The organism is Rossellomorea oryzaecorticis (assembly GCF_038405515.1).
Classification (GTDB): domain Bacteria; phylum Bacillota; class Bacilli; order Bacillales; family Bacillaceae_B; genus Rossellomorea; species Rossellomorea oryzaecorticis_A.
The window spans coordinates 1-42,786 of the sequence record NZ_JBBYAF010000038.1 but is presented as its reverse complement, the minus strand read 5'-3'; the positions used below and the strand labels follow the sequence as shown (position 1 = coordinate 42,786).

The following is a 42,786-nucleotide window of genomic DNA, read 5'->3' as shown; positions in this document are numbered from 1 at the left end:
GCCAGCAAGCGAAAGCGCGGTAGAAAATATGAAAAACTAAGTAACCCTAAGAATAGTGAAGTATGTGTCCAAACTTAGGGGGTTAAACCGTTATCGTCCAAAAAATTTTTTTATCGTCCATTTTTTCATTATATCTGCCAAAATTCCAATATATCTGTCATTCTTCATATTTCGACAATTTCCGCATGCTTCACTTTCCTGCTTTGACACTCTTCCAAACCTGCTCGCAGCCAACCACGCCTTGCCCGCTCCATCAAAAAAACCAACACCCCTAAAAAGTGTTGGTTTTCTCATACCTGTATTACTTAAGAGCCTCAGCCTTCAATACTTCAGCTTTGTTCGTACGCTCCCACGGAAGATCCAGGTCGTTACGGCCGAAGTGTCCATAAGCAGCAGTCTGCTTGTAGATCGGACGGCGAAGATCAAGCATTTTGATGATCCCTGCAGGGCGCAGGTCAAAGTTGCTGCTTACAACGTCAACCAATGCATCCTCAGAAACTTTGCCAGTTCCGAATGTATCGATTGAGATGGATACAGGCTGTGCTACTCCAATCGCATATGCCAATTGAACTTCACATTTTTCAGCCAAGCCGGCAGCAACGATGTTTTTCGCTACATAACGAGCGGCATAAGCTGCTGAACGGTCGACTTTCGTTGCATCCTTACCAGAGAACGCACCGCCGCCGTGACGCGCATATCCACCATATGTGTCAACGATGATCTTACGGCCTGTCAGACCTGCATCACCTTGAGGACCGCCTATAACAAAACGGCCGGTAGGGTTAATGAAGTATTTTGTTTTTTCGTCGATCAGTTCTTTTGGAACAACCGGATCGATGACATATTCTTTCAGGTTACGCTGGATTTGCTCAAGCGAAACTTCCGGGTGGTGCTGAGTTGAAATAACGATTGTGTCGATGCGAACAGGCCTATCGTTCTCATCATATTCAACCGTTACCTGCGTTTTACCGTCAGGACGAAGGTAAGGAAGAACTTCTTCTTTACGTACTTCAGTCAGTTGACGGGATAATTTGTGAGCAAGAGAAATCGGAAGAGGCATAAGCTCCTTCGTCTCGTTGCAGGCAAATCCGAACATAAGACCCTGATCCCCTGCCCCGATTGCATCGATTTCCTCATCGGACATTTGTCCTTCACGTGCTTCAAGTGCTTGGTCAACACCTTGGGCTATATCAGCTGACTGTTCATCGATTGATGTAAGTACCGCACAAGTTTCAGCATCGAAACCATATTTCGCACGAGTGTATCCGATTCCGCGAATCGTTTCACGGACGATTTTCGGGATATCGACATACGTATTTGTAGTGATTTCACCTGCAACAAGGACAAGACCTGTTGTAACAGATGTTTCACATGCTACACGTGCATTCGGATCATTCGTTAGAATGGCATCAAGAATTGAATCAGAGATTTGGTCACAAATTTTATCTGGATGTCCTTCCGTTACGGACTCAGATGTAAACAGACGACGTTTTGTTGACATTAAGGTTCCTCCTTAAGCATAATTGCCGATTTTCACCGGCAAAACATTTAAACAGATACGGTACTCATTTCCCTAAGTAGTATGAAGTAAACATGGTTTTTTTATAAGGAAGAGAAAAACGACCTTATATAAAAACATGAGGTTTAATCACTAATGCTCCACTACTAGAAAAGCGCAAGCGCCTTGTTCAGCCCCGAAAAGCGTTGGAGGGCCGACCGGTGAAGTCGCCTTTTGACTTCACTGGGCGGACCGAAACGTCTCGAGGGGCTGGGCGCTGGAGCTGGACAATTCTCAAATTAGAGTTATATAATCTTACATCTAAACAGAAAAAACCCTTCCTCGGGAAAAGTATAAAGAGGAAAGGTTTCACATCATAGCCGCGCCTTTTCTCTCTTATCGTTCAAGGTTGTCCACCTTGCCTCAGTTTAGCACCTTCGCTTCATGGGATCCTTCCCTTCACGGAAAAAATCAACTATCTATTTAGCAGGTTGCTGGGTTTCATTGGGTCTGCTCCCTCCACCAGCTCAGGATAAGAGTATCCGTTCAAGGTACAATAATAACGTTAACAATATGGGGTGTCAAATCTTTTTTCGTATGTAAAGATTAACAGCCCGCCTCACTCAACCAGCTTCTATAAAAGCCAGGATTGAACCCGAAAAAAATAGAGGACATTTATATAAGAAGAAACATAGAATCGTAGGTGGATGCATGGGGAATTCCCGTTGGACAAAGCATACACTGATTAGATAGGGAGAAATAAGTTGTGTTATTAAAGGAAAATGTTACAAATTTAAGTCACATTATAAAAAAGCTTTAAATAGTATAGACTAATAAATTAATTGTGTTATACTATTTTTGAAAAGATACAACCAAAGGGATAATTAAATTTATATAAAGGAAGGGTTCTAATGAATTCAGTGAGCATGTCTAATGAGTTAACAGAATTACTTAACGGTCAAAACATCAAAAATCAACTGTCTGTTTCACAACTAGTGGAAAAAGTTCTCCACAGAAATGAAGGCGTTTTAACTTCTTCAGGTGCGGTCAGAGCTGAAACCGGGAAATACACAGGGCGCTCTCCTAAAGATAAATTCACTGTCGAGGAGCCTTCAACGAAAGATAAAATTGATTGGGGAGCTGTTAATCAGCCGATCTCCGCTGAATCATTCGATAAATTATACCATAAAGTTCTTGCATACTTAAAAGAAAAAGAAGAAGTTTTCGTTTTTAACGGATTTGCAGGGGCAGATCCCAAACATAGACTTCCTATCCAGGTAATCAATGAATTTGCGTGGCATAATCTTTTTGCCCACCAGCTGTTCATTCGTCCGAGTGCGGAAGAGTTGATCTCACACAAATCAGAATTCACCATCGTTTCAGCTCCTAACTTCAAAGCAGATCCTGAGGTGGATGGAACAAATTCTGAAACATTCATCATCGTTTCTTTTGAGAAGAGAATCGTCCTGATCGGCGGAACAGAATATGCAGGAGAAATGAAGAAGTCAATCTTCTCTGTCATGAATTACATGCTTCCTGAATCCGATATCCTTTCCATGCACTGTTCAGCGAATGTTGGGCGTGAAGGCGATGTAGCACTATTCTTTGGCCTTTCCGGAACAGGCAAAACGACATTATCAGCAGATCCGAACCGCCGTCTGATCGGGGATGACGAACACGGATGGTCACCAAACGGCGTATTCAACATCGAAGGCGGCTGCTACGCGAAATGCATCGGACTTACTCGTGAAAAGGAGCCTCAAATCTTTGACGCCATCCGTTTCGGTTCCGTGTTGGAAAACGTGGTTCTCGATGAGGATTCACGCATTCCGGATTATGAAGATAACTCATTAACTGAAAATACTCGTGCTGCTTATCCGCTTCAAGCGATGGAAAACATCGTTGAGCCAAGTGTTGCAGGCCATCCTAATACAATCGTATTCCTGACTGCCGATGCATTCGGCGTCCTGCCTCCAATCAGCAAGCTGACGAAAGAGCAGGCAATGTACCATTTCTTAAGTGGGTACACATCTAAATTAGCAGGTACTGAGCGCGGCATCACTTCACCGCAGGCAACATTCTCTACATGCTTCGGTTCTCCATTCCTGCCGCTTGCTGCCACTCGTTACGCAGAAATGCTCGGCAAGAAAATAGATGAGCACAATTCAGAAGTTTACCTTGTAAACACTGGATGGACCGGCGGTGAATATGGTGTGGGTAACCGCATGAAATTGTCTTACACACGTGCAATGGTGCAGGCAGCATTAGAGGGCGAACTAACAAACGTTGAAACTGAAACAGATGAAATCTTTGGATTGAATATTCCGGTACACGTACCAGGGGTACCAGATGAAGTCCTTCAACCAGTAAAAACTTGGTCAGATGAAAAAGCGTATAAAGTAAAAGCAACTCAACTTGCACGCCAATTCAACGACAACTTCAAAAAATTCACAAACGTACCTGGCGAGATCGAAGCAAAAGGCGGTCCGTCTGTAAAATAATCGAATTTAATCATGGACTGATCAGTCGGACACTTTATGGGTGTTTGGCTGGTCGTTTTTTTTTGCTTTGGGTGACTGATTTAGTATTGGATGGGTTTTACCAAAAAAAAAAAGAGGATCCCTCCTCCTTTTTTACAGCTATAAGCCTTTCTTCTTGCCTGTAATCCGATTCCATAAGAACACGACCACGGCTATGATCAATAGTATATGGATGATGGCTCCGCCAATCTTAAAAATCAGACCTAATAACCAAAGGACAACTAGTATTCCAATGATGGTCCACAACATATTTACCGCCTCCTTCATCATGTATTGATGCTAACTTTCCCCAAATCAACTTTTTTAAAACACAAATCACTATTTATCAAAAAACTTCTTTACTAAATATTAGAAATTTTGGTAATATATCAATTAAAACTTATAAAGGGGATAGGGAAATGATTAGAGTACTAACCCAGGCAGATAATGAGCAATGTCAGCAGTTGATCCAAAAGCAGCCTGCCGAGAATTTATTCATCATAGGGGATATTGAGGCATTTGGTTACGAACAGGATTTTCAAACCATTTGGGGTGATTTTGAAGAGAATGGAAGCCTTAGAGGAATCCTTTTAAAATATAGAGAAAACTTCATTCCATACTCTCAAGGAGAGTTTGACGCGGAAGGTTTCGCTGACATCATTAATAACTGCAATGATTTTCAGATCATGTCAGGACTAAAGGATATCACTTCGAAAGTCGAACCTTTTTTGAAAAGAGAATTTCATTCTAAAAGGCAGATGTACTATGCAAAATTGGATAACAGTGACTCTTTATCAAATGAGGAGCTGAATCATGTAGAAAAAGCCTCCATCGAAAACCTGCCCAGGCTAGTTGAGCTTCTCAACAGCATCCTTGAGTTCAGCGGGGGAAATTTCACTGTGGAGAAAAGAAAGCATGGTATGGAAAAAGGGGTAGCACGCAGCTACTACATTGAAAAAGACGGTATTTATGTATCCTCGGCCTCTACAACCGCCGAAAACAGTATGTCAGCGATGATCGTGGCTGTCTGCACTCATTCTGATCACAAGAAAAAAGGCTATGCAACCCAGTGCATGACCAAACTTTGCCGGGATGTACTGCAGGAGGGCAAGGAGCTTTGCCTCTTTTATGATAATCCTGAAGCAGGCAAGATTTATAAGAACATCGGCTTTGAGGATATCGGTTATTGGATGATGTATAAATTTTAAATGTTCAGGACCTAAAAAACAGCCGGATCTTCTCCCAATGAGATCCGGCTGTTACTCATGCTGCAGCTTTAGGGCTACGGTCAATTAATTTTGCCTGCACAAGGCGATTTCGAACCGTGATTCCGATCCAGCTTGCCAGAAATGCTTTGATGAGACCCACAACGATAAATGGATACACTCCGGCTGCCATTGCCTGTGCCCAGCTTAGTTCAGCTACGTATTTCAATTGAATTGTACCTAGGATGAGGATGACAATCATTCCGACTGTGTTCGCAATCATCGCCATTGTCAGATTGAATTTCGTTTTCTCAAGAATCCAGCCTGTAAGGAAAGCGGCAGCAATGAACCCGAATATGTAGCCGCCTGTCGGACCGACAAGGACCTGTGCGCCTCCGCTGAACCCGGCAAACACAGGAACCCCGACCGCTCCAAGTGCGGCATATCCTACCATGGCAAACGCTCCGTATCTGCTGCCGAGTATCGTGGCTGTCAGTCCTACCGCCAAGGTCTGACCACTGATTGGAACAAGCGGAAGCGGAATTTCAATTTGCGCAAAAATTCCTGTAATCGCAGCAAAAATACTGCATTGGATGATCATTCTCAATTTTTCCCCATTCATGCATCGTTCTCCCCTTTGTTGTGTAAACTTTCAATAAGTTAAAGTTAACACAAATTTCATTTTTCGGAAAGAGCATTTTGTTTGCTGAAAACTATTTCCACGAACCAGCGGACCAAATAGGAAACAGTCATATATATAAGGAATGACCACCAGGGATTCCAATGATAAGCTTTGTAGTAATCCAGCCACCTGAAAAATGGCTCACTAACAAATGATGCCCCGCCCGCCAACACGAGATTGGCTAGAAAGAAAGCCTTCCCCCTTGGAAAATAATAATAGAGGAGCATATAGGTGACCGGAATGAATGCATAATCAAATAAATAGGCTTTTGGGTAAATCGGAAAAAGTTCCGTCGGGTATCCCCAAAATCCCCATTCAAATCCCAATCCATCCAGGTTGCTTGCAGCGATGATCCATACAAGGCCGAGAAATAAAACTCTTGGGTGCTGCTCACGATTCACCAATTTTAAAAAAATCAGCCACAGTAAGATCATTACAACAATAATGATCCACCACTTCAACGTGAGAAAATTGTATTCCAGCCAATAATCAATATTTAATTTAGCCGCCTTCATCAATTCATTGTGCACGCTGTCATATTGTTCAATCATCCGTCTACCTCTGCTTTTTTTAGTAGTATGAGGTATAATCCGTTCAATTATAATTCAAATAAAAAAGAACCTGAAATCAGGCTCCTAATTAGTGGTATTCAGCGAAATCAGCTTATAGAAAATCGTTGTCTTCTCTTCATGCCACTGGATTTTTTCTATACGCGCATACCCTCTTGAATGGCTTCGTTTAGTTGTTCGTATTTCGATAGGAGTTTGCATCGGATATAATCGGTAGCCGTCTTTTTGCAATAGAAACAGGTTGTCTTCCGTTCTGACTTCTTTTCCTTTCGTGACAAGCATGGTATTAAGCTCGAGCCCCATTCCCATGGTCATTCCCCTTTACTCCTGTTTTTTCATCCAATCACAGAGCATAGTGACAATTTCACGGTTTTTCAGAGGGGGAAAATAATGCGTGAACTCTGAAAAATAATACGATTGAACTGATTTCCCAGCCTCTTTCAGCCGTTTTTCTAATCTATATGCATGATCGATTGAAACGTTGTGGTCTTTTTTTCCGTGAATGATCAGGACAGGAGCTGAAATCTCTTCGACCTCATACAGCGGAGTGCGCCACTTATAGCGTTCGGGATATTTATTGGGGGTGCCGCCGATCACCCTTTTCATCATCCTGCGAAGATCATTTCGTTCTTCATAGGTCAGGAACATATCCGACACACCACCCCAAGTGACGATCGAGGTGACATCCTTCTCTTCGATTCCGGTGATCAAAGCCATGACTCCGCCCCTTGAAAACCCGAATACATGGATCCGCTCTTTATGTACTCGTTTATACTCTTTCAACAACCGATAAGCAGACAAGGCATCTTCCCGGTCGTCCCCTCCAAAGTCTTCATTTCCTTCCCCACCCCGATTACCACGGTAGTATGGGGCAAACACGATAAATCCTTCCTGTGCAAATTGAGCGATACGGGCAGGTCTTACCATTCCTACTCCTTTAATCCCTCCCCTTAAATACAGAAAGCCATCATACTCCCCTGCTTGTACCGGCTGTGCAAGCAGACCCTTCACCCGAAGCCCCCCCGAGAAATAGATGATTTCATATAGCTCAACATCCGGATTGGGAGAAGGAAATAATGTCTTTTTCAAAATGGTTCCGTTTTTCATACTCTCTTCCTTTCAGAAATGGGCACTGGGTATTCACACATTTTTCGCCCTCTACATAAACTATTTTATCAAATCTCACATTCAACTTGTCATGATTCCCTATAGGAGCATCCTACCCCTCAAGTAATGTAAAAAAACGTTGGGAGGGTTGTAGCATGCGCCCATGTTTCATTCAAAGGAGGATAACATCTATGAAAAAATGGACTCGAATTGTCTTCACCCTTCTCTTGACGGCAATGCTGACGACAGGCTTGACCGCATGCGGAAGCGGCGAGGATGAAGCCCAAAAAGTGCGAGTCGCAGAAGTGACCCGCTCCATCTTCTATGCTCCCCAATATGTAGCGATAGAAAAAGGCTTTTTTAAAGAAGAAGGGCTCGATATTGAGTTAACCACTACATGGGGCGGCGATAAAACGATGACCACTTTACTTTCTGAAGGTGCAGATGTCGCTCTGGTCGGTTCAGAAACATCCATCTACGTACACGCGCAAGGATCAGATGATCCCGTCATCAACTTTGCACAGCTCACACAGACAGACGGCACCTTCCTCGTATCACGTGAAAAAGTGGAAAACTTCGATTGGGATCAACTGAAAGATTCCACCTTCCTAGGCCAGCGTAAAGGCGGCATGCCGCAGATGGTTGGAGAGTTTGTGCTTAAACAAAATGGAATCGATCCGCATAATGATCTGAATCTGATCCAGAATATCGACTTCGCCAATATTGCCAACGCCTTTGCTTCCGGTACAGGTGATTACGTGCAGCTGTTCGAACCTACCGCTTCCATCTTTGAAAAAGAAGGGAAAGGTCATATTGTCGCTTCCTTTGGTACAGAATCCGGCCATGTCCCTTACACCACCTTTATGGCGAAGGATAGTTATATGAACGATAACAAAGAAACTATCGAAAAGTTTACAAATGCCCTCTACAAAGCACAGAAGTGGGTAGAGGAAAGCTCCCCGAAAGAAATAGCCGAAGTGATCGAACCTTACTTTGAAGACACAGAATTTGATATCATCGAAACCGTCGTGGACCGTTATAAGTCACAAGGCTCATTTGCAACCGATCCGATTCTGGATGTGGAAGAATGGAATAACCTGCAGAACATCATGGAGGAAGCAGGAGAACTTCCTGAGCAAGTAGACCATGAGACGCTCGTTAACACTTCGGTTGCTGAGAAAGTGAGTAAATAGGGGTAACCGGTGAACCGGTTGATGAGATTGTGCCTGGAACAATTCACTGGTTTTGTGCCAGGCACAAATCCCTCAATCTGTGCCTGGCCCAAAAACACCACCTTGTTTCCAGCCACCCAAACCGTACCATCACCAAATAGGGTTGACGCAGCGTCAGCCCTTCATTAATACAAAACTGGAGGCGCGTTACCGTGAATTTTTTATCCCTGGATACGATTCATCACACTTATTTTTCCCCTAAAACGGCAACCAATGCCCTTTCTAATATTTCATTCGATGTGAATGAAGGAGAATTCATCTCCTTTATCGGACCTAGCGGATGTGGAAAAACTACACTTCTTTCGATTATCGCAGGACTCATTAAGCCGACAGAAGGCAAGGTTCTTCTGCACGGCAAACCGGTCAATTCTGAAAAAAATCAAATGGGGTATATGCTTCAGCAGGATTATCTGTTTCCATGGAAAACGATCGAGGAGAATATTTTCTTGGGATTGAAGATAATGGAGAACTTAACAGAAGAGAAGAAACGTGAAGCATCTAATTTACTTGAAGAATTGGGTCTATCAGGCGTAGCATCTTCGTATCCGAGAGAACTTTCAGGCGGAATGCGGCAGCGGGTCGCACTGATCCGGACGCTGATTACGGAACCGAAAATCCTCCTTTTGGATGAACCATTTTCGGCACTCGATTATCAAACGAAATTGAAGCTTGAGGATCTCATCTTTACAACTTTGAAATCATTGAATAAAACCGCCGTCCTCGTTACGCATGATATCGGGGAAGCCATTGCGATGAGTGACCGGATCATTTTGTTTGCCTCAAAGCCCGGGAGGATACACAGGGTGTTTGATGTGCCTCAGGTGTTAAAGGAACTAAAACCGTTTACCGTAAGAAATCATGCAGCGTACCCTCCGTTTTTTCAAACGATATGGAAGGAGCTTGAGAACCTTGAACCAGGAAACGCTTAAACAGAAGCATGCCGAATACATTCAATCACTAAAAAAAGAACAGCGGTGGGTCTGGTTCTATCAGGCTCTTATTTTCCTTGTGTTCTTTACCCTGTGGGAAATATCGAGCCGGAACAGCTGGATCGACCCATTAATCTTCAGCTCCCCTTCAAAGATTTGGGTGCTTTTTTTGGATAAAGCAGCAGATGGGAGCCTCCTTGCCAATTTATCAGTGACACTGGGAGAGACAATTCTGGGTTTTATCCTTGGTACACTGCTTGGAACACTGTTAGCTGCACTCCTTTGGTGGTCTTCTTTCCTATCAAGAGTACTGGACCCTTATCTTGTCATCATGAATGCCATGCCGAAAGTAGCTCTTGGCCCGATTCTCATCGTCGGGCTTGGTCCGGGCTTCACTTCGATTATCGCCATGGGCACTGTCATATCCGTCATCATCACCACGATCGTCGTGTATACCTCTTTTAAAGAGGTGGACCCAAACTACTTGAAAGTCATGAAGACATTCGGTGCAAAAAGAGGCCAGATGTTTAAAGAAGTCATCCTGCCAGCTTCCTTTCCGACAATCATCTCCACGTTAAAGGTAAACGTGGGCTTATCCTGGGTCGGAGTCATTGTAGGAGAATTCCTCGTGTCGGCAAAGGGTCTGGGTTATATGATCATCTATGGTTTCCAGGTGTTCAATTTCACCCTCGTCCTTCTATCCCTGCTTGTGATTGCCGTATTTGCCACGATTATGTATAAGGTCGTTGAACAGCTCGAAAAGAAGTGGATCAAGTCGTAAGGTTTAAATATTTAAGAGCCGATTCCACCACTTTGTCTTTCATGATAAAACTGAATTCAGGGTGTGTCTGCATATCGGCCAGCTCACCCTCCCATAACTTACATCCGTAAGTTTCCAGGTAATCCTCTTTCCTTACCAATTCGTCAGCTACCGCAAAGAAAATAGTCTTCACAAATGGTGTTTGATCAAAGACCTTATATTCCCCTACAAAAACGGGGTCTTTGATCACTCCCCCAGTTTCTTCAAAGGTCTCGCGAATGGCCGCTTCCTCTAGTGATTCTCCTTTTTCCCGCTTGCCCCCGGGAAATTCAATCCCCCGTTTTTTATGCTGCGTTAACAGCCATTTATCGTGGTAACGGCAGATGACCAAGACATGATGTGATTCCTGACCAAAGAAATGCTTTTGAAATGCAAGTTCTACTTTTAATCCATTGGCGTCGATAAACTGTTCCATTTGTAATCACCCCTCTCTAATCTAATCACAAATAAAAAGCATTGGTCCACAAGTTTAACTTGGGATCCAACACTTTATTTGCCATTATGGAGCTGGATGATCGAGGATCCCCATACTCTCGATATGCTTTCTTGCACCCTCATCACCGAGTTCATGGATCATGGCATATACCCTATGAAGATTTTCATCGTAAGCGTCATTTTCACGGTCAAAGTGATACTGTATATATGGGACATGTGAACGATAGAAATTTTGCCAGTCAATTGAGTGACTGGAATCAAAGATTTCGCGCAGCCTCGTTATTTCTTCATCCGTTGCCGAGATTTTAAAGTTCCATGGTGAATCCGTCGAGCTTCTTGAAATTTCACCCGTGGCTATTTCAATATAATAATCATGACGTTCGTCCAAGCTTTCCAACCCCTTCGATTTTCTTACCTTTCTTTTTCCTCAATTCATCTTTTTCTATTCACTTCATCACACTCCAACCATAATCAGATTTTTCAAAAAATTTAATAGCTATTATGAATAATGTCAGCTTTTTTTAGTATAGTATCAATAAGAAAAACAATTGATATTTTCCGAGAGATGCTTATGATCGGGAATTTTCGGGTAAATACAAAATAAATTGTAGAGTATTCAATCCTACTTCTGTTAAAATTAATGAAAGGGAGGTGAAGTGCATGAAGTTGATTGAAGAAATTTATGAAATGTACCGCGGCAGAATCAAAGGTACAGATGAAGACTTAGACCTCATTGCCCTTACGATTTTAGAAGATACATCCAGGAATGAAATCATCGAACTGATTCAGGAAATGGAAACAGAAGAACTGGAATATTTCCTTCGACTATACATATTTGAGACGTTAAAAGAAAAATGGTCCAAAAGTGAAGAACGAGTAAGATTGGAACGTAAAAGCCTTCACTGATCCGGTAAGAAACATAGAACAAGAAAAGCGCAAGCGCCTTGTCCAGCCCCGAAAAGACTCGAGGGGCTGGGCGTTGGAGCTGGCCCATTCTCCAGGTAGAATTTATACTTTCTGATCATAAAAAAAGCCTTAAACAGCAGTTGTTTAAGGCTTTTCCCTTACCCTTTTACATCAATATTCAGTCCCTTGGCCGGATGCGGGACAGCATTTGCTTCCTGCATATCCTTAAGCATAACCGTCACGTGAGCAGCCTGGGTAGACATCTGACTCTTCAGCAGATTCATACTCAGCGTCCGCTGAAGCTCTGCAACCTGCTTCCCCATCATGGAGGATACATTCATGTGAATTACTCCTCTCCCCTATTTTATTCATCATACCAAAATTCACCAGCTGGAAACAGAGTATTTCCGGAAACAATAAGAGGACATTTGTACCATACTCTTTATTCAACAAATTGTACGATTTAGTGCAAGGCATTTATTTCATGTGTATGATAAAATAAGGAAAAAAGGGGGTTGAGCTGTGTCATTAACTCTTTTAATGATCATTGCTGTCTCCGTATGCATATTAGTGATATTTGTTAGTGCCCTGACGACATCCAAAGCATATACGACAGTCAAACATACCGTCGATCCGATTGAAAATAATCCTCACCTAAAGCATATGGAAGAAAAGAAAGCCGACTCTGAATTGAAACCAAAGGAATAACAAACATAAAAATCCACCAGCCACAAATAGGCTGGTGGATTTTCTTATTGTTAAGCAAAAACCTGCTTCAAGTCTTCTTTACTCTGACTCAGCCAGTATCTCATCAATTTTTTTGCTCCCTCTAGATCATGAAGCTTTGCCTGGCCGCATTGCTTCTCGTTTGCTGCAGGAATTTCCTCGATTTCTACTGCTTCTTTCATCGTCGCTTCCAGGAGGTCGATGATTTCCTCAACTTCCGGTTCTCCGCTGACAACAAGATAATAGCCGGTCTGGCAGCCCATTGGAGAAATATCAATGATATCAAAGTGAGAATAAGGCTCAGCATATTTACGGATCGTAAATGCTAGTAAGTGTTCGAGTGTGTGAATGGAGTCAGGCTTCATCGCCTGTTTGTTAGGCTGGCTAAAACGGATATCGAATTTATTGACTAGACCGTCGCTTCCTACCTTATGAACTCCACAATGTCTGACATACGGTGCCTTTACCGCATTATGATCTAATTCAAAGCTTTCTACTGATGGCATTCTAATCACTCCCATTCGATTTCTAAATACTAGTATAACGTAAATTCATAGTAATTTCATCAACTTAATATACTTTATCCTTTTTATGGAGTCACACTTCCTAAAACATTTCTCCATTCCTGCCTTTTCCCCCTCTTTACAGTTTTATTTCATTTCAAAATCGGCCAACCTTCAGAAGGTGCCCAATCTTTGATATAGTAGAAGAAAATACGCTAGGAGATTACCCAATGAAACGCATATTACTTTTACTGTTCCGATTTTATCAAGTCGTGATTTCACCAATAAAACCTCCGACCTGCCGCTTCTACCCCACCTGTTCACATTACGGCATGCAGGCAGTTGGCAAGTTCGGCGCTATCCGCGGAGGCTATCTAACGATTAAACGGATCCTGAAATGCCATCCCTTCCACCCAGGCGGAATTGACCATGTTCCTGAGGAATGGCCATCCAGGAATAAGCAGAACAAAGACTAGCCCATCCTGGGAACTAGTCTTTGTTTATTTGTTTTGTTTTTCTTGGGGAGAACAGGTAAAGATAAAAATACATTTAAAACTTTTGTCTTGCCAATTGCGCCAGAGGGTAGTAAAATAACTTTTGTGCTAAATCGTAATCATTACAGTTTATAATTAATCATACAAGGGAGGATTCTTCTTGAACTATATTCGTAAAAGCTGGTTTTTATTAATTGTTTTATTTCTTTCAGCATGCGGAGCTTCTTCCGATGATAAGGAAGCAAAGGATGGCAAGCTCGATGTCTACACAACGGTTTATCCATTGGAGGATTTCACAAAGAAAATCGGCGGAGATCATGTCGATGTCCGCAGTGTATATCCGCCAGGAGCAGATGAGCATACGTTTGAGCCTTCTCAAAAAGACATGATCAAAATGGCCGAAGGAGATGTCTTTCTTTATGTAGGCATGGGGCTCGAAGGATTTGTTGAAAAGTCAAAAACCATTCTAGAAAATGAAGATGTCACAGTTGTGCCTGCTAGTAAAGGTGTGGATATTGAACATGCTGAGGAAGAAGGGCATTCAGAAGATGAACACGGCCACGAGGAAGAAGGGCATTCAGAAGATGAACACGGCCACGAGGAAGAAGCGAAATCTGACGAACGTGGCCATCAACATGACGGAGATCCACATATCTGGCTGAATCCGGAATACTCCAAGCAAATGGCCGAAGTGATTGCTGATACATTATCCAAAGAAATGCCCGAGCATAAGGAAGATTTTCAAGCGAACCTGAAAGAATTGAACGGTGAACTGGATGCATTGGATGCCGAATTCAAACAGATGGCGGAAGCTGCACCGCATAAAACGTTCTATGTTTCTCACGCTGCATACAGCTACTGGGAAGACCGATACGGCTTACACCAGGAAGCCATCGCCGGACTGAACACATCTGATGAACCTTCACAGCAGGAATTGAAGAAAATCATCGAAAAAGGGAAAGAAGACAATGTGCAATATATATTATTCGAACAAAACGTCTCCTCCCGTTTAACGGAAGTCGTTCAAAAAGAACTAGGTGCGGAATCTCTTAAGCTTCATAACCTTTCCGTATTGACAGAAGAAGACCGTGCTGAGAAAGAGGATTATTTTTCACTGATGAGAAAGAATATCGACACATTGAAAAAAGCGCTGCAGTAGCATGCAGGAAACACCACTCTCTTGGGAGTGGTGTTTTTTATTTAATTGACGCAGAGATCCTTGAGAAAGACGTGTACCGAAAGACGTGTACCTGGTACAAATACGGTCGATTGTACCAGCTACAACTCCGAACTCCGAACTCCGACTTCAACTTCAAAGAGTTCATTCCTCTAATACACATAGGATTCGTTCCTCGCACCAAACTTTTGCAACACCTTCACCCTTTTGACTACCAACACCATCCAACCAAAAACTAAAGTCTTCAGCATGCATATTATTTTCCATTAAGTGGACAATAAGGAAAGCTAATGACATGGTAAGGGAGAATTGGAAATGGATGAATTAGTACTTGCGAGATCTTTATTCGGCACGACAATGGCTTTTCACATTATTTTTGCAACGCTTGGAGTCGGCATCCCGCTGATGATTCTTGTAGCGGAAATTATGTATCAACGTACAAACGATCTGGATTATTCAGTCATGGCGAAGCGCTGGACGAAGGCATTCGCCGTGCTACTTGGAGTAGGCATTCCGACAGGGACGATTGCAGGCGTGCAGTTATCGCTGCTGTGGCCCGGTTTTATGGAGGTCATTGGACGAGTGATGGCCCTGCCTTTTCAAATTGAAATTTATGCCTTCTTCATAGAAGCACTTTTTATGTCCATTTATGTGTACGCGGCAAATCGGATTGCCCCTTGGATGCGGATCATCAGTTTGATCCTTGTGGCAATCGGCGGACTGGCTTCTGCTGTATTGATTACCAATGTCCATGCATTTGAAGGGACTCCGGCAGGCTTCAATATCGTCGACGGTGAAATCACGAATGTCGATCCTTGGAAAGCTTTTTTCAATCCAAGCTTTTTTGTGACAGCCGGACATGTCGCTCTTTCTGCTTACGTCGTCGGATCATTCACGATTGCTTCAGTCGCTGCATTCAAAATGCTCCGCACACCATTCGGCTCGAGAGTTTATAAGTTTCACGGTAAAGCTCTGATGATTTGTTTATTCGTTGGAGGGGTCTTCGCGTTCTTCACCGCGATCAATGGACATGAATCAGCTCAGATGCTTCACGAATATCAGCCTGAAAAGCTTGCAGCAGCAGAAGGGCTGTTTGAGACCCAGACGCATGCCCCGCTTGCCATCGGAGGGTTTACGGACCGGGAAGAACAGGAAGTCAAATGGGGAATCGAGATTCCTTGGGCACTGAGCTTCCTTGCGGGGAACAGCTTTGATACCGAAGTCATCGGCTTGAATGATTTTCCTGAGGAATACTGGCCGCCGCTTTTCGTTCATACCCTGTTTAACGCAATGGTCGCCATCGGTTCATTGTTGATTCTTCTTGCTCTGGTGGCCTATGTATGGAAGAAGCTCTTGAAGAAGGATCGTTATCCGAAGTGGATGATGTGGCTCTTTGTGGCTGGAGGTCCTCTTTCCATCCTGGCCATTGAGTTCGGCTGGATTTTTGCCTGTACCGGCAGACAGCCCTGGACCATTTACCGGATTTTAAGTACAGAGGATTCGGTCACGACCACAGGGAACATTGCCGTTCTGTTTATACTATTTGTCACTGTGTATGCCATTTTAGCAGTGGCTGTAGTGCTTGTATTACTTTATTACTTCAAACGCAATCCACCGCAAAAAGACCTTGATAAAACTGAAAGCAAGGAAATTCCGCTGTCCACTTAAATGAGAAGGAGGGATGATTCATGACTCAGGTATTAATCGCAATTACGATCCTTTGGGGCTTCGTATTTATTTATGCCGTAATGGCTACGATGGATTTCGGGGCGGGCTTCTGGTCGATGCTTTACATCAACCACGACAAAACAAAAGCAACCAATATCGCAAATCGCTATCTCTCCCCGACATGGGAAGTGACGAATACGTTCATCGTCGCCCTTGTCGTGGCGGTATACAGCTTATTTCCCGGTGCGGCCTATTCTCTCGGTACCGTCCTTTTGGTGCCGGGGAGTATGATCCTCCTACTGCTCGCGATCCGGAGCGCCTTTCTTGTCTTTTCACATGTGGCGGATGATTACCGAAAACCGCTGACCTATATTACAGGCATAACGGGGCTATTGATACCTGGCCTTCTAATCAGCGTTCTTCCGATTTCCCATGGTCCTTATATTGATTTTGAAGACGGCCAGACGCTGCTATTGGGCAAGCTTTTTACCAGTCCGCATGAATATGCGTTCTTTGGGTTTGCCGTAGCGAGTACATTGTTTCTTTCATCGCTTTTATTAGCGGACTACTCAAAAGCCTCGAGGGAATTTGAAGCATATAAGGTGTACAGAAGGGATGCGATGATCATCGGTCCCATATCCGTTTTGATGGCCTTTCTCATCATGGTCACTATGAAAAATGAAGCCAACTGGATTTACGAACGTATGATGGAGGACGTGACGATCCTGCTGATTTCCCTGTTCGGCTTTTTAGTGGCAGGTGCAGCACTGTTCCTTCCCACCAATAAGGAGGGGATGAAGGGAATGCCGCGAGTAGCGGTGGTGGCCGTTACGTTTCAATATGTACTGGCAAGCTATGTCTACGGCAATGCTCATCTTCCTTATATCATTTATCCGGAAGTGACGATTCAGTCCGGTTTTACAGATCCGAATTCATTCCGGGCCGTCTTCATCACTTATATTGTCGGGTTCATCATTCTTTTCCCGGGATTCGTATATTTCTGGAGCCTGTTCATGAAAGACAAACGGTATTTGCAGCAAAAAAATTAACAATTTTCCCATTGAAAGCTATACAAGACAAAAGGACATGAATTTCTCTTGAATTCATGTCCTTCCCTGTTTACAACAAAAACTCTTCCCTACACTCACAAACTTCCTTCAGACGCTTCTCATTCAGCCCTATTCCAATGCCAGGCTTATTAAACCTCTTCACAAATCCGTTCTCCACCGTGATCGGAGCATCTATGATGTCCTCCTCCCAATACTTTGATGAGGAAGAAATGTCACCTGGGATCGAGAATCCCTCAAGGGTTGCAAGGCAGATATTATGAGCTCGGGAGACACCGAATTCAATCATGCCGCCGCACCATGCCCTGATCCCGTTCTCTTGGCAAAGACGATAGATTTCAAGGGCAGGGTTGTATCCTCCGACCCTGCCAAGCTTGATGTTGACGACACCGCAGCTCTTCAAATGGATGGCACTCTTCATATCGTGTGACGATACGATACTTTCATCAAGGCAGATTGGGGTCCTGATCTTACTTTGCAAAATGGAGTGGTCAACCAGATCGTCAATCCCGAGAGGCTGTTCGATCATTTCCAAGTTGAATTCATCAAGGGATTTCAAGTGCTCGGCATCATCCAGCTCATACGCAGAATTCGCATCTGCCAGTAGGGACAGATGAGGAAATTCTTCTCTTAATGCACCGACAATTTCAATATCCGCACCCTTCGAAATCTTGATTTTTATCCGTTCATACCCTTCATCGACCAGCTCATGAGTCTGCTCGATCATCACCTCTATCGAATCTCCTCCAACAACTGCACCTGCCAGTACTTTCTCGCGGGCTCCTCCAAGCACATCCCAAAGGGGCTTATCCTGCTGTCGCGAATATAAATCCCAGATCGCCATTTCAAGGGAAGCTTTTGCCATTGCATTCCCTCTTACAGTATCAAACAGGTTCCCCAGTTCTTTCGGGTGGGTAATCGGGTGACGTTCAAGCATGGGAATCAATACATCTTTCAACATGTGATGGCACGTCTTCACCGTCTCTTCCGTATACCATGGTGTTGTAAACGCCACTGCTTCACCTAAGCCGATCACACCGTTTTGATCCTCGGCCTCAATGATGATTCCTTCCCGTGATTCAACCCTTTGCAAGTGAGTGACAAATGGTTTCTTCAAAGGCATCGATATAATGTGCAGTCTGATTTTTTTAATGTTCATCGCGGTACACCCCCTGCTCCCATCGCTCTCTCAGTACTCGCCTGAGAATTTTATTGGATGCATTCCGGGGAATTTCATCCACAAAGACGATTTTTTTCGGCTGTTTATAGGAAGCGAGGTTTTTTTTACAGAAAGAAAGGACATCTTTCCCGTTAAGGAGGCTCATGGTGCCTTTTACAATGAAAGCACAAGGAACCTGCCCCCACTCATCACTTGAAATCCCTGCTACACCCACATCTTCGATCTCTTTGTGGGAAGCGAGCATACTTTCAATCTCAGCCGGGTACACATTTTCCCCACCGGAAATGATTAAATCGGAACGGCGGTCCAACACGAATAAAAAGCCTTCGTCATCGACGTAGCCGATATCACCAGTGGATAGCCATCCATCTTCAAAACTTTTCTGGTTCGCTCCTTCACGTTTGTAATACCCTATTGTCACATTGGGACCCTTCACTAAAATCTCACCCTCTTCATACGCTGCCGCTGGTCTTGTTTCTTTCTTTATCTTCAGTTCTGAAGGAAACAGCGGTTTACCAGCCGAACCAAGCTTTGACAAGCTGTATTCTGGGGAAAGTGTGACAATCTGGGAGGACGTTTCCGTCATCCCATACGTTTGAAAAACAGGAATTTCCTTATCCCTGCAGATTTCGAGTAAAGGAAGCGGCGCCGGACCTCCTCCAAGCAGCATACATCGAAAATTCCCATGGTACGATTCATCGCCCAGGTCCTTCAGCATTCGCTGCAGCATATTGCTCACTGCCGACATAATGGTGATGGAACCGCTCTTCAACTCTCTATTGATCCGCTCAACATCGAAATGTTCAAACAGCCGGACGCTCATCCCATAAATAACACTTCTCATCAAAATCGAATAGCCGCTTATATGAAAGAGCGGTACCGAACACAGCCAGGTATCATTTTCACTTGTACCGAGATTCAAGGACGAGCCAATCGCACTCCACCAGTGATTTCCGTATGTCTGAAGCACCCCTTTTGGTGCCCCTGTCGTACCAGAGGTATACATGACTGAACAGACTTGGTCTAACTGAAAATGACCCTTTATTTCAAAGGTTGACGGAGTGGCCTTATGTAAACCTGAAAGCGTCACTTTTTGTATAGGCTGATTTTGAAGTTTTTCATAAAACTCATCATCCAAAATGACTGCTGACAGATTCATATCTTCAATCTGAAATGCCAGTTCAGACGGACTTAATCGATGGTTTAGAAGTACAGCTGTCAGACCAAGCTGTTGAACAGCATGAATGACAGTGACCGATTCAACTGTGTTTTTTATCATCAATCCGATGAATTCAGATTGAGATTCCTTCACATGACTATGTATCTTGGATGCCATTTCAATCGTCATGGTCCACAATTCCTTAAACGTATACTCACGTTTATCGCTTATTAAGGCGATCCGGTCGGGGGTCAAGTATGTTCTTTGTTTGAGCCAATTCGTCAGCTGTTGGGATGTCATAACTTTTCTTCTCCAATTCATAAATGGTTTGCGCTAAATATAAAAAACCTGATGAATCTGTCGAGATCCATCAGGCTGCCCTCTATTAAGGGAAACGAGGGAATTGTCCGAAGTCAGGTTTGCGCTTTTCTTTAAACGCGTCTCGACCCTCTTTTGCTTCTTCAGTTGTGTAATAAAGAAGTGTAGCATCTCCTGCAAGCTGCTGCAGTCCGGCTAAACCGTCTGTATCCGCATTGAATGCAGCTTTCAGGAAACGAAGTGCAGTCGGGCTCTTCTCAAGCATTTCAGAAGCCCATTGTACTGTTTCCTCTTCAAGTTTCTCGTAAGGTACGACCGTATTTACAAGACCCATTTCAAGAGCTTCCTCGGCATTGTATTGACGGCACAGGTACCAGATTTCTTTCGCTTTCTTATGTCCGATGATGCGTGCAAGATAGCCTGCTCCGTAACCGGCGTCAAAGCTTCCCACTTTAGGCCCCGTTTGGCCGAAGACAGCATTGTCTGCCGCGATCGTGATATCACATACGACATGAAGCACGTGGCCTCCTCCGATTGCATAACCGGCAACCATCGCGATGACCGGTTTGGGGATGACACGGATCAAACGCTGTAAGTCCAATACATTCAAGCGTGGAATTTCATCTTCTCCTACGTAACCTCCATGTCCGCGAACACTTTGGTCTCCTCCGGAACAAAATGCTTTTTCACCAGCACCAGTCAAGACGATAACCCCTACCTTAGAATCGTCACGAGCATAAGCAAATGCATCGATTAACTCCATTACGGTTTTAGGACGAAATGCATTGCGCACTTCAGGACGGTTAATGGTGATTTTGGCAATACCATTATATGTTTCATATAAAATATCTTCGTAGTTTCTTTCTGAAACCCATTCAAAAGCCATGTTAGACATCCTCCTTTATGTACTTGAATAAAACATCCTCTATTATTGTAACAAACTTTCGAGGTTCTTCCACATGAATTGCATGCCCGGTGTCGAAAAAAGTAAAAATTTCAACTATGGGAAGAAGTTTCTCCATTTCTTCAGCAATTGCAGCAAACTTATGATCGAGTTCCCCGATCAGCAAAATCACTGGAAAGGAGAGGTCATGTAACGCTCCCCACCAGGAAGGCTGAGCCCCCGTCCCCATTCCCTTCAGGCTGTTCGAAAGTCCGACAGGAGATTGCTGAAGGCGCTGCCTCCGGATTGACTCTTGAACCTCTTTCGGCATTTTTTTCTGAGTGGAAAACAAGGGGATCTCCTCCCATAAATTCACGAAAGACTCCATTCCTTCTTCCATGATCCAATCAGCTAGAGAATGATCTCTCTCCCGTCTCTCTTTCTGTTCCTCTTCCGTTTTCAATCCGGGAGAAGCACTCTCCAGTATAAGAGTACTGACATATTCAGGGTAGAGATTAGAAAAGTGAAGAGCCAGCCTCCCTCCCATTGAATAACCGATAATAGCAGCTTTTCTAACGTTCAGCTGACTCAAAAGGCTCCGGATATCGCAGCAAACTGAGTCCATAGAATAACGGGAAGCATCGGAGGGGGAATCACTTCTCCCATGGCCAATGATATCAATTGAAATGCATCGAAACCTATCCTTGAGATGTTCTGTGATATCCTCCCATGTACGGTTATCTCCCGTAAACCCATGAAGAAATACCAGCGGGAATCCTTCTCCCTTAACATCTACAAAATAATCGATCTCATTCACCCGGAGAATCATAAAGCATTCCCCTTCAACTTCCCGGCTATTTCCTGGGAAACAAAATTCCACAATTTACGATGATTTGCTACATTTTCTTCACGGTTTGTCAGAACTTCAATAATCTTGATACCTTCATGCTGCTCAGCATTTTTAAGAGCGTCACTAAACTCGCTCTCTTCTCTCACCAGCGAGTAATGTGCACCGTAAAAGGCTGCAGCTGAAGAAAAGTCAAGATCCATCGGCGTCCCGAATAATTCCTCGAAGTAGGTCCCGTCACTTGCCTGTGGAAGGAATGAGAAAATCCCTCCCCCGTTGTTATTCATCACAACAATATTTATATCCAGCCCATATTTCTTTGCGACAAGAAGACCGTTCAGATCATGGAAAAATGCAAGATCACCGATTAACAGATACATCGGAGTATTTCCAGTGCTCATGCCGAGTGCCGTCGAAACGACTCCATCTATACCATTGGCTCCACGATTGGCATGCACAGAAACGCCGCCCTCTCTATTGAAGAAAAATGTATCGATATCTCGTATCGGCATTGAATTGCTTGCAAAAATCGAAGCTCCGTCCGGCAGCTGTTCGATCAGCTGTTTGACAGCTTTCCCTTCATTCCATGGCTGGTCGCCTGTCTGAAGGATGTTTCTCGCGATATCATTTATTGATTTCCACTGCTGCAGCCATCCGGATTCCTTATTTGCAGAACCTGTCTTCAGGTCCATACAGAACAATTTTTCATCGCAATAAATAAAGTCGGTTGCTTTCGCGATCGGATCCTGCCATTCCTCGCCGCCGCTGACAACCCAATACGGAACATCAGACAGCCCTTTAAGGAAAAGGGTCAGAGGTTTAGATACAGGCATAGCTCCAAAGCGAATGATCAACTCCGGCCGGAAGACTTTCTTGACTTCTTCGATTTTCAAGAACGCATCATAGGCTTCGATAACATTCACTTTAGAGTGGTCTCCGCTCCTTAGCTGGGAGAGAGGATCTGCGAAGATCGGGAGTCCATGATGTTCGGCAAAATCCATAATCGAATTGATTGCTGCTGGATCCAGTCCCGGACCGCAAATGATCAGCCCTTTTTGTTTTTCCCTTAATACACTGATCAGATTATCCCGCATTTCTGAAGATAGGCCGCGCACTCCCCCGACTACTCTTTTCTCACTGCGGGTGTTAGAAAAAAGTTCTTCATCTAAAGAAGGAATTAACGGTTCCCTTATTGGAAAATTAAAATGAACCGGTCCGGCTGGAGCTGAAAGTGACAGGCCAGCCCCCCTTGCGGCAGAGGCTTTTGCATACTGTAAAATACCAGGAGAAGATTCAGGCAGTGCCATATCGACACTCCACTTTACGTGCCTGCCGTATAGATCGAGCTGATTGATTGCCTGCGGAGCACCGACTTCCCTCAGCTCATGGGGCCGGTCTGCTGTCAGCACAATAAGCGGAACCTTTGCGTAACGAGCTTCGATGACAGCCGGGTAATAATTGGCCGCTGCCGTTCCAGACGTACAAAGAATCGCAACAGGCTTCTTCTTAGCCTTTGCGATTCCAAGTCCGAAGAATGCAGCTGAACGTTCATCGACGTTGATATAGGTTTTCACACCCGGGTGATGTGTAAACAATAACGCCAAAGGAGTAGAACGAGATCCAGGGCTGATGACGACCTCGTCTACTCCATTTCCTACTAATTCATCGATAAATGCAGCTAAATAACTTGTTAATCTTTGTTGATGTTCATCCATGGATGTTTCCCCCTAATGCTCTCAACATTGATCGAAATTTCATTTGGGTTTCTAAGAATTCACTTTCGGGATCCGAGTCTGCTACAATTCCGCACCCGGCATAAAGATACGATTCATCTTCATGAAGAAGGCCTGAACGTATGGCTACTGCAAATTCCCCATTCCCGTAAGCATCCATCCAACCCACTGGGCCCGCATATAACCCTCTGTCCATTTTTTCTTCCTGGCGGATGACATGAAGTGCCCTATCCCTCGGTACGCCTCCCAAAGCAGGTGTAGGATGCAGTTTCTCAATCATATTGAGGAGAGAAGTCTGCGCAGCAGCCCGGCCCACCACAGGCGTATATAAATGCTGAATATCTTTCATTTTCATTAATCCCGGCTTTGCCGGCATTGAAAGTTCATTGCAGAATGGTTCAAGAGCCTGGTGAATGTTCTCGACAACCAAATGATGCTCATATCGATTCTTCTCATCGTTCAGAAGCTCTTCTCCAAACTTCTCATCCTCATCGAGCGAGCTCCCCCTCGCAATCGAACCGGCTAAGCAAGTAGACAGCACTTCTTCGCCGGTCTTTTTGACAAGACGTTCCGGGGTAGCGCCGATAAAGCAGCTCTTATTCTGTTCAAAGCTGAATATAAAGCTGTCAGGCTGCTGCTTCCAAAGGTTGTCCAGTACAAAGTCAGAAGTGATGGGAGCCTCAAAGGATACCTTGCATTTACGCGCAAGGACAACTTTCTCCATTTCACCATCCTTCAGTTCATCGACGACATTCTGGACGGAATTTTTCCACTCTTGCGGTTTGTAATCCTCTATATTGATCACAGAAGCTTCTTCAGGAACGGAAGGGAATTTTGCCTTCCTAATGATTTCATCTTTTAAGAAAATCATCTCATTTAAAGATTCTTCGTCATGTTCCGGCCCGCATAGCATGTTCAAAGTCAGATAATCCGCTTCCTTGGATTTGGTCAGCATGAAGGATGGAACCTGAAGAGTACCATTCTCGAAGTCATTCCACTCCAGGCTTCTTTTATTAAGCGGATCAAATCGGAAGCCTCCAAATAATAGCGGTCCCGTACCAATCCAGTTCTCAGGAGAAAGAATGACCCCTTCGTTGATAAAGCGCTTCCACTCTTTTTCAACTGCAAAGAACTGATCCCTGTCATCTTCCGTAGAAATCGTCTTTGTGGATCCCAGTCCTGCAATTGTAATCGTATGATCCCGGTCCTTCCATAAAAAACGAGTTCCTTTAAATAAAGAAATTCCTTCATTATAAAAAGATAGCGGATCGACAGAATCTATTTTCTCAACGATGCTGAAAAGGACGGGGTGTTGATATTTTTTAGCCTTTTCCATGGCTGTATCATATGCTTTTTCAATATTGGTTTTATGGATGGTAACCAACCCGAATTCCCCCAAACAATCACGTACATGATTCAAAACTTATTATAAGATACACCTCAGTATAAGTTGTGTCAACGTGGTGAATGACAATAAAACAATTTTATCCTTATTATATATAATAAACCCTTTTTACGTATTTGAGAAACCTAAAGGGTTGTAAAAGTGATCAAATAATGGAAAACCCCAACTTTTTTGCAGGATAGAAGTTCATTTTGTTAAGGTTATAGCTATATTAAAGTTTGCGGTAGTTCCAGCTGTTGATTGGAGTGCAAGACGAAGACTCCTGCGGGAGAAGTGGCCAATGTGAGACATGTCCAGCTCCGGCGGCTAGCCCCTCGAGGTCATAAGCTAAATGGACCAAGAAGGCAAAGCACGCCTTCCCGGCCCATTCAACTTATGCTTGTCGGGGCTGAGCGAGCCGCCTCCGCTTTTCTTCCCACAGGAGCACAGCGACGAGGAGGCTCACAGGTCACCCGCGGAAAGCGAAGTCTTGCACGGAAATCAACAGCGGCGTTTACAGAGCCAAAGGTATATATAGGAAAGCCCTGTCCAGAAAAAAAGATTGACACTCCTCCCTCCATTACCTACACTTTAATCTGTAAAGGAATTGTAATGTTTTCAGAAAAATTCCTTGAAGGTAAGGGAGAGAGATGAATGGCACATCAAATGACAAATCCAATAGAAGCAGATAAAGGGTGGAAGATCTGGTGGCAGCTCACAAGACCGCATACCCTGACAGCTGCATTCGTTCCGGTACTGCTTGGGACGGTACTTGCTCTTCAATATACAGACATTCAATTTCCGCTATTTTTAGCGATGCTTGCGGCCTCTTTGTTTATCCAGGCCGCAACGAATATGTTTAATGAATACTACGACTATAAACGCGGTCTCGATACGGAACACTCAGTAGGTATCGGCGGCGCCATTGTCCGGAATGGTGTGAAGCCTTCAACGGTCATGAACATCGCTTTTTCTTTTTATGGAATCGCCCTGGTATTAGGTTTCTATATCGTCGCAAACAGCACATGGTGGCTTGCGGTGATAGGCATACTCTGCATGGCAGCCGGATACTTTTATACCGGGGGACCGATGCCGATTGCCTACACTCCGTTAGGTGAAATCGTCGCTGGATTGTTTATGGGATTGATCATCATCCTGATCTCTTTCTATATCCAAACGGAGACAATCACTGCTGAGAGCATTCTGGTTTCCGTTCCGGTCTCGATATTGGTAGGGCTGATATTACTGGCTAACAATATCCGCGACCTGGATGGAGACAAAGAAAATGGTCGCAAAACCGTCGCCATTTTACTTGGTAAAAAAGGAGCCATCGTACTTCTCGGCAGTATGTTCTTCGTAACGTACGCATGGGTCGCTGGATTAGTATTGTTTGGAGACGTGTCTCCTTGGATTTTCGTTTCTTATCTTAGTATTCCAAAAGCAGTAAAAGCTACAAAAGGCTTTATTGGAAAATCACAGCCGATTGAAATGATGCCGGCGATGAAAGCAACTGCTCAGACCAACACAATTTTTGGGTTTTTGCTGTCGATCGGATTGTTGCTTGCGTATTTCATTTAATCAAGGTAGTTGTCAGATTGAAAACCGGACCGTTGATGTCCGGTTTTTTTATTTGATGTTATGAAATGGAGGGTAGATTACGAGATGCTGTTTAAAAATGAAAATCGGGGACTAAAGACGGCAATAGCAGAGATGATAGAAAGCTTGTATAATTTAGTTTAGAATCATTATCATAAGATCATAAAATTGGAAATAAGATCATATATTTCTGAAACGGATCATAAATCTCCATACAGGATCATATTTTTGAAAAAAAGATCCTAAATCTCCATACAGGATCATAACTTTTCATTTACCTATAATGAAAGCATACACACCTTCTTTATTCAGCTAAATCTTATGAAAAATATCATCATTCCCCTCATTTTTACTTGTCCCCGCATAAAAACTCCAAAAGAAATGCGCATCTCCTATCATTCACTGCTACCCTCCCCTAAAAACCACTGCCATTCTCAGAACGCTTTTTACATAGCGGGATATATCCTGTAAAATCTTATAAATCCTTCTACAATTGTTAAAAGCCATCCTTCACAAAAAGGACGCTCTTCCTCCAAGTATGCTCTTTTTTATGTTTTAATCAGACGACTTTCGGATAAAGTATGATTAGACCATAAAAAAAGTGGTTCGGTTTTCGAAACCGGACGTCAAAATGAAGGATGTGAGAAGATTGCTTACAAATAGTCAGCAAGAGACACTGAAGAAAGAACTGCTGCAACAACAAGCACAATTAAACGAGCATTTGAAACGAGATCTTGACAGTCTTCATCATACAAACGAACGAGATAATTCAGGAGAGCTGTCTCTTTATGACAACCATCCTGCGGACATGGGTACAGAGCTATATGAACGCGAAAAAGATTTCGCAATTGATGATCATTCAAAAATCGAGTTAAACAAGATCAATCAGGCATTAAAAGCGATGGAAGAAGGCACTTACGGCAAGTGTAAAGAGTGCGGATCAGAAATTCCTTATGAGCGTCTTGAAGTGATTCCGACAACACTTTATTGTAAAGATCATTCTCCGGAGCAGTCCAAAGCAGGAGACCGCCCGGTAGAAGAAGACGTACTGCAGCCGCCGATCGATAATGAATTCAAGCATCGTACAGACGGGAACGTCCAGGATGACCAAGACAGCTTCCAGGAGGTGGCCCGCTACGGAACGTCTGAAACACCATCCGATTTTGAAGGCGAGTACGAAGATTATTCCGAACTGTATCAAGGAGAAGATTCCTCTGAAGGATTCGCAGAGGATTACGAAAGCTTCGTTGGAACGGATATCGACGGCTCTAACCGTAAAACGTATCCGTCGAAGAAACACGAAGACTACGAAGAAATGTTAGATGATAATGACCTGGAGTCCCCTATTGGCGATATTCCGTATAAAGATGGGGACGGTTATGTTTCTAAAAAGAAAAATGACTAAATGAAATAAAATCCCAAGGCTAAGTCAAATTAGCCTTGGGATTTTATTGTAAGGAACTGGCCAGCGCCGCTACTTGTCCAAATCCTTTTACCCTTATTCTTTATCGTATTTAAGATTATTATCAACCTGGCTCAGGCTCAGTACAGCTTCTCTTTCAATCTCTGCTATTCGTTTTTCATACTTTTTCGTTCTTTTCCTTAATAGTATCAATAATCCTAGGCTCATTATCATTAACACAACGATAATCACTACAAGCCAATCCATGTTATTCATTAGTAACTTCTCCTATTTATTTGTTCTTGTGAAAAGTAATTTTTTTTATTCACAGAGCAAGCAAAGTTAACTTTTATATCATTGATGCTTTTGATCGTTTTCATACAGTTCCTCCACCTTAAAGGGTGCGTATCCTCTGCCTTCAATCCATTCGACATGAACCCTGAAATTATCTGTCTGAGCTTTATTCGTTACAGTAGCTATAACAGAATTCATTCCTTGTCCTTCCACCCACCAAAGAATCATATCGTTGGGCGATAAGTCAGCGCCCTTCGCTATTGCTGCGGTCATTTCTTCCCAATCCAGGGAACCTTCATCGAACGTCACCTTGGTATGATTTGTTTGATTGGTAGGGACAGGCGTCCAGTCTTTATTGATGACTCTTTTTACATTGGGCTGATCGCCGGTTTCGTTGGAATTTTTATCTGTCTCTTCTTCATCAGGACCATTATTAGTTGCTTCAGAAGAGCTTTCCTTCCCGGAATCTTTTTTGACAGACCCTTGCTCGTCTTTTGACTGGCTGGTTTCATTTTGAGGTAACTTATCCGCATTCTGTTTCTCAACATTTTCTTTATTGCTTGAACGATTTTGTTCGGCATCTGGCCCATTTGGCACCAGCTCTAAATGTTTTTTCAGAGTGAGTGAGATATTGTCGAGATTCTTTTTATCAGGCATGTAATAATAAGTACCTTTAAATGTTTTATCTTTACCTTCTATCTTGTGTGCCTCAATGGTTTCGCGTGCACTCTTATAATTGGCTTGAATATTCCACATTTCGATTGGGTTCATATTCGTTTTAACGTTATGCTGAAGAACATTGATAATATCTCGGAACTTCGTGACCGAAGCAATGCTCTCCCCCTTCTGCATCAAGGCTTCAATAACTTGACGCTGACGTTTCTGACGCCCAAAGTCACCCCTTGGATCCTTCTTTCTCATGCGGGCATAAATCAATGCTTCTTTGCCATCCAGTTTAATCTCGCCTTTCGGAAAGTGTACATGTTTATCCGTGAACTCCAAGTCATTGTTCACTTCCACTCCCCCATATGCATTGACAATCCCTTCAAATCCTTTCATATTTACCTCTATGAAATAATCAACAGGTACATCCAGGAGGGTTTCGACAGAATTAATGGTCATCCCGGGTCCGCCGACTTGATAGGAACTGTTTATTTTGTCTAATCCTCCATTAATCCTTATGTGCGTATCCCTGGGTATGCTGACCATATGGATCGATTCGGATTGAGGATTGATTGTCATCAGTACCATCGTATCGGCTCTCCCGCTCTCTTCACCCGGACGGGAGTCCACCCCCATCAAAAGGATGGAAATGGGATCACCATCGGTCAAACTGATATCGTCCTTGCGCTCTTCGTATTTTCCGTTTTGTTCAAAATCCTCGTTCATGCTTGCTCCTGTTGAAGTCACAAACTGGAAAGTAAGACTTATTAACCCCAGAATGAAAACCGTTAAAGAGGTCAACGTGATCAGCAGAAATTTTTTACCCATTCTCTTCCCTCCTCCATACTTTTTTCACTGTGGGTTCCAGCCTATGCTGCAGGTTTCGTTCCTTCTTGGTTATACTTTCTGCCTGTCCTTGAAACTTTGTTCCACTTTTTATTGAAGAAAAACGAAATACTTCCATACATGACAAAATACATCGTGACAAATCGATAGATGAATATATCAAAAAGAATGGCTCCAACCAATCGAAAACCATCTTTTAGCGAGAATGTAAACCCATAACGCTTTGCTTGACGGATCGCTACCAGATCGTAAACCACACCGAAAACGAAAATCCAAAACATATAAAAGAACAGGTAGTTCAAATACGTATTCTGCGGGTCGTGAATCATATTGAAGATAACTATCCCTGTCATGATGTAAGAAGCAACCGTCCCCACGAGAAACGCTTCAAAGATGTAAAAAAAGGATACGGTCTTGGAAAATAAGGTTTTTCCGAAGAAGGAACTGAAATGAATGACACAGTCTATGTACGCCTTCTGCCAGCGCAAACGCTGCTTAGTCAGATCTCTCCATGTCTCAGGCAATTCGGTATAACCAACTGCCTCTGAAATAAAGCGAATCCGTGAATTTTTGTTATTTGCGATCAATCTATGGATGCGCAAGGTGATATCTATGTCTTCACCGATCGTGTTCCGGTAACCTCCCACATCGAGAAGGGCCTGCTTTCTAAAAATGCCAAAAGCTCCGGAAATGACCGCCAATGCTTTAAATCGAACCAGGGATAACTTTGAAATATAGAATGCTTTCAAAAAGTCTAAAACCTGTACCCGCAACAACATATTTGCATATTTAAGCGACAAGCGTTTGGAAGAATCATTCAACTTTGTTTGAAGTACATGAACCATTCCGCCCGCAGCAATAACTTGTTCGTCTTTAAATGTGTCATTAACTGCGTTTAATGCGCTATTCTCCAAAATCGTATCCGCATCCAATGTGATCGTGATATCACGTTGCGAGTACTCGATACCAGCATTTAAAGCGTCTGCTTTTCCTCCGTTCACCTTATCGACGACATAGAAGCGGGGGTAGAGTCGAGACCTGTATGTCCCTTTCACTTCTTCGTGTGTCAGATTGCCGTCTGGAGTCATTGAGCAAGGTTCCAACTCCAGCAATCTGCCCAGATAGCCCATTGTCCCATCTGTTGAACCGTCATTGATATAGATGACCTCCAGTTCAGAATAAGGTAAGGACGTCATGCTCTGAACCGATGTTTCAATAATCCCTGTCTCGTTATAACACGGTATTAATATACTCAATCCTTGTTCATCTTCATGGCCATGCTCGATCATCCATTTTTTTATTGCAGGATTCCGTTTAGACCTTTCGTCTGCCTCCCTGAAGATCGGCAGGCAATGATATAAATGAAGCACTGGAAACGTAACACTTAGAATGAAAAACACGGTAATTAATATATCCAAAACGTACACTCCTTTTTAAAAAGAAAAAAGTCCTCCATAAAAGGAGGACGCGCTACTATTCATTATTAAAATCATACCATATGAAATTCATGGACCAACACAGTCTATCTATTCAAAACTCACACTGCCCGGAATAGTATAAACTATTTATCTGACAGAATAGTTTTCCTGATTGCGTTTTCAAAACGGGACCATTACATCGTTAGAATAAACCTACAAGTTTATTGCCTGTAAAATACATTGTCCTTAAAATTCCTTTCTTTACCTCATCAAACTCCCTTGCCCGATCTTCCATATCTCCCTCGAATACTCCTCTATCGTCCGGTCACTCGAAAAATAGCCGGAATTTGCGATATTGTACAGGCACTTTCTCGACCAATCTTCCCTCTTCCCGTAAGCTTTTCCTGCTTCTTCCTGAATCCGTAAATAGGAATCAAAATCCCGCAAGACAAAGAACTGGTCGTTCTCACCCAAAAGCGAATCATTAATCGTCTCAAAGTGATCATCCGCACCGGGCAGCGTGTCATCTATAAGCTGGTTCAGCACCTTCTTGATACGGGGATCGTGATGGTAATATTCCATCGCGTAATATCCCCCCTGCTGCTGATAGTTCATGACTTCCTCCGCCGTCAATCCGAAGATAAAGATGTTGTCTTCCCCGACCTGCTCAAGGATCTCGATATTTGCACCATCGAGGGTCCCTAATGTAAGTGCACCGTTCATCATGAATTTCATGTTTCCTGTACCGGATGCTTCCTTGCTTGCGGTAGAAATCTGCTGCGACAAATCAGCGGCCGGGATGATTTCTTCAGCCAGAGATACCCGGTAATTTTCCAAAAAGACGACCTTTATCCGATCTTTCACGACAGGGTCATCGTTTACAAGGTCCGCTACCGCATGAATGAGCTTGATGATTTTCTTTGCATAGAAATAACCCGGTGAAGCTTTGGCCCCAAAAATGAATGTCCGGGGATGGAAGTCAAAATGCGGATCCTCGTGACAACGGTTATAAAGATGCAGGATATGAAGCACATTCAGCAGCTGCCGTTTATATGCGTGAAGCCTCTTTACCTGGATATCAAAGATTGATTCCGGATCGACCTTCATCCCGTTACTTTCGAGAATACGGCGGGCCAAGCGCTCTTTATTCTTCTGCTTCACTTTATAAAGATCCTCGATGAAGGAAGTATCACTCTTATACTTCTCGAGGTTCTTAAGCATTTCCGGCTGATGAATCCATTCATTCCCTATCGCCGTGGTGATCAGGTTCGATAAAGAAGGGTTGCTGCCGAGCAGCCACCTTCTGTGCGTGATTCCATTGGTTTTACTGTTGAATTTATCTGGATAATATCGGTAAAATAAGTTCATTTCCCTTTGCTTCAGGATTTCTGTATGAATCTTTGCCACACCGTTGACGCTGAAGCTGCCGACAATGGCCAAATGAGCCATCTTCACCTCTCCATGGGAAATGATTGCCATATCCTCGATCCTTTTCCATTCACCAGGGTATTCCTTCCATAGTTCCCGGCAAAAGCGCTCATTGATCTCGTTGACAATCATAAAGATGCGGGGAAGCAGCGGCTGAAAAATGCGTACCGGCCATTTCTCAAGTGCTTCCGAAAGCGTCGTATGATTGGTATAGGCGAAGGTCTTCGTGGTAATGGTCCAGGCCTCTTCCCAGTCAAACTCGTATTCATCCACGAGCACCCTCATAAGTTCCGGGATGGCGAGCACAGGGTGAGTGTCATTGATGTGGATCGAGACATATTCATGCAGATCCCTCAAGTCTCCGTATCTGTAAATATATGAATCTATTATCGAACGGATACTGGCTGAAACGAGAAAATACTGCTGCTTCAAACGAAGGATCTTCCCTTCATCATGGGTGTCATCCGGGTACAGGAATTCAGTGATTGCTTCTGTTTCCCGCTTGTATTTCATCAGGTCTTTTCCGGCTTTGTATGCTGCGGGCTCTGCGCTCCAAAGACGCAGGGTATTGACCGTCGAGGTTTCGTGTCCGACGACCGGCATATCATAAGGAACCGCAGAAACGAGTTCAGCATCCACGTGGCGAAACTTCAGCACATCATTTTTCGTATATGACTCGACCTTCCCCCAAAAAGGGACCTCAACCGTTAAATCCGACTTTCTGACTTCCCATACGTGACCATGGCGGAGCCACTGTTCAGGAAGCTCCATTTGAAAGCCGTTGACGATTTTTTGTTCAAACAAACCGTGTTTATATCGGATTCCATAACCATGTCCTGGCAAATTAAGAGAGGCTAAAGAATCCAGGAAACAGGCTGCCAGGCGCCCAAGTCCTCCATTCCCTAACCCCGCATCATGCTCAATTTCTTCAATATCTGCAAGATCGATCCCCAGATCCTTCAGACCCTGATCGACCACCTCATATATCCCCAGGTTCATCAGATTCTGCCTCAAGAGCCTTCCCAACAGAAATTCAATCGATAAATAATACACCTGCTTCTTTTTATTAAAACGATACTGCTCATTCGTATGAATCCAATTCATGCTGATGTACTCCCGGATTAAATGGCCCAGGGCGAAAAACTGATCCTGAGAAGTGGACTCAGGAAATGTCTTGCCGTACATCATTTCAAGCTTTTTAAGAAACATCTCTTTAAATTCGTTGTGATCAGAAAACATGGCTTTCACTCCTCGATACAAGGTCAGCATATAATTGGTTGTATTTAAAGGCCGATTGAGCCCAACTATAATCTTTATTCATGGCAGTTTGTACGATATGCTTCCATGTTTCCTTTTCATTGTGGTAAGTACCCAGCGCTCTTCTATACGTATAAAGCATGTCATGCGCATTAAAGTTTTTGAAGGAGAAGCCGTTCCCTGACTTCAGTTCTTCGTTATACGATTGCACGGTATCATTCAGTCCGCCTGTTTCCCTTACAAGCGGCAGCGCACCGTATCGTAAAGCAATCAACTGGCCGAGTCCGCATGGTTCAAATTTCGATGGCATCAGGAAGAGGTCAGAGGCTGTGTAAATTTCTTTCGCCATTTCTTCATTAAACCCGATCGTCACTCTTACCTTGTCAGGATAATGCCCTTCCATTTCGCGGAAAAATTGTTCAAATTCCCAATCCCCCGTCCCGAGTAAAACAAATTGAACGTTCTCCTGGAGCATCTCATGGAACACAGCCTTCACCAATTCGAGCCCCTTTTGAACAGTTAAACGGGATATGATCGATACAACCGGGATATCCTCATTCACCTCAAGGTTCAGCTTCTCCTGAAGCTCAAGCTTCGTTATGACTTTGCCTTCAAGGTTCCCGCTCCTGTAAGGAAAGTGGCCTTCCTCCGGATTGTACACTTCATCATCGATTCCATTCAGAATGCCTTGCAGCTGACCATAGCGCTGCCTTAAAATCCCATGGAGCTTTTCCCCGTAATAAGGAGTCAAGATTTCCTCCTTGTACGTCGGACTGACGGTCGTGATGTAGTCCGATGAAATCAATGCACCCTTCAAGAAATTGATATTATCATAAAACTCAAGATACTCCGGGTGAAAATACCGCTCGGGCACCCCAAGTAAATCCGTCATGACTGACTTTGGGAAAATCCCTTGAAACTGAAGATTATGGATGGTAAAGACACTCCGGATAAACGCATAACCCGGCTTATCCTGATATTCTGTCCTTAATAAGAACGGTACCATTGCGGTGTGCCAATCATGACAATGAATGACATCAGGATAAAAATCAAGTGCCTCGATTGCATCCAATACAGCTCTGGTAAAAAATGAAAAGCGCTCGCCATCATCGAAATAACCGTACATGCGGTCACGATTGAAATAATACTCATTATCAACAAAGTAATATGTAACTCCATCGTATTGGATCTCTTCAATCCCGCAATATTGATTCCTCCATCCGACGGAGACAAAAAACTCTTTCTTCTTTTTCATTCTCCGGCGGTATTCCTGTGGGATCCCCCCATACTTCGGGAGAATAACCCTGATATCCGTCCCCAAGCTTCTCAGCTCTTTCGGGAGGGCTCCGGCAACGTCCGCCAAGCCTCCTGATTTAACAAAAGGCACACATTCAGAAACAGTAAACAAGACTTTCACGAATTCATCAGCGCTCCTTGAATCATCCCTTTACGAATGACAATGGGATTATCGGGATCTCCTATAAGCTTTACTCCGTCCTCGATTCTCACATCTTTATCCAGGATGACATTCTCTAGTACACAGTTATCCCCAATTTGACTCTTTTGCATAATGATACTGTTTGAAATGATTGAATTCTTCCCTACCTTCACCGCCCTGAACATCGTTGAATTGCGTACTTTCCCCTCGATATAGCAGCCATTGGCTATGATGCTGTTTTTGACGCTTGCTCCTGAAGTATAACGCGCAGGCGGCTCATCCTTCACTTTCGTGTAAATCGGCGTCTCTTTCTTGAACAATTCTTTCCAGGAAGAAACATCTAAGAGCTTCATGCTTGTTTCAAAATACTTCTCAATACAATCAACGGTTTCCACAAATCCGATATGCTCATATCCGCATACTTTATAACCGCTGTCCATGTCTTCGACCACGTCCTGCATGCACGTATAACCAGTCTCTTTCCGGCTTTCAATCAGCTCTATTAACAGCGACGTCTTCACAAGATACATTTCGAGTGACTTTCCTTTATGGCGGATCTCCGTGATATCGCACCCGATCGCCGCATGCCTTTCAAGGACGGGACGATAATTGATATTACATACCGTGTAGCAATTGCTGATCAGCGCATATTCCTGACGGCTGCGGTAAAAGTAATCAAGGTGGTGAGCAAAATGATTGAACGACCCAACCCCCTCATCGACCGCATCCAGCCCCGGAGCAGGAAAGAAGAACAACCCGTCTCGTTTGCGGTTCAAATCCCAGTTTTTCCCGGAACCAAGGTGATCCATTAACGAGCGATACTGGAACTTAGGGAAAATCGCAACCGAGCCTATATCAGAATTCACCATATTGGAAAGAACAAAATCAATCAAACGGTATCTTCCACCAATCGGAAGAGCAGCCAAGGATCGATGTAAGAGCAAATCCTCTAAAGATTTATAATAACTAGTGGCATCAATAACTCCAAGCAATGAATTTTTCACTACAATTCCTCCTCTTAAGTTGTACTTTAGAGATTCCTACACTTCTTCTTGCTCTAGCAATGTTTCGATGAATGCTTCCGTTACCAGAATCACTTCCTCAGACCCCTCTTCCGGCATGATGCAAACTCCATTAGGCACTTTGACATTAGACGGTACAATTGCCTGTTCAATATAGGCATTCTCCCCGATCACCGCATCCGGCATGATCACCGATCGAGTAACGTGAGCTCCCTTTTTCACCGTCGTTCCCTGGAATAACACCGACTTACTGATTGTGCCTTCAATCGTACAGCCTTCATTGACAAGTGATCCTTCAACGAATGCATCCGCTGAAATATATTGCGGCGGCTCATTCGGATTGACCGAATATACCCTCCAGTCATGGTCAAACAGATTTAATTCGTTACTCTCATCAATAAGATCCATATTCGCTTCCCATAAGCTTTTAACCGTGCCTACATCCTTCCAGTAGCCCTTGAACGGATACGCCATCAGCTTCTTCTTTTCATCAAGCAGCAGTGGAATGACATCTTTTCCGAAATCATGACTGGAATGAGGATTTCGTTCATCCATCTCCAGAAAATCCTTTAAGACCGACCAATTAAAGATATAGATCCCCATGGAGGCTAGATTGCTCTTCGGATATGCCGGCTTTTCTTCAAATTCAGTAATTCTCATTTCTTCATTTGTATTCATCAAACCGAAACGGCTGGCCTCTGCCCAATCCACTTGAATGACCGAGATGGACACGTCGGCTTTCTTCTCGATATGGTAGTCAAGCATTTTACTATAATCCATCTTGTAGATATGATCGCCTGACAAGATCAAGACGTATTCAGGATCATACTGTTCAAGGTAATTCATATTTTGATAGATGGCACTTGCAGTCCCTGTATACCAGCGCATCTCGGATGATTCTGCATACGGAGGAAGCACCGTCACACCGCCATTCTTGCGGTCCAGGTCCCATGCACTCCCGATCCCGATATAAGAGTTCAGCACCAGCGGCTGGTACTGTGTCAGCACTCCGACCGTGTCAATCCCGGAATTGGTGCAGTTGCTCAACGTAAAATCAATGATCCGGTATTTCCCTCCGAATGGAACTGCAGGCTTCGCTAAGTTTTTCGTGAGTGAGCTTAAACGACTCCCCTTACCGCCTGCTAATAACATGGCCACACATCTTCCCTTTGCCATTCTATTCTCCCCTTCCGTATTCTGGTTTTAAATAAACTGCCGCATATGGAGGTATCGTCATTTCCACAAATCCGTCCTTCCCATGATAGCTTTGATGCTGAACGGGAATCGGAAAAGGGTTAACCTGATGGGAGCCTCCATATTTCTCATCATCACTATTCCATATCTCTCTATAGGAACCGGCAAAAGGTACGCCGACCTTATACCTGTGATAGACAACTGGACTGAAATTGCAGATCACCACAAGATGATCGTTCTTCTTCTTGCCTTTTCTTATAAAAGAAAAAATCTGCTGATCTGAATTATTCACATCGATCCATTCAAAGCCCTGGGATTGGTGATCTAACTCATATAAAGCTTCAGCACTTTTATATAAATGCAGCAAATCCTTGAAATATGAATTGAATTTGTGATGAAAATCGTAACTCGTTAAATGCCAATCCAGCTCCTCAAGATCCTTCCACTCTGAAAACGGAGCCAGTTCGCTTCCCATAAACAGAAGCTTCTTCCCGGGGTGAGCCGCCATAAACCCCAGAAGCAGGCGGTACTGCGCGAATTTCTGCCAGTAATCACCCGGCATTTTATTCAATAACGACTTCTTCCCATGCACAACCTCATCATGTGAGAAAGGGAGAACATAATTCTCTGAAAACGCATAAAGAAGGGAGAACGTCATAAGGGAATGAACATCTTTTCGTTCTGAATGAGGTGTCTCCATATAATCGAGCACATCATTCATCCATCCCATATTCCATTTATAATTAAAGCCAAGCCCCCCATAATGAACCGGAGATGTCACCTGCGGCCAGTCCGTCGAATCCTCTGCAATCATCAGAATGGATGAATCATATTCAAATACAGCTCCATTCAGCTTTTTCAAAAATTCGATTGCTTCCTGGTTCGGTGACTGCTGGCCCTGATTGGCCCAGTAAATGATATTTGCCACCGCATCAATCCGAAAGCCGTCAATATGGTAAACTTCCATCCAGAAACGGGCATTGGAGATCAGAAAACTCCTTACTTCGCCTTTACTCAGATCAAAATTGGCCGTCCCCCACGTATAGTTCTCACGGTCACGTTCCTCCTGGTACTCATAGGCAAAAGAACCATCAAACTGATACAAGCCATGTGCATCTTTACAGAAATGTCCCGGAACCCAGTCCAGAATGACTCCTATATCATTTCTGTGGCATTCATTAACGAAAGACATCAAGTCATGAGGTTCGCCATATCTGCTTGTCGGTGAATAATACCCAGTGCTCTGATAACCCCAGGAACGGTCAAAAGGATGCTCTGTGATCGGCAGCAGCTCAATATGGGTGAAACCATGCTCTTTCACATATGGAATCAAATCCTGAGCAAGCTCCCTATAAGAAAGAAACTTCCCTTTCTCCTTTTTCCACGTCCCTAAGTGAACCTCGTAAATGAACATTGGCTGATCATATACCGTAGAACCGGTTCTCTTCTCCAGCCACTCTTCATCACTCCATGTGAAGCCTTCCAGTTCATATACGATGCTTGCTGTCTGTGGCCGCTTCTCTGAAGCAAATCCATACGGATCCGCTTTAAGCTTCTTCTCTCCGGATAAAGCCGTCATTTCATATTTATACGTTTCACCCGTCAAATCACGTTCAACCCGGATTACCCACAGGCCTTCCCGGTTCCACTTTTCGAGTTCATAACCGTTACCATTCCACTCATTGAATGACCCAACCAGTGACACACTTCTCGCATTCGGTGCCCAAACGCAAAATTCTGTATAGGTCCCAAGGGGATCTTTTCTCACATGAGAACCCATAAACTGATACGCTTGCTGTAAACTTCCCTCATGAAATAAAAAAACATCATAATCAGATAACATCATTGCGTTCATCACTTCACCTACATTTTTCAATCTATTAACTACTTTCTGCCACTTATGAGAAAACCCTTTTTAAAAACATCGCTCTATTACGACATAATCCTACACCGTCAACAAAGAAAACGGTTGCATTGTAATATTAAGGAAAATGATAAGGGTTACATTCGAAGAACCTGCTGAAACGTGTCGAAAGTTTTTTGAGGAAAATAAGAGTGAAAAAATGAAGAAAATAAAGGGATTCCGATATTAAGTAGGGAAATCAGGCGAATAGTACTATCTGTATTTTTATATGCAGCTCCCGGATACACATGTAGAAATTTGGAATGATCACAATCCACTTAAAGGATATATATGGTAAACTAATAAGGCCCGTCCCTCGTTGCTTTACCGCAGTGAGGGACGGGCCTTGAATACATACATGGGGGATGGATGAATGAGTATTTTACAGGATAGATTGATGGAGCATTTGTCGATGCTGTCGCATGAAATCGGGTGCAGGCCGGTGGGTACTGCCGGAAACTCAGCAGCAGCCGATTATATTAAAAAGATTTTAAGCGACATAGGGGCAGAAGTGGAAGACCAGGAATTCGAGGTTCCCGTCTGGGAATTAGCAGAAGCTTTTCTGGAAATAAACAATGAACGGCTGGATGTAACGGCTAACACGTTTTCCATTCCTTGTGAGACAGCTGGCGAACTGGTCTCATTTTGCACGCTGGACGAGCTTGAATCCGCATCCGATTTACAGGGGAAGATTGCTTTATTGTACGGAGAATTATCAAAGGAAAACTATGTTCCAAAAGGATTTACCATCTATAACCCGGAACACCATAAAAAAGCGATCGGATTACTGGAATCAAAGAATCCATCCGCCATCATCACCGTCCAGATGCAAAATGGAAAACGACTCCCGCTTATAAGCGATTGGGACTTTTCCATTCCTTCTGTCACTGTCAGCCCGGAAACAGGACTATTCATTAAAGAGTGTCAGACCGCTAAGCTTGTGATAAAGAGTAAAAAAAGCCCCGGTGCAACAAGGAACATCATCGGTAGAATACCTGGCAAAGTGAAAGAGAAAATCATATTGGCTGCCCACTACGACACCGTTTTCAATACGAATGGTGCCTTTGACAATGCTTCTGGAGTATCCATCATGCTAACGCTCGCAGAAGAGATTGCCAAACGAAAAAACTGGAAAACGGGGTTCGAATTCATTGCATTCAGTTCTGAAGAATACCTCGGAGCTGGTGATGAAATTTACTTAAAGGAGTATAAAGAAGACCTGCATAACGCGCTGGCAGCACTGAATTTTGATGGCATTGGCCAATCACTGGGTACAAATAACATCACCCTTATGTCTGGCTCCGATGAACTCGAGACCCGCGTGAAAACAATAAAAAACGACTTTCCGGCTGTCCACTGGACGAACCCTTGGTATGAAAGCAATCATTATACTTTTTTCTCAAACGGGGTTCCGAGCATCCCATTCAGCTGCAGCGGTGTCTCTGACTTACTGCATACAACAGATGATACCCTCCGGTGGATAAGTCCAGACAAGCTGTCCGAAGTCTTCTCTTTAGCATGGAACGTACTAATTGACCTGCAGGATAAATCGGCGGTGTGGACAAGGGGGTCAAGCAGTTAAGTATTTTGATTAAAAGACGATAAGACCAGCTTACCCATAAAAAACGCTCAGTTTTCTGAGCGTTTCTGACTCTTTAATCATATGCAATTATTCAATTCAACGCCATTTGAACAGCCGCATACCTCTCCCATTCATCCATCGTATGACTGATTAACCTCGTTATATCCTTCACTCTTACTTCCCCGCATTCCTCCTTGTTTAACAAATCCAATAACGCAATCAGGTCCAACAACTTGGCTCTCTGTAGCCATTCATGGAGCAAGACCCCTCCATTCTCTCGATAACTTAATATAAAGGGCTTTAACATTCCTATGGAAGTTACACCCTCATATCGCAGCATGTTCCCAATATCGATTAATGGGGAACCACTAAAAGCGTATTCCCAATCTAAAATGGCAGAAATTCTTATACTGCTGTCTTCTTCTTCAACTAAGATATTCAAAGGATTAAAATCACTATGTACTAAGGAATTTTGCTCTCCCGGATCGTCCAAAAGAAAAGCATGCTCTTTGGAAAAGTTCAAAACGCTGCTGCATAACTTTCCCCCTATATGTTTGATGACATAGCCTTTTTTAAGAATTTCTTCTATAAACGCGATGAAAGTGTTTGCATTGATTTTAACATGCTCTTTTATGTTCAACTGACCATCAAAGAAACCTGAATCGTGAAATTTCATTTTATGAACCTCAGCTAAAGCTGCTCCGGCTGCAGTTGCAGCACGCCATATTATCTTTTCATTCTTCCTATCCATCATTTCAGAAAGCTGCTCTCCACGAACCCAGTTCATTAGTAAGAACGGGTAATTAAAAACAGAGCAGCTAGAATCAGAGTAAAGAACCTTAGGCACTGGCACTCGTCCCTCTAAGAGTTTGGCAATTTCACTTTCAATTTTCATGCTTTTATTTTCCTTGGGATAAATGCGCAAAACAAAAATCTCATTTGTGTTTGTAATAATTTTTATATTGGAATTATTTAATCCACCGCTCAATCGTTGAACCTGATCGATACGCTTCCCTTTTAAAAAAGGGTTCAGCATGTTCTGGATTGTATACATGTCAGGCATAATGTACTCATTTGAACGTTCCCATCCTGCTTTCATCATTTCACCTTCATATCATTTCAACTTAACTATGCCTTGTGCTACTCGTGTAACTTAATTTTACTGCCTTGGTTGCTATAAAACATTTTATATACTTATCCAATGGCTTCTCTGCTTTTCTTCAATATCCTCTTTACTTACCGGCTGAGTATAAACAGCGCCATCATCAACCTTTTTATCCCTTGCACGGCTAGTTAGATTTATAGCATCCATTAATAAAGCTCCCTCACCAGAATATTCAAATATTTATCATTGTAACATTCTTCTTTCATCCAAATATAATGAAAGACCCACCTTTATTATCTCAAAGGCAGGTTTATCATTAAAAGTTTTGTAAGTCTATGGTGACCTGAAGATTTCTTATAAAGTACAAAAGAGGCTGGGACGAAACTAAAAAACCACTATATAAACACGAACAATTTCAGTATAGACTTTTAATGCCGCTAATGATTTCCGTGTAAGACTTCGCTTTCCGCGGGTAGCTCGTGAGCCTCCTCGGCCAGCCTGTGGGAAGAAAAGCGGAAGGGCTTTGCTCAGAGGCGTGTGGCATAAGGCAAATCGACCACGAAGGCGTTCTTTGCCTTCTTGGACGAGTTGACTTAT

Annotated in this window: 41 protein-coding genes and 1 riboswitch; of the genes, 14 read left to right on the top strand and 27 right to left on the bottom strand. The window is 43.5% G+C overall.

Annotated features, from left to right (window positions below; translation table 11 throughout):
- Positions 1–90: 90 nt before the first annotated feature.
- Both AAEO50_RS16775 and metK read right to left on the bottom strand, forming a co-directional pair.
- A complete protein-coding gene (locus AAEO50_RS16775) occupies positions 91–294 on the bottom strand; it encodes a hypothetical protein (RefSeq protein ID WP_341985459.1) in 204 nt (67 codons plus the stop codon).
- A gap of 7 nt (positions 295–301) precedes the next feature.
- The gene (gene metK, locus AAEO50_RS16770) at positions 302–1,501 is read right to left on the bottom strand and encodes a methionine adenosyltransferase (protein ID WP_341985458.1); all 1,200 of its coding nucleotides are present in this window, start codon (positions 1,499–1,501) and stop codon (positions 302–304) included.
- Between the two features lie 390 nt (positions 1,502–1,891).
- Positions 1,892–2,037, bottom strand: a riboswitch (SAM riboswitch).
- A 372-nt stretch (positions 2,038–2,409) separates the two neighbouring features.
- On the opposite strand from metK, the gene pckA reads away from it, so the two are divergent.
- Complete coding sequence (gene pckA / locus AAEO50_RS16765) at positions 2,410–3,999, top strand: phosphoenolpyruvate carboxykinase (ATP) (protein ID WP_341985457.1); 1,590 nt, start codon at positions 2,410–2,412, stop codon at positions 3,997–3,999.
- 138 nt (positions 4,000–4,137) lie between these two features.
- Here the strand turns inward: pckA and AAEO50_RS16760 are convergent, their stop codons facing one another.
- Complete coding sequence (locus tag AAEO50_RS16760; RefSeq protein WP_341985456.1) at positions 4,138–4,287, bottom strand: lmo0937 family membrane protein; 150 nt, start codon at positions 4,285–4,287, stop codon at positions 4,138–4,140.
- Positions 4,288–4,436: 149 nt separating this feature from the next.
- Between AAEO50_RS16760 and AAEO50_RS16755 the strand changes: the two genes are divergently transcribed.
- A complete protein-coding gene (locus tag AAEO50_RS16755) occupies positions 4,437–5,225 on the top strand; it encodes a GNAT family N-acetyltransferase (protein ID WP_341985455.1) in 789 nt (262 codons plus the stop codon).
- Between the two features lie 55 nt (positions 5,226–5,280).
- Here the strand turns inward: AAEO50_RS16755 and AAEO50_RS16750 are convergent, their stop codons facing one another.
- The 4 genes from AAEO50_RS16750 to AAEO50_RS16735 all read right to left on the bottom strand — a co-directional run bounded on the left by AAEO50_RS16750 (position 5,281) and on the right by AAEO50_RS16735 (position 7,580).
- Positions 5,281–5,844, bottom strand: coding sequence for a biotin transporter BioY (locus AAEO50_RS16750; protein ID WP_341985453.1), 564 nt, complete (start codon positions 5,842–5,844; stop codon positions 5,281–5,283).
- 56 nt (positions 5,845–5,900) lie between these two features.
- Entirely contained in the window at positions 5,901–6,455 is a 555-nt protein-coding gene (locus tag AAEO50_RS16745; protein ID WP_341985452.1) for a CBO0543 family protein, read from the bottom strand.
- A gap of 84 nt (positions 6,456–6,539) precedes the next feature.
- Entirely contained in the window at positions 6,540–6,782 is a 243-nt protein-coding gene (locus tag AAEO50_RS16740; RefSeq protein WP_341985461.1) for a DUF2584 family protein, read from the bottom strand.
- Positions 6,783–6,794: 12 nt separating this feature from the next.
- Positions 6,795–7,580 (bottom strand): alpha/beta hydrolase family protein, encoded by a 786-nt coding sequence (locus AAEO50_RS16735; RefSeq protein WP_341985451.1) that lies wholly within the window; start codon positions 7,578–7,580, stop codon positions 6,795–6,797.
- A 191-nt stretch (positions 7,581–7,771) separates the two neighbouring features.
- Here AAEO50_RS16735 and AAEO50_RS16730 point away from each other — a divergent pair, with 191 nt between their 5' ends.
- The 3 genes from AAEO50_RS16730 to AAEO50_RS16720 all read left to right on the top strand — a co-directional run bounded on the left by AAEO50_RS16730 (position 7,772) and on the right by AAEO50_RS16720 (position 10,522).
- A complete protein-coding gene (locus AAEO50_RS16730; protein ID WP_341985450.1) occupies positions 7,772–8,773 on the top strand; it encodes an ABC transporter substrate-binding protein in 1,002 nt (333 codons plus the stop codon).
- A gap of 191 nt (positions 8,774–8,964) precedes the next feature.
- On the top strand, positions 8,965–9,741 hold the full coding sequence (locus tag AAEO50_RS16725) for an ABC transporter ATP-binding protein (protein ID WP_341985449.1): 777 nt from the start codon (positions 8,965–8,967) through the stop codon (positions 9,739–9,741).
- Entirely contained in the window at positions 9,722–10,522 is an 801-nt protein-coding gene (locus tag AAEO50_RS16720; protein WP_341985448.1) for an ABC transporter permease, read from the top strand. The genes AAEO50_RS16725 and AAEO50_RS16720 overlap by 20 nt, the downstream gene beginning before the upstream one ends.
- Here AAEO50_RS16720 and ytkD read toward each other — a convergent pair.
- A complete protein-coding gene (gene ytkD, locus AAEO50_RS16715) occupies positions 10,512–10,976 on the bottom strand; it encodes an RNA deprotection pyrophosphohydrolase (RefSeq protein ID WP_341985447.1) in 465 nt (154 codons plus the stop codon). The two genes, AAEO50_RS16720 and ytkD, sit on opposite strands and share 11 nt — an antisense overlap.
- Before the next feature lie 84 nt (positions 10,977–11,060).
- Positions 11,061–11,384 carry a hydrolase gene (locus AAEO50_RS16710; RefSeq protein ID WP_341985446.1) on the bottom strand — a complete coding sequence of 108 codons (324 nt, stop codon included), beginning with the start codon at positions 11,382–11,384 and terminating at the stop codon, positions 11,061–11,063.
- A gap of 272 nt (positions 11,385–11,656) precedes the next feature.
- Here AAEO50_RS16710 and AAEO50_RS16705 point away from each other — a divergent pair, with 272 nt between their 5' ends.
- On the top strand, positions 11,657–11,902 hold the full coding sequence (locus AAEO50_RS16705; protein WP_032087259.1) for a DUF6154 family protein: 246 nt from the start codon (positions 11,657–11,659) through the stop codon (positions 11,900–11,902).
- Between the two features lie 158 nt (positions 11,903–12,060).
- Here the strand turns inward: AAEO50_RS16705 and AAEO50_RS16700 are convergent, their stop codons facing one another.
- On the bottom strand, positions 12,061–12,243 hold the full coding sequence (locus AAEO50_RS16700; RefSeq protein ID WP_341985445.1) for a hypothetical protein: 183 nt from the start codon (positions 12,241–12,243) through the stop codon (positions 12,061–12,063).
- A 181-nt stretch (positions 12,244–12,424) separates the two neighbouring features.
- Between AAEO50_RS16700 and ytzI the strand changes: the two genes are divergently transcribed.
- The gene (ytzI, locus tag AAEO50_RS16695) at positions 12,425–12,610 is read left to right on the top strand and encodes a YtzI protein (RefSeq protein ID WP_341985444.1); all 186 of its coding nucleotides are present in this window, start codon (positions 12,425–12,427) and stop codon (positions 12,608–12,610) included.
- Positions 12,611–12,660: 50 nt separating this feature from the next.
- Here ytzI and AAEO50_RS16690 read toward each other — a convergent pair whose 3' ends face one another.
- Positions 12,661–13,134 (bottom strand): S-ribosylhomocysteine lyase, encoded by a 474-nt coding sequence (locus tag AAEO50_RS16690; protein ID WP_341985443.1) that lies wholly within the window; start codon positions 13,132–13,134, stop codon positions 12,661–12,663.
- 227 nt (positions 13,135–13,361) lie between these two features.
- Between AAEO50_RS16690 and yidD the strand changes: the two genes are divergently transcribed.
- The 4 genes from yidD (at position 13,362) to AAEO50_RS16670 (ending at position 17,519) form a co-directional block, all read left to right on the top strand.
- A complete protein-coding gene (gene yidD, locus AAEO50_RS16685; RefSeq protein WP_341985442.1) occupies positions 13,362–13,607 on the top strand; it encodes a membrane protein insertion efficiency factor YidD in 246 nt (81 codons plus the stop codon).
- A 178-nt stretch (positions 13,608–13,785) separates the two neighbouring features.
- Positions 13,786–14,784: a metal ABC transporter substrate-binding protein gene (locus AAEO50_RS16680; RefSeq protein ID WP_341985441.1), complete on the top strand. Its 999-nt coding sequence runs from the start codon at positions 13,786–13,788 to the stop codon at positions 14,782–14,784.
- A gap of 333 nt (positions 14,785–15,117) precedes the next feature.
- Positions 15,118–16,470 carry a cytochrome ubiquinol oxidase subunit I gene (locus tag AAEO50_RS16675; RefSeq protein WP_341985440.1) on the top strand — a complete coding sequence of 451 codons (1,353 nt, stop codon included), beginning with the start codon at positions 15,118–15,120 and terminating at the stop codon, positions 16,468–16,470.
- Between the two features lie 20 nt (positions 16,471–16,490).
- Positions 16,491–17,519 (top strand): cytochrome d ubiquinol oxidase subunit II, encoded by a 1,029-nt coding sequence (locus tag AAEO50_RS16670; RefSeq protein ID WP_341985439.1) that lies wholly within the window; start codon positions 16,491–16,493, stop codon positions 17,517–17,519.
- 70 nt (positions 17,520–17,589) lie between these two features.
- On the opposite strand, the gene menC is transcribed toward AAEO50_RS16670, so the two are convergent.
- The 6 genes from menC to AAEO50_RS16640 all read right to left on the bottom strand — a co-directional run bounded on the left by menC (position 17,590) and on the right by AAEO50_RS16640 (position 25,077).
- Positions 17,590–18,696, bottom strand: coding sequence for an o-succinylbenzoate synthase (menC, locus tag AAEO50_RS16665; protein WP_341985438.1), 1,107 nt, complete (start codon positions 18,694–18,696; stop codon positions 17,590–17,592).
- Entirely contained in the window at positions 18,686–20,197 is a 1,512-nt protein-coding gene (locus AAEO50_RS16660) for an o-succinylbenzoate--CoA ligase (RefSeq protein ID WP_341985437.1), read from the bottom strand. Before AAEO50_RS16660 ends, menC begins: the two co-directional genes overlap by 11 nt.
- A 64-nt stretch (positions 20,198–20,261) precedes the next feature.
- A complete protein-coding gene (gene menB, locus AAEO50_RS16655) occupies positions 20,262–21,080 on the bottom strand; it encodes a 1,4-dihydroxy-2-naphthoyl-CoA synthase (protein ID WP_341985436.1) in 819 nt (272 codons plus the stop codon).
- 1 nt (position 21,081) lies between these two features.
- Complete coding sequence (menH, locus tag AAEO50_RS16650) at positions 21,082–21,906, bottom strand: 2-succinyl-6-hydroxy-2,4-cyclohexadiene-1-carboxylate synthase (protein ID WP_341985435.1); 825 nt, start codon at positions 21,904–21,906, stop codon at positions 21,082–21,084.
- The gene (gene menD, locus AAEO50_RS16645; RefSeq protein ID WP_341985434.1) at positions 21,903–23,639 is read right to left on the bottom strand and encodes a 2-succinyl-5-enolpyruvyl-6-hydroxy-3-cyclohexene-1-carboxylic-acid synthase; all 1,737 of its coding nucleotides are present in this window, start codon (positions 23,637–23,639) and stop codon (positions 21,903–21,905) included. The genes menH and menD overlap by 4 nt, the downstream gene beginning before the upstream one ends.
- Positions 23,632–25,077: an isochorismate synthase gene (locus AAEO50_RS16640; RefSeq protein ID WP_341985433.1), complete on the bottom strand. Its 1,446-nt coding sequence runs from the start codon at positions 25,075–25,077 to the stop codon at positions 23,632–23,634. Before AAEO50_RS16640 ends, menD begins: the two co-directional genes overlap by 8 nt.
- 618 nt (positions 25,078–25,695) lie before the next feature.
- On the opposite strand from AAEO50_RS16640, the gene AAEO50_RS16635 reads away from it, so the two are divergent.
- Together AAEO50_RS16635 and AAEO50_RS16630 are read left to right on the top strand one after the other, a co-directional pair.
- Positions 25,696–26,619, top strand: a complete 924-nt coding sequence (locus tag AAEO50_RS16635; RefSeq protein WP_341985432.1) for a 1,4-dihydroxy-2-naphthoate polyprenyltransferase — start codon at positions 25,696–25,698, stop codon at positions 26,617–26,619.
- A 667-nt stretch (positions 26,620–27,286) separates the two neighbouring features.
- Positions 27,287–28,042 (top strand): TraR/DksA C4-type zinc finger protein, encoded by a 756-nt coding sequence (locus AAEO50_RS16630; protein WP_341985431.1) that lies wholly within the window; start codon positions 27,287–27,289, stop codon positions 28,040–28,042.
- A gap of 93 nt (positions 28,043–28,135) precedes the next feature.
- Here AAEO50_RS16630 and AAEO50_RS16625 read toward each other — a convergent pair whose 3' ends face one another.
- The 8 genes from AAEO50_RS16625 to glgB form a co-directional block, all read right to left on the bottom strand.
- Positions 28,136–28,315, bottom strand: a complete 180-nt coding sequence (locus tag AAEO50_RS16625) for an LPXTG cell wall anchor domain-containing protein (RefSeq protein ID WP_341985430.1) — start codon at positions 28,313–28,315, stop codon at positions 28,136–28,138.
- A 78-nt stretch (positions 28,316–28,393) separates the two neighbouring features.
- On the bottom strand, positions 28,394–29,824 hold the full coding sequence (locus AAEO50_RS16620; protein WP_341985429.1) for a DUF1510 family protein: 1,431 nt from the start codon (positions 29,822–29,824) through the stop codon (positions 28,394–28,396).
- 41 nt (positions 29,825–29,865) lie between these two features.
- On the bottom strand, positions 29,866–31,260 hold the full coding sequence (locus AAEO50_RS16615) for a glycosyltransferase (protein WP_341985428.1): 1,395 nt from the start codon (positions 31,258–31,260) through the stop codon (positions 29,866–29,868).
- A gap of 261 nt (positions 31,261–31,521) precedes the next feature.
- Positions 31,522–33,927 carry a glycogen/starch/alpha-glucan phosphorylase gene (locus AAEO50_RS16610; protein ID WP_341985427.1) on the bottom strand — a complete coding sequence of 802 codons (2,406 nt, stop codon included), beginning with the start codon at positions 33,925–33,927 and terminating at the stop codon, positions 31,522–31,524.
- Entirely contained in the window at positions 33,917–35,362 is a 1,446-nt protein-coding gene (gene glgA / locus AAEO50_RS16605) for a glycogen synthase GlgA (protein ID WP_341985426.1), read from the bottom strand. Before glgA ends, AAEO50_RS16610 begins: the two co-directional genes overlap by 11 nt.
- Complete coding sequence (locus AAEO50_RS16600; protein WP_341985425.1) at positions 35,359–36,387, bottom strand: glucose-1-phosphate adenylyltransferase; 1,029 nt, start codon at positions 36,385–36,387, stop codon at positions 35,359–35,361. The genes glgA and AAEO50_RS16600 overlap by 4 nt, the downstream gene beginning before the upstream one ends.
- A gap of 36 nt (positions 36,388–36,423) precedes the next feature.
- Entirely contained in the window at positions 36,424–37,581 is a 1,158-nt protein-coding gene (locus AAEO50_RS16595) for a glucose-1-phosphate adenylyltransferase (protein ID WP_341985424.1), read from the bottom strand.
- A 1-nt stretch (position 37,582) separates the two neighbouring features.
- Positions 37,583–39,454 carry a 1,4-alpha-glucan branching enzyme gene (glgB, locus tag AAEO50_RS16590; RefSeq protein ID WP_341985460.1) on the bottom strand — a complete coding sequence of 624 codons (1,872 nt, stop codon included), beginning with the start codon at positions 39,452–39,454 and terminating at the stop codon, positions 37,583–37,585.
- Positions 39,455–39,875: 421 nt separating this feature from the next.
- Between glgB and AAEO50_RS16585 the strand changes: the two genes are divergently transcribed.
- Positions 39,876–41,084, top strand: coding sequence for a DUF4910 domain-containing protein (locus AAEO50_RS16585; RefSeq protein ID WP_341985423.1), 1,209 nt, complete (start codon positions 39,876–39,878; stop codon positions 41,082–41,084).
- A gap of 91 nt (positions 41,085–41,175) precedes the next feature.
- Here AAEO50_RS16585 and AAEO50_RS16580 read toward each other — a convergent pair whose 3' ends face one another.
- Both AAEO50_RS16580 and AAEO50_RS16575 read right to left on the bottom strand, forming a co-directional pair.
- Positions 41,176–42,183 carry an aminoglycoside phosphotransferase family protein gene (locus AAEO50_RS16580; protein ID WP_341985422.1) on the bottom strand — a complete coding sequence of 336 codons (1,008 nt, stop codon included), beginning with the start codon at positions 42,181–42,183 and terminating at the stop codon, positions 41,176–41,178.
- Positions 42,184–42,270: 87 nt separating this feature from the next.
- Complete coding sequence (locus AAEO50_RS16575) at positions 42,271–42,396, bottom strand: hypothetical protein (protein WP_341985421.1); 126 nt, start codon at positions 42,394–42,396, stop codon at positions 42,271–42,273.
- Positions 42,397–42,786: the final 390 nt, after the last annotated feature.

Bases quoted from the DNA above. Each gene is read 5' to 3' on its own strand.
- metK (WP_341985458.1), bottom strand. From the start codon at position 1,501: ATGTCAACAAAACGTCGTCTGTTTACATCTGAGTCCGTAACGGAAGGA.
- AAEO50_RS16755 (WP_341985455.1), top strand. From the start codon at position 4,437: ATGATTAGAGTACTAACCCAGGCAGATAATGAGCAATGTCAGCAGTTG.
- AAEO50_RS16690 (WP_341985443.1), bottom strand. From the start codon at position 13,134: ATGCCATCAGTAGAAAGCTTTGAATTAGATCATAATGCGGTAAAGGCA.
- pckA (WP_341985457.1), top strand. From the start codon at position 2,410: ATGAATTCAGTGAGCATGTCTAATGAGTTAACAGAATTACTTAACGGT.
- AAEO50_RS16745 (WP_341985452.1), bottom strand. From the start codon at position 6,455: ATGATTGAACAATATGACAGCGTGCACAATGAATTGATGAAGGCGGCT.
- AAEO50_RS16660 (WP_341985437.1), bottom strand. From the start codon at position 20,197: ATGAATTGGAGAAGAAAAGTTATGACATCCCAACAGCTGACGAATTGG.
- glgB (WP_341985460.1), bottom strand. From the start codon at position 39,454: ATGAACGCAATGATGTTATCTGATTATGATGTTTTTTTATTTCATGAG.
- AAEO50_RS16620 (WP_341985429.1), bottom strand. From the start codon at position 29,824: ATGGGTAAAAAATTTCTGCTGATCACGTTGACCTCTTTAACGGTTTTC.
- AAEO50_RS16580 (WP_341985422.1), bottom strand. From the start codon at position 42,183: ATGAAAGCAGGATGGGAACGTTCAAATGAGTACATTATGCCTGACATG.
- AAEO50_RS16595 (WP_341985424.1), bottom strand. From the start codon at position 37,581: ATGGCAAAGGGAAGATGTGTGGCCATGTTATTAGCAGGCGGTAAGGGG.
- menC (WP_341985438.1), bottom strand. From the start codon at position 18,696: ATGAACATTAAAAAAATCAGACTGCACATTATATCGATGCCTTTGAAG.
- AAEO50_RS16735 (WP_341985451.1), bottom strand. From the start codon at position 7,580: ATGAAAAACGGAACCATTTTGAAAAAGACATTATTTCCTTCTCCCAAT.
- yidD (WP_341985442.1), top strand. From the start codon at position 13,362: ATGAAACGCATATTACTTTTACTGTTCCGATTTTATCAAGTCGTGATT.
- AAEO50_RS16625 (WP_341985430.1), bottom strand. From the start codon at position 28,315: ATGAATAACATGGATTGGCTTGTAGTGATTATCGTTGTGTTAATGATA.
- AAEO50_RS16730 (WP_341985450.1), top strand. From the start codon at position 7,772: ATGAAAAAATGGACTCGAATTGTCTTCACCCTTCTCTTGACGGCAATG.
- AAEO50_RS16775 (WP_341985459.1), bottom strand. From the start codon at position 294: ATGAGAAAACCAACACTTTTTAGGGGTGTTGGTTTTTTTGATGGAGCG.
- AAEO50_RS16705 (WP_032087259.1), top strand. From the start codon at position 11,657: ATGAAGTTGATTGAAGAAATTTATGAAATGTACCGCGGCAGAATCAAA.
- AAEO50_RS16635 (WP_341985432.1), top strand. From the start codon at position 25,696: ATGGCACATCAAATGACAAATCCAATAGAAGCAGATAAAGGGTGGAAG.
- AAEO50_RS16740 (WP_341985461.1), bottom strand. From the start codon at position 6,782: ATGGGAATGGGGCTCGAGCTTAATACCATGCTTGTCACGAAAGGAAAA.
- menH (WP_341985435.1), bottom strand. From the start codon at position 21,906: ATGATTCTCCGGGTGAATGAGATCGATTATTTTGTAGATGTTAAGGGA.
- AAEO50_RS16760 (WP_341985456.1), bottom strand. From the start codon at position 4,287: ATGTTGTGGACCATCATTGGAATACTAGTTGTCCTTTGGTTATTAGGT.
- AAEO50_RS16670 (WP_341985439.1), top strand. From the start codon at position 16,491: ATGACTCAGGTATTAATCGCAATTACGATCCTTTGGGGCTTCGTATTT.
- AAEO50_RS16750 (WP_341985453.1), bottom strand. From the start codon at position 5,844: ATGAATGGGGAAAAATTGAGAATGATCATCCAATGCAGTATTTTTGCT.
- menB (WP_341985436.1), bottom strand. From the start codon at position 21,080: ATGGCTTTTGAATGGGTTTCAGAAAGAAACTACGAAGATATTTTATAT.
- AAEO50_RS16585 (WP_341985423.1), top strand. From the start codon at position 39,876: ATGAGTATTTTACAGGATAGATTGATGGAGCATTTGTCGATGCTGTCG.
- AAEO50_RS16610 (WP_341985427.1), bottom strand. From the start codon at position 33,927: ATGTTTTCTGATCACAACGAATTTAAAGAGATGTTTCTTAAAAAGCTT.
- AAEO50_RS16700 (WP_341985445.1), bottom strand. From the start codon at position 12,243: ATGAATGTATCCTCCATGATGGGGAAGCAGGTTGCAGAGCTTCAGCGG.
- menD (WP_341985434.1), bottom strand. From the start codon at position 23,639: ATGGATGAACATCAACAAAGATTAACAAGTTATTTAGCTGCATTTATC.
- AAEO50_RS16575 (WP_341985421.1), bottom strand. From the start codon at position 42,396: ATGGATGCTATAAATCTAACTAGCCGTGCAAGGGATAAAAAGGTTGAT.
- ytkD (WP_341985447.1), bottom strand. From the start codon at position 10,976: ATGGAACAGTTTATCGACGCCAATGGATTAAAAGTAGAACTTGCATTT.
- AAEO50_RS16675 (WP_341985440.1), top strand. From the start codon at position 15,118: ATGGATGAATTAGTACTTGCGAGATCTTTATTCGGCACGACAATGGCT.